Origin of the sequence: Bacillus sp. 0209A (assembly GCF_036765095.1) — a bacterium.
GTDB classification, from domain to species: domain Bacteria; phylum Bacillota; class Bacilli; order Bacillales; family Bacillaceae; genus Bacillus; species Bacillus subtilis_G.
Map to the genome: position 1 here is coordinate 460,924 of NZ_JBAIZV010000001.1, position 57,671 is coordinate 518,594.

Consider the following 57,671-nt stretch of genomic DNA (forward strand, 5'->3'; position numbering starts at 1 on the left):
ATTCCGCTTTCAAATTCGCTATAGTATTTACGCACTGACTCCCAATATTGGGACAGCATTTCAACACCTTGGACATTCATTTCCGGGCGACGGGCGTTGCCTTCCATCGCATGATAAAATCCACTCGCACTAGGCTGAGACGTTAAACCCGCCATTGAGCTGACCGCCACGTCTATGATATCAACGCCTGCTTCAACGGCTTTCGCATACATATAAATACCGTTTCCGCTCGTATCATGCGTATGCAGGTGAACCGGAATATTGATCGTCTCCTTCAATGCAGAAACGAGTTCATATGCAGCCTGCGGTTTTAACAGCCCCGCCATATCTTTAATTCCGAGAATATGGGCTCCGGCCGCCTCAAGCTCCTTCGCCATCGACGTATAATAAGCAAGATCATATTTCGTACGGTTCTTATCAAGGATATCTCCCGTGTAACAAATCGCGGCTTCTGCCACTTTGCCGGTATCACGAACCGCATCAATAGCTAATGTCATCCCTTTTACCCAGTTTAAGCTATCGAATATACGGAACACATCAATACCGGATTGAGCGGATTGCTTCACAAATTCTTTAATCACATTGTCCGGATAATTCGTATAGCCGACTGCGTTTGATGAACGAAGCAGCATCTGGAATAAGGTATTCGGCACTTCCTTTCGAAGGTCCTCCAGACGCTTCCACGGATCTTCTTTCAGGAATCGGTAGGCTACATCGAAGGTCGCGCCTCCCCACATTTCCATGCTGAATAGCTCAGGCCATAAAGCAGCCGTCGGATTCGCGATTTTTTTCAAATCATGTGATCTGAATCTCGTTGCCAATAAGGATTGGTGTGCATCCCTGAATGTTGTATCAGTTAAAAGGACAGATTTCTGTTCCTTCACCCATTTTGCAAGACCTTCTGCACCTTTTTCATCAAGGATTTGCTTTGTTCCTCTTGCAGGCTCCAGATCAGCGTCCGCTTTTACGTGTATTGGCTTGTCAAACGCCGGTTTTTCTTTTTTCCCGATTCCAGGGAACCCGTTCACTGTCACATTGCCGATGTACGTGAGCATTTTCGTGCCGCGGTCTTTCTGTTTAGGGAAAATAAACAGCTCAGGTGTTGTATCAATGAAGGAAGTATCATATTGTCCTGTCAGGAATTTATCATGTTTTGCAACGTTCTCAAGGAACGGAATATTTGTTTTAATGCCCCTGATTCTAAACTCCTGAAGGTTTCGGACCATTTTGGCCGCCGCCTGTTCAAATGTTAAAGCCCAAGTTGAAAGCTTAACGAGAAGTGAATCGTAATACGGGGTAATTACGGCGCCTTGGAAGCTGTTTCCGGTGTCTAGCCGGACACCAAAGCCGCCGCCAGAGCGGTAAGCCATAATTTTTCCTGTATCGGGCATGAAATCATTCTGCGGATCTTCAGTCGTTACCCGTGACTGAATTGCATAACCGATTGTAGAAATGTCCTTTTGATGTGGAATATTTACTTTTTTGCTGTGAAGACTGTGCCCCTGGGCAACAAGGATCTGTGTTTGGACAATATCGACACCGGTAATCATTTCTGTAATTGTATGTTCAACTTGAACGCGCGGGTTTACTTCAATGAAATAGAACTCGTTGTTCGCGACAAGGAACTCAACCGTGCCGGCGTTTATATAATCCACATTTTTGGCAAGCGCAACTGCCGCTTCGCAAATTTGATCTCTCAACTCAGGTGACAGCGAGACACTCGGCGCTACTTCGATTACTTTTTGATGGCGTCTTTGAACAGAACAATCCCTTTCAAAAAGATGAACCACGTTGCCCTGCTTGTCTCCAATGACTTGAACTTCAATGTGCTTAGGGTTTTCAATCAGTTTCTCTACATATACTTCGTCATTGCCAAAGGCTGCTTTTGCCTCTGATTTTGCACGATCATATGCTTCTTTTACTTCACTTTCACTTCTGACAATTCTCATGCCGCGTCCGCCGCCGCCAAGAGAAGCTTTAATAATCATCGGATAACCGTGCGTTTGTCCGAATTGTTCGACGGCTTCAAGCGTTTCTGCAGGACCATCGCTTCCTGGGATTACAGGAATTCCGGCTTTTTCTGCCTGTTCACGCGCTTTCACCTTATCACCAAACATATTTAAATGTTCAGAAGTAGGACCGATGAACACAATGCCTTCTTCTTCACAGCGTTTGGCGAAATGTATATTCTCAGATAAGAAACCGTATCCCGGATGGATTGCATCCACTTTGTTTCTTTTCGCAATATCAATGATACCCTCAATATCCAGGTAAGCATCAATCGGTTTTTTTCCTTCGCCAACCAGGTACGCTTCATCTGCTTTATAACGATGATAGGAACCGGAATCTTCTTTTGAATAGACCGCAACTGTACGAATATTTAATTCTGTACAAGCACGGAATATACGGATTGCAATTTCTCCCCTGTTTGCTACTAATACTTTTTGTATAGATTGCTGTGACAAACTTTTTCCCCCTTACCCGAAATGGAATATAATCTATCATAAAGGAATATCCTTCCCATGTACACACTTGTTTTTTACAGATAAACAGTTTTTTCAAGCTGTTTCTTCTTCATTCCCTTTGACGCCACGGGCTCTTTCTTTTTCTTATTCTCTGAATATTTCACAAACATACTGATATTGGCTAATATTCCCATACTCGCCAGCAGCAGCACTAAAGAAGACCCCCCGTAACTGATAAACGGCAGCGTAACTCCTGTAATGGGAATTAATCCGCTGACACCGCCAAGGTTAACAAACGATTGGATGGCGATCATGCTTGAAATACCGATCGCTAGAAGACTTCCAAACGGGTCCTCGCACTTTCTGGCTATATAAAAGCCTTTTATGACGATAAACCCCAATAGAATAATCACAAACAATACCCCAAAAATACCAAGTTCTTCGGCAATGACAGCCATAATAAAGTCAGTATGCGATTCAGGAAGATAACCGTATTTTTGAATACTTTCACCTAGTCCCATACCGAAAATACCGCCTGATCCGATTGCATAATAGGAATTAATCACTTGCAGGCCGGATGAATCCGCATATTTAAACGGATCTTCAAGGCTCTCAAAACGATCTAAACGCTTTTCTGACAGGATTTTATCCTTGTTTAAATAAATAATCGGACTGACCAAGAGTAAAACAATCCCCCCCAGTAAAATAAGCCTTGCCAGAGTCTTCCCGCTGAAACCGGAACACAAAATCATGCAAGCCGCAATTAATCCGATAATCGCCGCAGTTCCGAAGTCAGGCTGCATAGCGATCAAACCGCAAAGAATGATTGTCATCACCACCGGAGGCGCAACTCCCGTTAACAGATGATCAATATAGCTTTGTTTTTTGGCGTATACGGCTGCAAGGTACAATATGACCACTAGCTTGACAAATTCGCCCGGCTGCATGCTCAGTCCGCCAATTTTAAACCAGCTTTGCGCGTTTCCGGCAACATGTCCGAATACGAACAGCGAAATGAGCGCAAAAACAGAAACAAGCAGCATTCCCTTCTGAAACTTTTGGTGAGCCAGTGCTTTGTAAGGAAACAAAGCCATGAGAATAAAAAGAGCGCCACCCGCAAATAAAGCAAACAGCTGCCTCATGAAGAAAAAATTACTGCTTACGTTATAACGAGAAACAGCCGTAATCATACTTGAACTGTATACCATCACTAAACCGAATCCGCATAATAAAACAATTGCGAATATCAGTGAGTAATCATAAGATTTCAGCATTTTTTTTAACATAACATCCTCTTCCCTGCTTCCAACTTCCATTATCTATGGTTTTTATGTATTGATCTTTTTTATTTTACTACAATTTATCAAACGAGATGAAGAATCTCTATACGATTCGGAAGGAATGTGTAAAAAAAGACCGTCTCCGAGAAGGTAGGAGAAAATGTGCGGTTATAAAAAAACCCAAACTGTTAACAAGTTTGAGTTTTATCATTTATTTACCTGTAAACGCGTCATGCAAAGCAGACAATTCGCGCTCCAATGTGTATAAAAGGTCTTTACCGTCTTTTTCATCAACCAATCCCAGACGGACAGCAAAATCGATTTCCCTCGAAAGCCCGAACATTTGAGTATCTAATACCTCTTCATATAGAGGACATTGAGGCATCGTTAAGTTATCCATTTGTACTCGGATCAGCTTCAAAATCTTCTCAGCGTCAACTTTTAAGAGCTCAAAAGCTTTTTGCCGATGGTCAACTATCATCTCTGAAGCCAAAAGTATCCCTCCGTTCCCCAGGCGAGTACCTAATTCTTCTATTTATCATAAAGGGTATCAGCAGAAAATGCAAGAGGATTTAAGCAGATGACATAAATTAAAAAATACTCAGTTTGTACATTTCAGACATGATTTCCAAAAGCTTCACACCCGCAATGCTGTTCCCTTTTTCGTCCAATGCCGGGCCAAAAATACCAATCCCGAAATCGTATGGCGAAATGCCCATAATCCCTCCGGATACGCCGCTTTTCGCAGGAATTCCGACCTTAATTGCAAATTCGCCGCTTGCATTGTACATTCCGCACGTCACCATAAATGTTTTGCAAATTCTCGCAACATCTTTTGAGATAACTTGCTCCCCAGTCTCGGGGTGTCTGCCGTTCAGCGCAAATACAGATCCGATTTTCGCCAAGTCCAGACTGTTCATTTCAATCGCACATTGCTTCGTGTATAAATCCATTACCGCTTCTACATCATCTTCAAAAATCCTGTACTGTTTCATATAATAACACATTGCCCGATTAATCATCGACGTGCTGTATTCGGATTCAGCCACTTCCCGGCAGTATGTAATCTGTTGGTTGTTTGTCAGCTTTCTGATAAAAGAAAGTAAATAATCAAGTCTCTCTTTTACCGTTTTCCCTTTAATCAAGCTGGTCACTACCAATGCCCCGGCATTGATCATAGGGTTTAACGGCTTGCTCGGATTCACTGTTTCAAGCTTGATAATTGAATTAAACGGATCACCAGTCGGCTCCTGTCCGACATAGCTGAAGACCTTCTCCTTACCGTATTCCATTAATACCAAAGCAAGCGAGAGCACTTTCGATATACTTTGAAGCGTAAATGTTTTTTCCACGTCACCCGCTGACAGACAAGTAGTATTGGAATAATAAATCGCCACTGACAGATCGTGTTGATCAGCTTTTGCCAAGGCAGGAATATAACTGGCTACCTCCCCCTTGTCCGTCATCTTTTTCGCTTCGTTCACTAAGGTTTCAAGCTCGTCATTATGCCGGCATACCATGCAACCACCCTCGCTCCCTGAGCATTTCAATACACATAATTTGTACACAAAGTGACAATTCATGCGAAAACTTTTATAATTTTGGGAGAAGGGGGTCATAACCATGAGTGTTATACAAGTAAAAGGCAAGGTTACATATCCGATCACCATCGATCCGAGCGTATGGATTTTTGATGATCGCAAATTTTCGTTTGAACGCAAAGGGGACAGTCAAGACATACATTTACAATCAGTCGGGGATGAATCCGCGCTTGACCCTGAACGCGTGATCAGAGAGGGCCGGATTGCACCGCCGACATTAAAGACGGAAAAACAATACGAGAAGCAAAAACTGATGAACGGCAGTTTTGCCATGAAACTTGGGACTGTCCTGAAAAACGCTGAGCCTCTCAGCTCCGCGACACAATGCGTATTTGTCACAAGTTCGAAAAAGACCGCCGTTCCTCTGGAAACCGCACTGAACAGTATTGTCCATTTCAGTGAGGCAGGCAAGCCAATCCAAGAAGGCGGCCCCGTTCATATTTATTTTGAAGATCCAGTTGATCACGATCAGCCGATCACCGATATAAAAGAAATTGAAATCATGTAAGCTTACAGCAAGTCAGCGGCAAGCTGGGCGAGACCCGATCTCTCGCCTTTTAACAGCTTCACGCTGCCTGAGATGGGTTGTCCTTTAAATCGTTCAACCACGTAGGCTAAACCATTGTTCAGACTGTCTAAATATGGGTGATCAATTTGTTCTGGATCGCCCATTAAGACAATTTTACTGCCCTCACCGACTCTCGTCAGCAGCGTTTTCACCTCATGCCTGGTCAAATTTTGGGCCTCATCAATAATAATAAATTGATCCGGAATGCTTCTCCCCCTGATATAAGTCAGTGCTTCCACCTGAATTGAGCCAATACCCGCCAGAATGGCCTCAAGCTCCCCCGGTTTTTTCGCATTAAACAGAAACTCTAAGTTGTCAAAAATCGGCTGCATCCAAGGCTTTAGCTTTTCCTCTTTTTCGCCGGGCAAATATCCAATATCCTTGCCAACAGGAACAATCGGCCTTGCGACGATCAATTTTTTATATATTCCCAAGTCTTCTGTCTGTAATAGCCCCGCCGCCAATGCTAAAAGCGTTTTGCCGGTTCCTGCTTTTCCGATTAGGGTGACGAGCGGAATATCTTCACGCAGCAAAAGCTCTAATGCCATTGTCTGCTGTACATTTTTCGGCCTGATTCCCCATACATGTTCATCATCAAAAACAAGCCTTTTTAAGACCGTGCCTGTTTTATCCGCCATTCCGACGGCTGAAGAGGACCCTCCCAGCTCATCTTTCATTAATGCGAATTGATTCGGATAAAATGTGTGCTGTTTCATTTCATTTACTGTAATTTGATTTTTCCCATAAAAAGAGCTGAACAGCTGTTGGCTGATATATAAATCCTTATAGCCGTTGTACATTTCATCATTGTCCACAACCCGGTCATTTAAGAAATCTTCAGCATGCAGTCCGATCGCGTCCGCTTTCACCCTGACCAATACATCCTTGCTGACGAGGATAACCGGCCTGCCCTCTTCCTTCGTTTCTTCCTCGAGGCTTAAATTTTTCGCAACAGCCAATATACGATTATCGTTCGTTTTTTCAATAAAGATCTCTTGGAGCTGGTGAAACGAACGATGATTCAGTTCAATTCTCAGTGTACCGCCGGTGTCGAGCGGGACCTGCTCATGCAGCCTTCCCTTTTGCCTTAAAGCATCGATCAGCTTAGATACGTGCCTTGCATTCCTCCCAACTTCGTCCATATACCTTTTTTTCGAATCAACTTCTTCTAATACAACAGCAGGGATGACAACCTCATTTTCTTCAAAAGAAAATATCGCGTTAGGATCCTGTAATAACACATTCGTATCTAACACATAAATTTTACTCAAGTCTCAGCCTCCTGATATAAAGGTCAAAGTTCTTCCTGCTTCTCTTACGATAAAAAAGGTGAATGCCTGCTAAAATATATGTTTTTGTGAATAAAGATAGAAGGTTAATTCAACAATAAAATTAATGAATGCATTTCAAGGAGGGAACCCGCAAGTGCGAATTCTTTTCATTATGATACAGCTGACGCTTATCCTGTCCGCATGTGCCTACCAACAAGGAAACCAGGATCAGAATGTTGAAAAAGAATCAACAAGGCAGCAGGAAACCAAACCGATTCACGTAAAGGACACAACTCAGGAGACAAAAGACAATGGGACAAGAGCGGATATTGCGAAGCATCTTATCAGCGTTGCTGAAAAAATCCCCGATGTTAAGGATGCAACAGCCGTTGTGCTGGGAGGTTATGCCGTTGTAGGGATTGATGTCGATGATAATTTGGACAGAAGCAAAGTGGAAACCATTAAATATTCTGTAGCACAGGCTCTGAAAGATGATCGACACGGTGCCAACGCAGTTGTCATTGCTGACCCGGATACGGTCAGCCGCCTGAATGAAATGAGCAGAGAAATCAGTGAAGGCCGGCCGGTGACAGGCATATTAGATCAATTGGCTGCAATTGTCGGCCGAGTGCTTCCGGAAGTGCCTAACGATGTGATTGACGATGAAGATGAGCCACAAACAAAGCAGCAAAATGACCAATTAAACAAAAAGCAGCAGCAGGAATTGGAACAGGAGCAAAACGATCAATCTGATCATCATATGAAAAAATAATAATCATGAAAAAGCTATAGCCTTGCGCTTTAGCTTTTTCTTATTTTGGACAGCTTCTGATCCGTGCTATAATACATGTTAGTGAAAGAGGTGATATGATGAGGGTCCAATGTTCTATTTGCGATAAAATTGAAACAATTGATGATGATACCCTGATCGCGAAACGGCTTCGAAACCGCCCGATCCATACATATATGTGCCAGGAATGCCACGATCGGATTACCCAAAAAACAGAAGAACGGCTGAAAACGGGAAAATTCTCTTTTCACCCGGGACAGCAGAAGAAAGAAAAAGTCAAAAAATAAAGCGGCAGCTTTACCATACAGAACAAAAAGACTCAGCTTCTCAGCTGAGTCAGCGTGTCGACAAACCCTCGCATTCGTTGTCAGGCCTGTGCGTCGGTGCTCACGAATTCCAACATTCGCTGTGCTCCGATGCTCGTCCTTTCTAGACTTCAAGGGTTTTCAATCACGCTGAAAAGATGACAAAATAAAAAGACTCAGCTCTTCAGCTGAGTCTTTTTATGATTTTGCAGACTGTCCTTTTTTCGACTGATACAGCCGAATTTTGTAAATGATTAAAATCAGCGCAGCGACGACCAATCCCTCTGCCACAGGCAAAAACACTCCTAAAAAGGTAAAAACAGTGCAACCCAAAGCCAGAAATACATACACCACTGCTGATTTTAATACCGGAAGCCGTTTAGCAAATCCAAGCTTAAATACAATAACGGCCAACACAAAAATCGTGCCGTACAGCAGCCACATGCCTGCCGCAGGCTGCCGGTCTACTTGATATAGAGCGGCGAAGAACGACAGGCGTTCGCTTACGTCATTCAAAAAGATTCCCTCCCCTGTAAACGTACGGGTTCTATCTTTTCAAATTCTGCAAGAGATTAAGACAATCCTGCTGTTTTTTTCTTTTTAGCCGCTTTTTCACGTTCGTTTTTATTGAGGATTTTCTTTCTTAAACGGATGGATTCAGGCGTTACTTCACAGTATTCATCTTCGTTTAAGTACTCTAGCGACTCCTCAAGAGACATGATGCGCGCTTTTTTAATTGTAGTTGTCTGATCCTTTGTCGCAGAGCGGACGTTCGTCTGCTGTTTCATTTTGCTGACGTTAACAACAAGGTCGTTGTCACGGTTATGCTCTCCAACAATCATTCCTTCGTATACTTCAGTACCTGGCTCAACGAAGATGACACCGCGGTCTTCAATTCCTTGAATACCATAAGATGTCGCTTTTCCGTTTTCCATTGACACAAGTACACCTTGACGGCGGCCGCCTACTTGGCCCGCCTGCATCGGCTGGTAGCTGTCAAACGTATGGTTAAGAATACCAAAGCCGCGTGTTAATGATAAGAACTCTGTGGAGTACCCGATCAGTCCGCGGGAAGGAACTGTAAAGATGAGACGGACTTGGCCGTTACCATTGTTGATCATGTCAATCATTTCGCCTTTGCGGGCACCCATTGATTCCATGACAGAGCCTGTATGCTCTTCCGGAACATCGATTTGCACGCGCTCAACAGGCTCACAGCGTACGCCGTCGATTTCTTTGATGATAACTTCAGGTTTTGAAACTTGAAGTTCATAGCCTTCACGACGCATATTTTCAATCAGTATTGACAAGTGGAGCTCACCGCGTCCGGAAACAACCCAAGCGTCAGGAGAAGCTGTTGGCTCAACACGCAAGCTCACATCCGTCTGAAGCTGTGAATGAAGACGCTCTTCAATTTTGCGGGCCGTTACATATTTACCTTCACGACCTGCAAACGGACTGTTATTCACGACAAATGTCATTTGAAGTGTCGGTTCATCAATGCGAAGCACTGGAAGCGGATCTTGATGGTCTACAGGACAGACCGTTTCACCAACATTAATATCTTCCATGCCGGAAACCGCAACGAGGTCTCCCGCTTTTGCTTCTTCAATTTCCACCCGCTTTAAGCCTTGGAAACCGAAAATTTTTGTTACACGGAATGACTTAGCCGTTCCGTCAAGCTTCATAAGAGAAACCTGCTGACCGACTTTCATCGTGCCGCGGAATACGCGTCCGATTCCGATACGGCCTACATAATCATTGTAGTCAAGAAGGGCAACTTGGAACTGAAGCGGCTCCTCTGCATTTTCAACAGGTGCCGGAACATGCTTAATAATGGTTTCATATAAAGATTCCATGTTTTCATCCTGCTGTTTCGGATCAAGACTCGCTGTACCATTAATCGCTGAAGCATATACCACTGGGAATTCAAGCTGCTGTTCATTGGCATCAAGCTCAATGAACAGATCAAGAACCTCATCGATTACTTCCTCAGGACGAGCAAAGTCACGGTCAATTTTGTTGACAACAACAACCGGGTTCAGGTTTTGCTCAAGGGCTTTTTTCAGAACAAAACGAGTTTGAGGCATACAGCCTTCATATGCGTCAACGACAAGCAGTACGCCGTCAACCATTTTCATAATCCGTTCTACCTCTCCCCCAAAGTCTGCGTGTCCAGGGGTATCCAAAATATTGATGCGTGTATCTTTATAGTTAATCGCTGTATTTTTCGCCAAAATTGTAATGCCGCGTTCGCGTTCAAGATCATTAGAGTCCATTGCGCGTTCAGCAACCTGTTCGTTGGCACGGAACGTACCAGCTTGATGTAAAAGCTGATCGACTAGAGTCGTTTTACCATGGTCAACGTGGGCAATAATCGCGATGTTGCGAAGATCATTTCGAAGTTTCACTTTTTCATCTCCTAAAAAAATTAGATAACTTTCATATTATACCACACATCCTCTTTAAAAGCGTCACGTTTTTCTGTAAACTTAATATAAGACGTAAAAGGGGATGGAAATTATGAAAAAAACGAATTGGCTTTTCCTATTATTTGCATTTGCAGCGGTTTTCAGCATTATGCTGATCGGCGTCTTTATCGCTGAAAAAAGCGCAATAGGCATTGCATCCAGCATTGTACTTGTTTGCGCCGTTATGGGCGGCGGATTTACATTAAAAAAGAAAATGCGTGAGCAAGGCATGCTTGATTAAAAGCATTGCCCCGCAGGAGATATTATAATCAAAAAACACCGCAAAGAAAGCAGTGTTTCAAATTGTTGACAAAATGCTAAAATGGTTTTCATTTTAGCATTTTGTATCTTTTCAGTGTGATTGAAAACCCTTGAAGTCTAGGAAGGGCGTGCATCGGAGCACAGCGAATGTTCGAATTCGTGAGCACCGGCGCGCAGCCTTGACAACGAATGCGAGAGTTTGTCGACACGCTGAAACACCGCAAAAAAGCGGTTTTTTTTATTTTATTAAGCCTTATCTCCCCTGTTTCTTAGTCTGGAAGATGTAAAACAGCATTCATACATAGACAAACGTTCTCATGATGACTCATGTGACCGGCAAAAAATAGTCCGGCAACATATACACAAAAGACCATAGAGCCTATTTCTTCTCCTCCAATCTCTCCCTATAATGGGATTCGTAGCACAATTCATTAAAGGGAGAGAAGAAACATGAAGAAAACATTTGTAAAAAAAGCTATGCTAACAACTGCCGCAATGACCTCAGCTGCTCTATTAACGTTCGGCCCTGATGCAGCCAGCGCAAAAACATTGACTGATAACACTGCTGGCCATGTTCAGCATCAGACAATCACTAACGAAGATCTCAATACATTCATTGATATATTAAATGAATGTATATATGAACAAGACGGTGTGTATTATTTTGACAGTGAAAAAGCTGTCGAGTTAGGAATGACAAAAGAAGAGGCTCAAGTAATCGCAACATTATGGGAGTCGACTTCAGAATTTTTCAATGTTGTTTCACAATGTGTGTATGCTGAAGATGAAAATTACAAATTTGATACAGAAAAAGCAATTGAACTTGGCTTAACAGATAAAGAAGCACTCGCACTTGAACAATTTTTCTCCGCTGTTTCCTTAAAGATTCACATTCTTCAAGCAGCAATTGTATTACAAGACGGTGTGTACAGCTATGATAAAAATGCAGCCGTACAAGCAGGGGCGACACCTTCGCAAGCTGATCTTTACGGCAAACTCTTCAGTGCTCTGCCACAAGAACAGCTTGCCGCAATCTACGATATGATCCATCCTGAAGCTTAATCTAAAAAAGCGCTTGCCGGAATCGGACAAGCGCTTTTCTTTATATGAGCAGTTTGATGATCAGCATCACGGCTACCGCCGCTCCGAACCAGCAGGCAGCTTTAACGATCAGCAAACCATAGTACCTCTGTTTAAACCGCATTTCTTCTTCCGGCAGAAAAGCCTCCTCAACGGCCTGTCCGCCTTCCAATTCAAAAGGCTCAGCCATCATGTCATACATCTCTCTGCAGCTGTTGCAGGTCTTTAAATGTTCTTCAATGACGTGTTCCGTTTCACTTTTACAATCACCTTCAAGATACAGAGGAAGCAGGTCTCTTACTAGAAAGCAGGTCATGTCCGCTCCTCCTCTCTTCTTTTCGCCATGTTTTTCTTTAGCTCTAATCTCGCCCGGTGCAGTGTGGTTTTCACCTTTGAAAGACTCCATCCTAATATCTCAGCGATTTCTTCATAAGAAAGCTCTTGGAATTCTCTTAAAATCAAAACGGATTGATGCTGATCTTTTAACAGCAGGATCTCCTGCCGCAACGTTTCGCTTTTTACCGTCCGTAACAGATACTGTTCAGGCTGCTCATAAGTTGTTTGCGTTAATCCCTCATTTTTGCTGATATCAGTCAATTGGTATTTGACATCCCTGCGGTACCAATTGACAAAGGTATGATGTGCAATGGTGTAAAGCCACGTTCTGATGGAAGAATGCCCCCTAAACGAAGCCAGGCCGTTAAGAGCTTTTACAAACGTGTCCTGCGCTAAGTCCTTGGCTGTTTCAAGGTGATGAGTCCTTCTGAATAAATAATTTAAAATTTCTCGGTAATACTGTCGATACAAATCCTCAATAGAATCCCTATGTTTCATTAAAAGTAAAACCACACCGTCATCCAAATAGCCAATAAAATGAAACAGATATACATGGCAGACAGGTATACTTTCATATGTCTGATTTGGCTCTCTTCTTCAGCACCCGGGCTTCTCTTTGAACAAGATTCACTCTTTAAGCCTTCCGCATTCTTTTGAAATAAAGGCTCTTGCTTTCTCATCCATTCCATTGATTCATCCTCTAGCTCTCCTTCTTTATATAGGTCATATAAATCTAAAAATACAGACGCTTTTTCTTTATGATTCATATAGGCTTTCCACCTCTTGTGTGTCTCCATCCACCACATAAGCATCATGGCGGTTTGTGCCAAACGGCTGAATAATGATCAGCCATGCATAATGGCGTTCATTCCCTCTTTGAACGATAATTGGACGCATGCGTTTTTTGTAAATGACATCCTGGTATGCAGAAGCTACTTTTTCATAAGCCAATTTTCCATCACCATACGTATATGAAAATGCCCTATCGGGTGTATCGCTGTACACATAAGCGTTTAGCTGACCTTGATCTTCAAAAAGCTCATATGTTTTAGAAGAATCAGTATACATCACCATGTCACTCTGCCTGCTTTTTTTCTTCATTTCTGATACATCAGCATCGAAGACCGATAATATCTGCCGCTGCACCCCGCTGTTAGCCAGTGAAATATTCTTTTTCATTGGAAGCGAAAGACTATGTAAACAACTGGATTCGCCCTCAAATTCCAAAACAATTCCATCTTTTGTTTCAACGCTCACCATGCTTCCGAGCAGGCTGTTGCTTTCAATATCAGTGATCTGATAAGGCTGTCTCGGTATGTTTAAAGCTCTAAACACTTCCTTCACTTTGTCTTGTATGTCTTGTTCTGTTACATGAACATGCAGAAGAGAATCAAGCTGATAAATTGAAGGGTCTTCACTAAAGCCCATTAGTGTTTCCTTTTCCCAATAAAATACCGTTCCATCATCTTCATGATCTTTTTTATGAAGTTGATTTTTCAGATATATACGAACGACTATCTGGCCGTCTTCTTTAGATACCGTTGTTTCGATGTGATCTTTATTTAACACACGGCCGTGTTGCTCAAGGAAAGCGATGGACTTCCGCATGTATTCCTGATCCGTCAGCGTTTTCCCCCGCGGCTTTTTCAAGTACTGATAATTATTAATCAGCTGTGATACTTCATCCACTTCAGCCTCATAGCTCAAGTTTTCAAATGAATAGAAATAATGCACATCCATCTTTGTATCATGTAAATACAACGTCTCATCCGTAGGAAAAAATGACTTAATAATTTGTTCCGCTTTTTCAGATGAAATGTGCTCTCCTACAAAATTGAATGAGTCATGAACATTTGCCGGCTTTGATAAAGCGAAAGCAGCCGTTGCTACGTTATATATCGGATTTAAGAGCAAGACAAAAAACAGAATGACAGCCATCGGCAGCCACTTATTCACACGCGCATAAACCTTGCCTGACTTTTGGAACAGATGATAGCTCATCAAAAATCCCGCCATTGCTAAATAAATCGTATATGGCATTACTGCACCATAATCTATGGAGATTTGATTGGGATATGGCGTAAGCAGCAGGACGAGCAGTCCGATAATCAGCGTATAAAATAAACCTAGTAAAATCTTATTTGTTCTCCAATACAGCTTGAAAAACAGTACATTCAACACAATAGGAAGAATGATAATGAAAAACAGGAACACGAATTCAATTGGTTCGATCTCATCAGGATATTCATTCCAATACGAAAAGAAACTGAATATCATTTGTACGATCGGCAAACTGACAACGGCGAGATCGAACGTATAAAACATACCTTTTCCGCCATGATCACGAGGCATCAGCATATAGTGAAAAGCCGTCAGTAGCACATACCCGTATAACAAAAAATGCACCAGCGGTAGCAGTTCATTGCCGTCCTCTCTTAAGTAAGCGCTGGTAAAGTTTGTTGCTTGCACCTGATGAATGAGTTCAACAGACACCCCGGCCAGCAACACAATCCGCAATAAGACACCTGCCAAGAACATGGTGCGGTACCGGTTTATCTTGGGATGGTGCACCAAAACATATAAGCCCGCCAAAACTACAATTGCCCATTGAATCAGCAAGGTGCTTTGTCTGCTTAATATAAAATAACGTTCGAAATGCAATACATAATGACTGAATAAATCCAACACGAACAACAATCCTTTACTTCTTATTAAGGCCTCATTCGGTTAGACAGCCGGCTTGTCCAAAAGTTTCAATAAGAAACAAATATTTCTTTTCTTCCCCATAACTCTTGCAATGAGCCATCACATGACACTTGACTCATCTGGATATTATTCAGCAAAAATAAACACAGGACATTTCTATCAATTTTGTCTAGTTATGTTAGTTTTTGTTGAGTATTCCAAAATGCTAGTTTAATATAACGATATAAATATTTTTCAGTATTTTCAAAAAAGGGGGATTTATTGTGGGTTTAGGTAAGAAATTGTCTGTTGCTGTCGCTGCTTCGTTTATGAGTTTGTCAATCAGCCTTCCTGGTGTTCAGGCTGCTGAAAATCATCAGCTTAAAGAGAATCAAACTAACTTCCTCTCCAAAAACGCAATAGCTCAATCAGAGCTCTCTGCACCAAATGACAAGGCTGTCAAACAGTTTTTGAAAAAGAACAGCAACATTTTTAAAGGTGACCCCACCAAAAGGCTGAAGCTTGTCGAAAGTACTACTGATGCCCTTGGGTACAAGCACTTTCGATATGCGCCTGTAGTTAACGAAGTGCCTATTAAAGATTCACAGGTGATCGTTCACGTTGATAAATCCGATAATGTCTATGCGGTCAATGGTGAATTACACAATCAATCTGCTGCAAAAACAGAAAACAGCCAAAAAGTCTCTTCTGAAAAAGCACTGGCACTCGCTTTCAAAGCCATCAGCAAATCACCAGACGCTGTTTCTAACGGAACAGCCAAAAATAGTAATAAAGCCGAGTTAAAAGCGATAGAAACAAAGGATGGCAGCTATCGTCTTGCTTACGACGTGACGATTCGCTATATCGAGCCTGAACCTGCAAACTGGGAAGTCTTAATAGATGCCGAAACAGGCAGCATATTAAAACAGCAAAATAAAGTGGAACATGCTGCTGCCACTGGAAGCGGAACAACTCTAAAGGGCGCAACTGTTCCTTTGAACATCTCTTATGAAAGCGGAAAATACGTTCTAAGAGATCTTTCAAAACCAACAGGCACACAAATCATCACATATGACTTACAAAACAGACAAAGCCGCCTTCCAGGTACGCTTGTCTCAAGCACAACTAAAACGTTTACATCTTCATCACAGCGGGCAGCCGTTGACGCCCACTATAACCTCGGTAAAGTGTACGATTATTTTTATTCAAACTTTAAACGAAACAGCTATGATAACAAAGGCAGTAAAATCGTTTCTTCCGTTCACTACGGCACTCGGTATAACAATGCTGCATGGACAGGCGATCAAATGATTTACGGTGACGGCGACGGATCATTCTTCTCTCCGCTTTCCGGCTCATTAGATGTGACAGCACATGAAATGACACATGGCGTCACTCAAGAAACGGCCAACTTGATTTATGAAAATCAGCCGGGGGCATTAAACGAATCATTCTCTGACGTATTCGGTTATTTTACAGATACAGAAGACTGGGACATTGGTGAAGACATTACAGTCAGCCAGCCTGCTCTCCGCAGCCTGTCCAATCCGACAAAATACGATCAGCCTGACAATTACGCCGATTATCAAAACCTTCCAAACACAGAGGAAGGCGATTATGGCGGCGTACACACAAACAGCGGAATTCCAAATAAAGCCGCTTACAATACCATTACAAAACTAGGTGTATCTAAATCACAACAGATCTATTACCGTGCGTTAACAACGTATCTTACACCTTCTTCCACGTTCAAAGATGCCAAAGCAGCTCTCATTCAGTCTGCCCGTGACCTTTACGGCTCAACTGATGCCGCAAAAGTTGAAGCAGCCTGGAATGCTGTTGGATTGTAATGTTAGGAAAAGCCTGAGATCTCTCAGGCTTTTTTTCGTTACATGTATTGATTTCCTTTTCTGTTGTAAGAATAATCATTACAACGAAAGGATGATACCATGAGAATCAGCACCCGCTTCACGATAGCCGGACATATCGGTTTTACCCAGCATCATACTCTTACATTGTAAAAGATTTTTTTAACTGCTATCTAAAGAATGAACGTAAGCATATGAAATAAAGGAAGTTTATACGACTGAAGATAGAGCAAAAACATTTACAAAAAATTTTATTTATGCCATAATTTACTATTAATATATTTGTATGTATAATAAGATGCTCCTGGCCAGGGGAATCTTATTTTTTTATGGGAGGATCATTTCATGAGGAAAAAGCAGTCTAGCTTAACGTCTTTGATTTCAGCTTTTGCCCGTGCGTATCACAGCCGATATGACACGCCTCTCATTTTTGATGATTTTATTGCAAAAGATCTTATTAACGAAAAAGAGTTTTCCGACATCAGCGAGAATATGATTCAAGGAATCACGTTTTTCAACAAAGAGATTGCTGAACGCCTGCAAAATGATCCCGAAGAAATATTAAAATGGGTTACGCAAGTCCAGCTGTCACCCACGCCCTTAGCACGTGCTTCGTATTGCGAAAAAGTCTTACACAACGAATTAATGCTTGGAGCAAAACAGTATGTCATTCTTGGGGCCGGGCTGGATACTTTCTGTTTTCGGCATCCTGAATTGGAAAACAGCTTAGAAGTTTTCGAGGTTGATCATCCGGCTACACAGCAATTCAAAAAAAATAAGCTGAAAGATGCAAAGCTGACCATCCCGGAGCACCTTCACTTTGTTCCTATGGATTTTACCAAAACGTTTTCCTATCAGCCTCTTATAGATGAAGGATTTGAAAACACAAAAACATTCTTCAGCCTTCTGGGAGTGTCTTATTATTTAACACGAGAAGAAAATGCAAGCTTGATCAGCCATTTATTTTCTCATGTCCCCTCAGGGAGCTCTATCGTTTTTGATTATGCCGACGAAACACTCTTTACTGCAAAAGGAAAGTCAAATCGAGTTGAACATATGGTGAAGATGGCTGCCGCAAGCGGCGAACCGATGAAATCGTGTTTTACTTATCAAGAAATTGAACATCTGTTAGAGTCAGCAGGTTTACTCATCTATGAACATCTATCACCCGACGACATTCATAACCTTTTCTTTGGCAATCGAATAGACGATTTGTCAGCGTTTGAAACGATTCATTATATTCATGCGGTTAAAAAATAATGTTTCTTTTATCACAGATTCGCCTCTCATTTTTGGGGGGCTTTTTATGGTTAACAGCTTACAAAAAATAAGCTGCCGTTATCATACGGCAGCTCAGATTGTTGACAAAATCCTAAAACGGTTTAGTTTTAGGGTTTTGTCATCTTTTCAGCGTGGTTGAAAACCCTTGAAGTCTAGGAAAGGCGAGCATTGGAGCGGAGCGAATGTCCTAATTCGTGAGCACCAACGCACAGGCTTGACAACGAATGCAAGGGTTTGTCGACACGCTGAGCTGCCGTTATCATACGGCAGCTTCCGCTAAAGGCTTCACCAGGATCATAAATGGTTTGCCTCTATCATCTTTCTCCATTTTCAGCTGTTCAAACCCGCATTGGCTCAAAAACAATATCCATTCACTACGGTCAATAGGAACTGCCGCAAACATCGCTTTATGTTTGGCTCTGAGCGATTTGCTGATCCGTTCAATGATCATCCTCGCATGCCCCTTTTTTTCTTCATCCGGGTCTACAAGCACCGTTCCCAGCCACGGCTTTCCGTTGGAAGGCGCCCATTCGAGATGATAGCTGAGGGCAACAGGCCGACCGTCTTTTTCCCATACAAGCCAGGATCCGTTGTACATGGAGTAGGAGATCATATAGCTTTCAGCATCTTTCTCCCCAAACTCCTCCTCTTTCCATACAGGATGAGCCTCCGCGAGCGTTTCTAACAAGCTGAGGTCGTCCTGTTCAAATAACCTACTTTTCAGCACGAAGGTACTCTTCAAATACCGTTTTATGTATAGATGGTTTTCCGGCCAAAACACTGTGATTTTCTAAAAAGGTAAACGGCTCACCCTCAATGGTCGAATAAATGCCTCCCACTTCATTTAACAGTACACAGCCGGCCGCGTAATCCCATGGCGCAAGCCGCATCGTGATGTAAGCATCTATTCTTCCTGCCGCGACATTCGCCAGCTCTAAAGCGGCAGAACCGTAGGAACGTGTGCCTCTGACTCTTTTCACAAGGGGCGCTAACACACTTGAATCAATTCTTCTGTTTTCCGTTATCCATGTCGCATTAATGCCAAGAATGGCTTCTTCAATGACGGTTTCTTTCAAAGGAGCCAGCTTCGTTTCATTCATATAAGCTCCTCTGCCGCTAAATGCGTGATAAAGTTCATCATGCACCACATCATAAATTAATCCGATTTTCCCTTCTCCGTTTTCAAAAATTCCGATTGAAATCGCAAAATTTCTTTGCTGGTGAACAAAATTCATCGTCCCGTCAATCGGGTCGATAATCCAGACGACTCCCTCCAATGAGTGGAGTTTGTCTCCTTGCCCTTCTTCGCCAAGTATGCGGTGTCCCGGAAACGTTTCTTGAATGCGGTCAATAAAAAACTTTTCCGTTTCTTTGTCAATATTGGTGACTAAATCATTCGGATTTGATTTTGTTTCAATTGTCAGGCTTTCATGCATGGATTGTTTAATTCTCGCGCCTGCTTCCCTTACCCATTTTTTTGCAATTTCATCAATTTCCGTCCAATTTGTCATTCTTGTGTACCCTCTCTTCTATGTAGACCTTTATTTTATAGGATACTGATAACGGCGGTGAAAAAGCAAGGAAAATGAAAATATCCCTTCTCATGTAAAAACGAACCATTCATGCGGTTCGTTTTCACTATCGCTTTTTACCCGTTAAGACGAATCCATTCTTTTCTGAGTCGCTCAAGTTTGTTTTTGCTTTGTTCAATTTGTTCTTCATTTTCTTTTTGAATTGCTTCATACAGGGTTGCCAATTCATAATCTACCTCTAGTCTCCAGACAGCTACACGATTGTTTTTCTCTTCCTTAAAACCCTCTTTCACAACTTGCCTCATTGTCTTTCGCCCCTTCCAGAGATCATTTGTTTGTAAAAAAGCATCCCATTTTGCCATTCAACAATGATTACTTCTTATATCGTATGATTGTTCTATTTACGCGTAACATGATTCTGAAAATTGTGTGTTTACCTATTGGTTTATTACCACATTTCCCCTTTCTTCAAACGCGTTCAATCTTTTTGACGCTCGTATGAACTGTGATAAAATATGTTTACTTGCATGAAGGAGGAAAATCATGACACAAATGCGTTTTACAGAAGAAGACTTTAACACATTTACAATAGAAGGCTTAGACGCGCGCATGGAGGTATTAAAAGAGACGGTCCGTCCGAAGCTTACAGCTCTAGGCGAACATTTTGCCCCGACTTTATCAGCTTTAACCGGAGATGAAATGTTTCCGCATGTGGCAAAGCACGCAAGAAGATCCGTCAATCCCCCTGCTGACAGCTGGGTGGCGTTCGCAAACAGCAAAAGAGGCTATAAAAAACTGCCGCATTTTCAGATTGGTTTATGGGAAAGCCACGTATTTGTGTGGTTCGCGATTATTTATGAATCCCCTATCAAAGAAAAATACGGCAAATGGCTTGAAGCGAATCAGGAAACCATAACAAAGAATATCCCAGACAGCTTCGTTTGGTCCGCAGATCACACAAAACCCGGAGTACATAAGCAGTCTGAAATGAATAAAGAACAGCTGAAGACGCTGTTTGAGCGTTTGCAGACTGTAAAGAAAGCCGAGCTGTTATGCGGCATTCAGCTTCAAAAAGAAGAAGTGCTGAATATGAATAACCAGGAATTCCTTCAACGTATCGACGATGCCTTTCAGCAGCTTGCTTTCTTGTACCGCTTCACCCAAAAGGTATCACAAGCATAAACAAGAGCCGGGGCATGAATTGCCTCCGGCTCTTTCTTACATCTTAATCTTCGCCTGATCAGATTCTCTTGCCTGTTTGACTGTGCGATAAGGAGAGTATGTACTTTGTTCTTCAAACTCGCCGCATAGCGTTTTTTCTTCAGCCTTTCCCGGTACAATTTCTTTGAAACGGCGGTAAGCTTTAAGAAGCTCTTCGCGATCTGCGCCTTTTTCATATGCAAGCTCAACCTGCTGGAAAAACGCAATCACATCCACTGCTTCTTCAGTAGTCCAATCTTCATTCATTGGGTATTGATATTCCATTTTCTTCACTCCTTATAGATTTGCTCCCCTTAAGAGAAAGCATCTTCATTTGATCATAAATTGTTCTTTACATTCTTTCAAGTTCATAATATAATTCATTTGTTTTACGTCTAAAAAACGATTGAGAAACTGATTTTAATACACACTATTATGCATAGGTATGATTACAAAGGTGGGAAAACAATTGCCGCAACATGAAACACCCTTATACACAGGACTGAAAAAGCATGCAAGCAGACAGCCTGTTCAATTCCACATTCCCGGCCATAAAAAAGGGGCAGGAATGGACCCAGAATTTAGAGATTTTATTGGCGAAAACGCGTTAAGCATAGATTTAATCAATATTGAACCACTAGATGATCTGCACGCGCCCAAAGGCATCATTAAACAAGCACAGGATCTGGCGGCTGAAGCATTTGGCGCGGACCACACATTTTTTTCTGTCCAAGGAACGAGCGGCGCCATTATGACAATGGTGATGGCTGTTTGCGGACCTGGAGATAAAATTATTATTCCGAGAAATGTGCACAAATCAATCATGACAGCTATTGTATTTTCCGGAGCAATTCCAATCTTTATTCATCCGGAAATTGACAATGAATTAGGCATATCTCACGGCATTACGCTTGAATCTGCTAAACGGGCGCTTACCGAACATCCAGATGCAAAAGGGCTTCTCGTCATCAACCCGACATATTTCGGTGTTGCAGCCGACTTAAAAAGCATCGTAGAACTTGCTCATTCGTTTGATGTGCCGGTTCTAGTTGATGAAGCACACGGGGTTCACATTCATTTTCACGACGAATTGCCGCTTTCAGCCATGCAGGCAGGAGCGGACATAGCAGCTACAAGTGTACACAAGCTCGGGGGATCACTGACGCAGAGCTCTATTTTAAACATGAGAGAGGGCCTTGTTTCCAAAGACAGAGTGCAATCCATCCTGAGTATGCTGACAACAACGTCTACTTCTTACTTACTTCTCGCCTCTCTGGATGTTGCCAGAAAACGTCTTGCGACAGAAGGCCATCAGCTTGCTGAGGAGACACTGAAGCTTGCCAACCAGACGAGAAACCGCCTCAATCAGATTGAAGGCATTTATTGTGTCGGTTCTGAGATTCTTGGTTCGAAAGCAGCTTACAGTTATGACCCGACAAAATTGATTATCTCTGTTAAAAGTCTTGGACTCACAGGTCATGATGTTGAAAAATGGCTTCGTGAATCCTTTAATATTGAAGTTGAGCTTTCTGATCTGTACAATATTTTGTGTATTTTCACCCCTGGTGACAGCCAAAATGATGCAGACCGGCTTGCAGAGGCTTTAACAGAGATTGCACATCATATGTCAGAAAAAGATATAACGCACCAGCAAACTGAAGTACTGCTTCCGGAAATTCCTTTATTGGCAATGACTCCGCGTGATGCTTTCTACGCAAATACGGAGGTCATCCCATTAAAAGAAGCATCCGGACGGATTATCGCTGAATTTGTAATGGTATATCCTCCTGGCATTCCGATCTTCATTCCAGGTGAGATTATTACAGAAGACAACATCAGCTATATTTTTAAGAACCTTGACGCAGGTCTACCGGTTCAAGGACCTGAAGATTCGACATTAAACATGATCCGGGTCATTAAAGAGCAAAAAGCGATTCAATAAATAAAAAGCATGCGGCTTGAGCCCGCATGCTTTTTATTACTCTTCATCAACAGGACATTGACATTGTCCGCAGCATGATCCGTATAATGTTGTCACTTTCTCATCTTCAAAGTAATGAATGGCTTCGTTGCAATCTTGGCAAACAATCGTTCCCATCTCTTATTCCCCATTTCTTTGAATTTTGAAAACGCTTAATTTCTCTTGTTGCTATTATATTAATATGTCACATTTAAAATGTCAACCGCAAACTGTATGACACATTTAATTTTTATTTCGTTATATATAGTGTTTTTTTATTTTTCACATACAATATCTTCTTCACGAAACAGCTTTAATCGATACATATGCAAAAATACATCCCGTGATTTCATGTTTTCTTGAACTTTTATGAACGAACGCAGCAATATTTAAACGATTGATATACTATGTAATCTCACTTTAAAAACGGTTTCAATTATATAACAATTAGGTAACAAGGAGCAGATTCAGCCTCCTCTCATGATAAACTAAGGCTAGTTTACTATTGTTTATACAGAGGAGAAGATAGATGCGATATCGCGCGGTATTCCCCATACTGATAATAGTATTTGCTTTATCGGGCTGTACGCTTTCCACCATCAATCCGATGAAAAAAAGCCGGATTGACAACATTCATCATACACAAATTTTGTTTTTTTCTGATGAAAACCAAATTGACGAGGAAGCGCCATATTACGATGCACTGCTTGATTTAGAAAAAGATTATCCTGAGCAAATAGATAAAATGAAGGTTTATGATAACAAAGAAGGCTGGGAAGATGAGATTGAAACCGTCCCTACCCTTATGGTTGTTGATCAGCGCCATGTCGTTGTGAAAATCGAGGGATGTGTGAAAAAGAAAGAAGACATCGTTAAACCATTGCAGCATGTGCTGTCAAAATAAATAAAACAGCCCCGCATTGAGCGAGGGCTGTTTTTGATATGAGTATTATTTTACGATGTGAATCGGACTTCCGATTGCCACTTCAGCTGCTTCCATTGTGATTTCGCCCAATGTTGGGTGAGCGTGAATTGTCATCGCGATATCTTCAGCAGTCATGCCGCCTTCGATCGCTAAGCTTAATTCAGAAATCATATCAGAAGCACTTGCACCGGCGATTTGTGCACCGATTACAAGACCGTCCTCTTTACGAGTGATCAGCTTCATGAAGCCGTCTGTTTCGTTAAGAGAAAGGGCACGGCCGTTTGCTCCAAATGGGAATTTAGCAGCAACAATATCAAGGCCTTCTTCTTTCGCCTGTGCTTCAGTGTAACCAACTGATGCAAGTTCAGGCTCAGAGAAGACAACCGCAGGAATACCAAGGTAATCGATTTCTGCAGGCTCTCCAGCGATAGCTTCTGCTGCGATTTTACCTTCGTAAGATGCTTTGTGAGCAAGCGGAGGTCCTTCGATGATGTCACCGATTGCATAAATGTTAGGTACGTTAGTGCGGCACTGTTTGTCAGTTTTCACGACACCGCGGTCCGTCATTTCAATACCGACTTGCTCAAGACCAAGCTCATCAGTGTTTGGACGGCGTCCTACTGTGATCAGTACGTAATCAGCATCAACAGTTTTTTCTTCGCCTTTTACTTCAAAAGTAACTGTTACGCCATCTGGTTTTTCTTCAACGCCTTTAGCCATCGCATTTGTATGGATTTCAACGTTGCCTTTTTTCTTCAGTCTGCGTGTAACAAGAGAACTCATTTGTTTTTCGAAGCCAGGAAGAATTTCATCTCCGCCTTCAAGAATAACAAGCTCAGTGCCGAAGTTAGCATACGCAGTTCCGAGCTCAGTGCCGATGTATCCGCCGCCGATCACAACGAGCTTTTTAGGAATTTCTTTAAGAGCCAAAGCGCCTGTTGAATTTAGGACACGCTCAGTATATTTGAAGTTTGGCAATTCGATAGGACGAGAACCAGTTGCAATGATTGCGTTTTTGAACGTGTATGTTTGAGCAGAGTTCTCATCCATGACACGAACTGAATTGCTGTCTACAAAATAAGCTTCGCCTTTTACAACATCTACTTTGTTGCCTTTAAGAAGACCTCCAACACCGCCAGTAAGCTTGTTTACGACAGAAGCTTTCCATTCTTGAACTTTTGTGAAATCAACTGATACGTTCTCAGCCGTGATTCCCATGTCGTCAGAATGCTTTGCATTCTCATAACGGTGGCCAGCATTGATCAGCGCTTTTGAAGGGATACATCCAACGTTCAGACAAACGCCTCCAAGAGTTGCTTTTTCAACGACTGTTACTTTTTGTCCAAGCTGTGCAGCGCGGATGGCAGCTACATAGCCGCCAGGTCCCGCACCGATTACAAGAGTATCTGTTTCAATAGGGAAATCTCCTACTACCATAACATTACGCCTCCATTAAAATTAATTGTGGATCGTTCAGTAAACGCTTGATGTGATTTAATGCATTTTGCGCAGTTGCTCCGTCGATCATACGGTGGTCGAAGCTGAGAGAAAGAGCTAAGACTGGAGCTGCTACGATTTCGCCATCACGAACAATCGCTTTTTCTGCAATGCGTCCGATACCAAGAATCGCAACTTCTGGATGGTTGATAACCGGAGTGAACCATTGTCCGCCGGCAGAACCGATGTTTGTAATTGTGCAAGATGCGCCTTTCATTTCAGCTGGAGCAAGCTTGCCTTCACGAGCTTTTGTTGCAAGGCCATTGATTTCATCTGAAATTTCAAAGACAGATTTACGATCTGCATTTTTCACAACCGGTACAAGCAAGCCTTTTTCAGTATCAGCAGCGATACCGATGTTGAAGTAATGTTTTTGGACAACTTCTTCTGTTTTATCGTCAATTGACGTGTTTAAAACAGGGAATTTTTTCAGTGCAGATGTCAGAGCTTTTACAACGTAAGGCAAGAAAGTCAGCTTGATTCCTTGATCAGCAGCAACCTGTTTGAACTGTTTACGATGTGCAACAAGGTTTGTTACGTCCACTTCATCCATTAATGTTACGTGAGGAGCAGTGTGTTTAGAGTTAACCATCGCTTTTGCAATTGCTTTACGGATACCGCTCATTTTTTCGCGTGTTTCTGGGAATTCGCCCTCTGGAGCTGGTGCAGCAGCCGGTTTAGCAGCTGTTTCTTGCGGTGCAGCTGTTTCTTGTGGCGCAGCAGCTTCTTGCGCTCCTCCGTTTACAAAGCTGTTGATATCTTCTTTAACAACACGTCCGTTATTGCCTGAGCCAGTTACTTTACGGATGTCTACGCCTTTTTCACGAGCATATTTACGTACAGAAGGCATAGCGATGACGCGTTTGTTCGGGTCAACTTCAGCTTGATCCTGCTGTCCTGCGCCAGTTGCTTTTGCAGGCTCTTTCGGACGCTCTTCTTTAGAGATATCTTGTCCCACTTCGGCAGTTGATTGAACTTGTGCCTCAGTTTTTGCCTCCCCTGAATCATGACTTCCTTTAAATTGAAGATCTTCGTACCCAGGTGCATCAAACGTAATAATCGTTTGTCCAACAGTTGCTACTGTTCCCTCTTCAACTTTTAATTCTAATACTTTTCCTTTAACAGGTGAAGGAATTTCTACTACTGCTTTATCATTTTGGACTTCCGCCAGTACATCATCTTCGTCTACCTCATCGTTAGGCTTGACAAACCATTTTACGATTTCGCCTTCGTGGATACCTTCCCCGATATCTGGAAGTTTAAATTCAAATGCCACAGTTTTCGACCTCCTAGTTTGATTAAGCAATTTTAAAGTTTACATCGTAAGTAACAGATATATAGTGGAGGGAAAACGTCCATCTTCCCTCTGAATTATGCAATTTGATTAAAATTCAAGTACTTTTCTTGCTGTTTCAAGAACGTCTTTATGGTTTGGAAGCCATACGCTCTCTGCTTGGGAGAAAGGAAATACTGTATCAGGCGCAGCCACGCGAAGTACAGGTGCTTCCAAGCTCAAGATCGCACGGTCATTAATTTCTGCTACCACATTAGCAGCAACACCGGCCTGTTTTTGCGCCTCTTGAACTACAATCGCGCGGCCTGTTTTTTCTACAGATGCGATGATTGTATCGATATCAAGTGGACTGACAGTACGAAGATCAATTACCTCAGCAGAAACGCCGTCTTTCTCAAGCTCCTCAGCAGCTTTTAATGATTCATGAACCATTGCGCCGTAAGTGATGATTGAAAGGTCAGTACCTTCACGTTTCACGTCAGCTTTGCCAAGCTCAATTGTGTATTCTTCTTCAGGAACTTCCTGACGGAAAGAACGGTAAAGCTTCATGTGCTCTAAGAAAACAACAGGATCATTGTCTCTGATTGCAGAAATTAAAAGTCCTTTGGCATCGTAAGGAGTTGACGGAATGACAACTTTGATACCAGGCTGCTGTGCAATAAGACCTTCTAAGCTATCAGCATGAAGCTCAGGAGTATGAACACCGCCGCCGAACGGAGAACGAATGGTTACAGGTGAAGTCCAGCGTCCGCCAGAACGGTAACGAAGACGGGCCATTTGTCCAGAAATAGAATCCATTACCTCATAAACGAATCCAAAGAATTGGATTTCCATAACAGGACGGTAATCCTGCAAACCTAAGCCGAGAGCAAGCCCGCCAATTCCAGACTCTGCAAGCGGCGTATCAAATACGCGATCCTCACCGAATTCTTTTTGAAGGCCTTCAGTTGCCCGGAAAACGCCCCCTGCAACGCCTACATCCTCTCCAAAAAGCAGAACGTTTTCATTGTTCTTCAGTTCTGTGCGTAACGCATCAGTGATCGCTTGAATCATTGTCATTTGCGCCATGGCTTATTTCGACTCCTTCTCTTTGTAAATTTCAAATTGTTCTTTTAAGTTAAATGTCGGCTCTTCGAACATATTCTCAATTAACTCTGTTACTTTTGGTTTTGGTTCGCTGTCAGCTTTTTTGATGGCCTGTTTGATTTCTTCTTTAGCCTGTTCGATGACTTTGTTCTCTTCTTCTTCAGACCATAGCCCTTTATTCTCTAGGAACTTGCGGAAGCGTACGAGCGGGTCTTTAAGTTCCCATTCGTTTTCTATTTCTTTTGTACGGTACTTAGTCGGATCGTCTCCAGACATTGTATGTGGTCCGTAACGGAATGTAAGAGTTTCAATCAAGGTCGGACCTTCACCGTTAATTGCACGTTGGCGTGCTTCTGCTGTTGCAGCGTAAACAGCAAGGGCATCCATTCCATCAACTTGAACACCTGTAATACCGGCTGCAACTGCTTTTTGGGCAATTGTCTGTGCTGATGATTGCTTTTCTACAGGCGTTGAAATCGCATATCGGTTGTTTTGCACGACGAAAATCGCTGGCGCTTTAAATGCTCCGGCAAAGTTCATCCCTTCATAAAAGTCACCTTGTGAAGCTCCGCCGTCTCCTGTATAAGTGATCGCTACCGATTTTTTACCTCGCTTTTTAAGTCCTAAAGCTACACCTGTTGTTTGAATGATTTGTGCGCCGATGATAATTTGAGGTGATATCGCATTTACTCCCTCAGGCATTTGGTTGCCTTTAAAATGGCCTCTTGAGAATAGGAACGCTTGGTATAAAGGAAGTCCGTGCCAAATCAGCTGAGGGACATCTCGATAACCAGGAAGAATAAAGTCATCCTGCTCAAGGGCAAAGTGTGATGCAATTTGAGAAGCCTCTTGACCTGCTGTAGGCGCGTAGAAGCCTAAACGTCCTTGACGTGATAGAGAAATCGAACGCTGGTCTAAAATGCGGATGTATACCATTCTTCTCATTAATTCTTTTAGTTGATCGTCTGAAAGATCGGGCATTGCCTCTTTATTTACGACTTCTCCTTCAGCATTTAAAATTCGAAACGTTTCAAACTGCTTATTAATAGCGTCAAATTGTTTTTTGCTATCAACAATTGAAGTTTTTGTCTTTGCAGCCATCTTTTAAACCACCTCTTCTTTTGTTTAAACGGGGTTTGATACCGTTCATAATCCGTATTAAAAACACTCTTATCATGCTCTGCAATTCTAAAATTAATCATTCAGAAAATCACAAAAAATAAGCAAAGATAATGACGTTTAAACTGTACTAATAAAAATAACTTTTTCATTAGTACAATAATCAACAAACATAGTTTACAGCAATTCCACAGAGCCGTCAATTATTTATAAACTAAAATTGAAACCGCTTTGAAAATAGGGAGAGTGCGAAAAAAACTGTACTATAAAAGATGAAAAACTGTATTATAAAAACAGAATGTTGTAATACAGTTAAAAAAGTAAAAAAATAAAATAAGTTTTTTAACGAACTGTTACAAACCGTAAAGTGTCGGGGAAGTAAACGCAGTGTGAATAAAGAGGAGGTATTTTTGGGTTCCGCCTGCTTGGCAGGCGGAACCCAAAAATACTTTTACTAATTTTAATCTGTTATCCGTTTATTCAATGCCAGCCCACACAATGTTCAGCGGAGTTAAAACAGCATGAGGATTAAACTCTGAAATCGGCGTGAAAAACACATACGTAAACTCTTCTGCCGGATCTGAAAAAAGACCGCACCACCCCATTCCGAGATGCGAAAAGGTTCCTTCACTCATAAAATAATGTTCCCCGGCAGGCCATAGATTGATTCCTAAACCAAAATCCCCTTTTTCTCTCGGAGCTCCGAAGAAGTAAAAGGGAAGTCCCTCCTTTATTTGATTTCGCAACATAGACTCGACTGTTTTTTTACCAAGTAGTTTCTTCTCTTCAAACCGGCCTTTATTTCTAAACATTTCTGCCAGCTTCCAAATGTCTTTCAATGTCGAATACAGCCCTGTAGTCGCTTTATTCGGAAAGTAGGGGTGTCGTTCTTCAACCAGCTGCTCACTCTCGTTATTATTGATAATACAAACTTCAGATTTTAAAGCATTAGGGACATAAAAAAATGTTCTATCCATACCAAGCGCTTTAATAATATGCTTTGTCACATACTCTTCGTAAGACATACCGGTTACTTTTGAAATGATTATTCCTAAAATAACAAATCCAGTTCTGGAATAATTCCAGGCCTCATCAACTTTGTACTCTAGAGGCGTATTGACCAGATAAGCGACCCATTCATTCTCATTTGTTAAGTCAATGCCATTTGCCTTTTGAAGATCCAGATCAAAAGCCAATCCTGCCGTATGAGTAAGCAGATGAAGTATTTTAATTTCGTTAAATCCAGGTTTATCAAATGCAGAGAGAAATAGTTTAATAGGCATTTTTAAGTCGAGCAGTCCCTTTTCCACCAGCTGCATAACAGCAATTGCGGTAAAGACTTTTGTTAGAGAACCAATTTCTCTGATTGAATCAAGTTTGAATTTTTTCGTCTCATTCTCTTTACCCAGAAACTCTCCAAGCGAATCGGCTGCAAAGATTTCTCCGCCCCTTGACATAATGTAACTTGCACATTGTAAGTCTCCATCATCTATCATAGTCTGATAGTGACGGCGCAGCGCGTCAATTTGCTTGGTATCAAAAGCTGGATTACTCAATGTATGTTTCACAGTTGTTTCTCCCCTTATAGAATTATCGTTTTAGACTTTCTAAATAAATATGTTCAATTCTTTATAAAATCAATGACAGTCTTATTAAATTCTCTTGGATGTGTAACATTAGAAAGATGTCCCGCTCCTTCGATTTCCTTTGAAACGGCATTTGTAAGATATTTCTGAAGCAAGTTTGTCTCCTCTAGGTCAACAACCGCTTCATTTTCACCTGTAAGTATAAGCGTTCTTGTTTTAATCTCCTTTAAGAAACTTATAGTAGAATAACCTTCTCTATTATGAATCTCCATAAAGTGCTCAATAGATGCATTTAAAAATTGATTGCTATATAACATTTCATATTCATTCAATCTTCCGATGTTTGCAAAATCCTCCTTAAGCTTCTCCTCCACACTATGGTCAGGATCTTCTTTATAGGTGGTGTAACTGCCTGATAGAGTTAGTGTTTTCACTTTTTCAGGATATTCATAGGCTATTCTTTGCCCTACCATTCCTCCCCAAGAAGCTGCTGCAATGTGAATTGGCCATGTTACTCCTATATCTTCTAACACCTCAATAAAAGCACTACTTAAACCACTCAATGTAAAATCATCACTTCCTTTACTCAATCCATAACCTGGGGTGTGTATGACGATTACATTAAAATGATTCGCCCACTCCTTTATTTGCTCTTTCCACATATAAGCCGTCGTTGCAAAACCGCAAATAAGTAAAATTGTTTCTCCTTTTCCGCTCATCACTATTTCCATATTACGGACATTTGCAGTGTTTATCAGAAAATGAACTGTCTCCATTTTCCTGTTCTGATAAAATGAGATCAGTTTTTTAGCGGCATCTATATGATGATTTTGCGAAGGAACACCTTTTTTTATTCTGCTCCAAAAGTTTAAATAATCATCAAGATCGCTGTTGTCTGCTGTGCCCAGTAATTGAACGGCAGAGCCTGTTTTTTCGGGAATGTACGATGAAGCATCTATATCTGCTGCTATCGATGAGTCTCTTACAAGCACTACCCCTGAACTGGAAGGTAACGGTTGAAAGTATGTTATTACTTTTTCTTTTTTTCCATATAACACAATCATTTGATGGCCGGTCTGAGCAAGCGACCTTTTTATAGCTTCTATGCCGTAAAAAGTTTCAAGCGGGTGCAGACCGAGATGGGTTTTCATAATTTTCTGTACTTCATTATCTATTGACATACCTCCGTTTTTCCAAAAAGGCCAATTTACAGAGATTGTTTTACCTTGTCTTCCTGCTGTCTTTCTTATACATTCTCTCCATTCTGCAAAATTGTCTAAAAAACTATTGGCATATGCGTAATCTGCTTGCCCCAAGCTTCCTATTTCCGCGGAAATAGAGGAAAATAAAACAAAAAAGTCTAAAGGCATATCGGCGAGTGCCTCGTCCAAATGAATGACTCCGCTTATTTTAGATTGAAGCACCGAATGTACATCATCGTTCGTTTTATTCATAATAAAAGAATCTCTGATTACACCGGCACTATAAAAAACGCCATTAATTTTCGCAAAGTCTGAATAGACTTTTTCGAGTAATTGGGTTACTTGTTTTTTAACTGTCATGTCAGCTTGAATATAGGTGATTCTTATACCGCGGGAACGAATCTTTTCTAATTTTTCTTCCATCTTTGGAGTCAGTTCTGACCGGCCAGCAATAACAACATTGGCGCGAATATCTGAATAAATAAATTTTGAAAATATCCAGCCAATGCCCCTTAATCCGCCAATTACAAGGTAGACCCCGTTTTTTATTAATGTTGCTTCTGTCTTATGCATTGTTACTGACGGGACTTCTCTATATTTTGAGACAAATCTTCTATTGTTTTCATACTTAACGGTTTGATTAAAATCTCCATTTATTTCATCGAGTAATACAGGTGCTATTTGGATGGTTTGATTTGTTGTAAACTCTATTGTTTTGCATTCAATATTCGGCTGCTCTGCTTGCAAAGTTTTAAAAAAGCCTGAGACAGCCGCATAAGACGGATTCGTATATTGATCTTTGCTATACATGTACAGAAATTTTAATCTGCTGGTTAATTTTTGACTCAGTAAAGCTTTACTTACATAAAGAACAGAATAAAAACTGTGTGTTAAATCCGGATCTAATCTGTTATCCTGGGTTTCTTTTGACAAAAAGTGAATAATTGTCTCGGGAAATAGTCCTGATAACTTTACATCATTTAATATTCTCATGTAATGCTCAGGATTTTCAGGATGGAATTTGTAATGCCTATCACTTATTTTAAGATACTCGGAATCGGCTTGTGCATAAATAACAGTTTTACTGCCTGCATGCTTTTGAATATCATCACTCATAGATCGTTCAAAATCTAAAATTAAAATATTACCTTTAGGAACACCTTCAGATAATAAAGGCGACTCGCTCCACTCTTTTTGCATATATATATTTTCCAAATGCCCTGCATCAGGTGCTTCCTTGCTTTGTTTTTTATCTTCTTCTGATTCCGTTTGTGTTAGCATCTCATATTTTTCTTCTAAATAACTTGCCAAATCATGAATATTGTTATAATCAAATAATAAAGTCGGGTATAACGAAGCACCAATTTTTTCTTCTATCATTTTAGATATCTGCAATAGCTGTCTTGAATCAAGACCCAATTCATAAAACGACCGATATTGGTTTACTTCATATGCTGAGGTCCTTGTTAAATCACCAATAATAAACGCCAACTCATTGGATAAAGTTTCTTTGAGATCTGTTTTCGTAACAGATGCTGCAGGCGGCATGATTTTGTCACCATATTTCCCACACAGGTATTCAGTTAATTCTCCAATTGTAGAGTAATCAAATAATAATGTTGGATACAGCTTGGTCTGCAAGAGTTGTTCTAATGTTTTAGACAAGTTTAATAACTGTTTAGAGTCTAATCCAAGCTCATAAAATGTGATATCAGTTTTAACAGATTCTTCGGGCTTTTGAATCATGGCCGCTACCTGTTTAATAAGACTCTTGTCGAGAGAATCATCCGCAATTTTAATGACTCTATCCTCTTCATCTTTTATTCCCTTGTATTCCAGCCTTTGTATTGACTCCTCGTTCCTAACTCTTTTCACACCGAACCGTTCATAATAAAACGAAAGTTCACCATCCGAGTTGTATACTTGTATGTCCGCATATAAAATGTCTTTAGAAGATGGCTGCGTGATATTATTTTTATCAATATAAACAAAACAAGTCTCACCCGTCTTATTCAGAGAACGAAAAGTTTTAATATAAATCGGAATAAACGCATCGTTTAATGCATCCGATTCAGCAGACGCAAGCACTCCCAGAAGGCTTAAAGAGCCATCCAGAAAAGCGGGATGCAAATAAAAATCATCAATATACTCTTTTGCAAGTCCGCTTAAACTGACCTCTCCCAGAATATAATCTTTCCCTTCATACACTGTCCCTTCTAGTTTCATAAACTCTTTATGGATTAAGCCGCCTTTCCGCAAATTACTATAAGCGGTTTCAGCATCTGTTGTTCGGAGTGCCCCTTTCTTTAAATCCTTAGGCCGGATTTTTTTTTCGCTTACCTGTTGCCCTCCGCTGGTGATTTCCGCCTGCAAATTGACTGACACTTCATGATCTGCAACATTTCTATCGATCCATTTTCTGCTAACTGTTTCAACTAGCCATCCATTCTTTTGTTCCGTAAACTGAAAGGTAACTTTTTTATCAAATTGGGCAGAAGTTGCAACCGGTTCCTGAAATAATACATGTTTGATTTCAAAGCTTCTAGTGTTAATCCCTTTTGCAGATAAAAATCTTGTAATTAAATCTAAATATGTAACGCCGGGAACGGTGTGCACTTGATGAAGGACATGGTCTGTGACTATATAATCGTCATTTTTGACTAATACGCTGAACCTCATGTAATTCGACAACCTTTCTCTTTTGCAATTAAAAGAAACAGAGTGAGTGTCACTCTGTTTCATCAATAATCTCAAGAAACTGCTTTTTATGCTGTTTCTTTTGTTTATGCGAATAAGCTTTAGGCCAAAACTTTCTTTTATTGAATACGGCCGGTGTCAGCGGTTTTCGAACAATATTGTGCAATTCATCATACCCACTGACCAAAATGTGGGCGTTTGTTCCGCCAAAACCGAAAGCACTGATGCCTGCTCTCCTTTTTTCTTCTTTCCATTCTTTCAGCCTTGTATTTGGATAAAAAGGCGACTGCCCGAATTCAAAGCGAGGGTTTGGCGTTTCGCAATTCAATGTAGGCGGGATTTTTTTATGCCATAGTGACAAAATCACTTTAATAAAACTAGCCGCTCCGGCTGCGCTTAATAAGTGTCCCACATTTGTTTTCACACTGCCAACTCCGCAATATTGAGTTCGCCTTGTATTTTTTTGAAATACTTTTGTTAACGCCTGAAGTTCAATCGGGTCTCCAATCATAGTACCGGTTCCATGTGTCTCAATGTAGCTGACTGAGTCAGGCTCTATTTTTGCTTTTTCAAAGGCATCCTGAATCACTTGCTCCTGCAGTTTTGGGTTAGGAGTTGTAATGCCCATCGTTGCACCGTCATTATTAATAGCGGATGCATCAATTATACCGTATATCTGATCACCGTCAGTTTTCGCTTTTTCCAGCGGCTTTAATAATACAGCTCCAAACCCCTCACCAGGTACAAAACCGTTTGCCCTTTCGTCAAAGGTAAAACACTGACCGTCCGGAGAAAGGGCCCCGCCTTCGCTTAGCATCAAGTAAGGAACTTCATCCAGCAGCAGGTCTGCCCCGCCTGCAATTGCCATCTCTGAATCACCTTCTTTTAAACTTTGGCAAGCCAAATGAATACTCACTAACGAAGAAGAGCAAGCTGTATCCGATACGATGCTTGGGCCGTGAAAATTAAAGAAATGCGATACATGTGCGGCAATAAAGTTCTGGCTGAGACCAACTATATTATGAGTGTTTTCTTCTCGTAATTTATGACCGTACCCCCCCATTCTTGAACCGACAAACACACCGATTTTCTTTCCGGATAATTCTGTTTCTTCATAACCCGCATCCCTGACAGCCTGTACACTAGTTTCTAAAAAGTGTCTGATTAATGGGTCAGTTTGGACGGCTGTTTCCTCATGCATCCGGAAAAAAACTGGATCAAAACTTCCAATCCCATCAATAAAGCCTCCCCATTTACTAATGCTTTTTCCCTTTTCCTTTACAGGGGAATAGTATTTTTCAATGCTCCAGCGGGATTCTGGAACTTCCTTTATATGCTTTCTTCCTTTTTTTAAGTTGCGCCAAAATTCTTCTTTATTCGCTGCGCCTGGAAATTTGCATCCGATTCCAATAACGGCTATTTTTGCAGATGACGTTTGCAGCTTTTCATGTTTTTCCATATGTCTTCTTGATTCGGGTACTTTTTCAAAGACATTATGAACAGAAAAAGTGTCAAGTTGTGCCGTTTGTTCCTTCAATTGAAACCCTGTTCCCTTTACATATTCTGCAAGTTTATGAATAGTGTTGTGTTCGAAAAGTATAGTAGGATCTAAGTTCTTCTGAATAATAGCTTCTATGCGATGGATAATACTTACAAGAAGTATAGAATCTACGCCATATTCTTGAAAGGCAACAAACGGGTCTAGCTTTTCAATCGGGATGCTTAATTCTTCGGCAAAAATGCCTGACAGCTCTCCAACAAGAGCATCAGTACGGTTGTTAGAAATATCTGAAATCTCCGCTTTGCTGCTTGAAACCGCACTCAGATCACTCTTATAAGCTTTCAGAAGCGTGTCTGCCTTAAAGACTGCACTATTTTTCACAATAGGCATCATAGCAGCTGTTTTTTTGCTTAGTGCATTGCGTAAAGTTGCCATTCCTTCTTGCGTCGATAGTGAACCCAATCCTAAATCATTATATGAAGGACTCGTTACCCTTCCCATCCCCACCTCTTTCCAGCTCGGCCAATTGATAGATGTAAAATAGGATTTTCCCATTTGAAAATGATAAGCCGCAAAATAGTCCATATACGCATTGGCTGATGCATAATCAGACATCCCTTTAGATAGTTGCGGGACTTGAGCTGCAATTGATGAAAATAGAATAAAGAAATCCAACGGATCATCTTCAAAAATCTGATGCAGATTTTGCAGACCGACGATCTTTGGTCCGTAAACTGTTTTGAAATCTTCAATGCCTTTATGAATAAATGCTGGATTTCCGTTGCTGTGCTGGCCGGCACAATGAATCACTCCGCATATATCCCCGAGGTCTTTTCTGGCTTCAAGAAAAAACGAACGCAGTTTCTCTTTATCTGTAAGAGAGCCGCTGTAATACCGATAGCTAATGCCTCTCTCTTCAAGATTCATAAATAGTTTAATATTGTCGATGATCTTCTGATCTATACTTGCATCCTCCAACAAACCCGCCCATTCACTACGCAAAGGTAATGGGTGCGTGCCCGTAAGCACTAGTTTTGTTACTCCCCGTTTTACCAGTTCATCTATTATCTCCCTGCCAATGCCACCTGTTCCGCCAGTTATTACTATGGTTTTATCTAAACGAAATGAAAAAGACTCACTCGGTTGAACCCTTTCTTCTTCAAAAAACGGAATATACCTGATACCGTGGCGATAGCATACTTCAACCTCTCCAGCATGATTTTCTTGTTCATTTTCTATCATTTGCTTCAGCTCATACGGATTCTGCACACTGTCTGTATCAATTGTTTTACCATTAACATAAGTGTATTCTGAGGAAACAGCTTTTAAAAGACCGGCTAATTCTGCTCCTCTCATTCTTGGCTTCTCTGTTTTAAAAATTTGAAGGCCGTTTGTCAATTGTAGAATCGATAACGGAGATTCCTTTTTGCTCCGTTTAATAAGCTCTTGAATAATAACAATTTTCCCATACGGTATAAGATTTTGACTATCGTTGAGATTGCTGATATCAGAAAAATCGAATAGGTTCTCGATCTGCTGCTTCCGGCTCATCAAAATTTCATTGACAGCGGTGTATGCTTGTTTTTCGTCTAAAAAAGAACATTCATACAAATAATCTGATTGTCTTATAAAAGAAGAATTATGTCTTATAATAATAAGATTTTTCTCCTCTATCTCTGAGCATACAGAACGAGCAATTAATTCGGTATCATGATGCACCAATGCTATTGTTAGCCCCAAAACCGGTTTTTCTGAGTTTTTCGCAATATTAAACTCTCTCCATTTTTTTTGCAAATGGATTTTCGGAGCTGAAGCTTTCACCTCTGAATTCTTCTCAATTAGACCAGGAACCCAATAGGATTCTTTTGCAAACGGATATGTAGGGATGGAAATACGTTTGCCTGTTTGCTGCGAATACTTTTGGAATATTTTCCAGTCGATATCCGCGCCCCATGCCCACAATTGAGCGAGCTTTTCCATTTCACCGTACTCAATCACGCTTTTTACAAACTGCTCACCTGCTTTACCTTCTGTCAATGCCTTCATTTGTTCAACTTGCTGTAGAGCATGCTGATTTAAATATACGCCAGGAATACGTTGAACTTCTAGACAAACATCGTTTAATTTATCCTGTATCTCTTTCAGTGTTGAACCGACAATTGCTAATCTGGATTCCATGGCTTCCCTGCCGACTTGTGTTGTGTAAGCCAGATCTCGTAAAACTATTTCGTCCATTTGTTCTTTTCCATAGCCTTTCTTAGGAAAGAGTCTGTTAACCTGCCCAGTATACTCTTTCAATAAGTATTCCGTTATAGATTGTATTGAACGAAAATCTGTTAAATGATGCATGGAAAGCTCTATTTGAAACGTTTCGTTAATAAAACCTGTGATACTGCTTAACTCTACAGGCCCAAACCCAAATTCCGCCAGATTCTCTGTCGGATCGATTTCTTTCGGATTGACATGAATCAATTTTGAAACAAATGGTTTCAGTATTTCATTCACCTTTTCAACCATATCCGGCTGTCCGCTTCGCATTGCGGGTTTTAGAGAGTTTTTGATATACTCTTTCATTTTATCTGCATACTCGAGAAGCCTTTCGTTATTTTTTGCCGACAACAGAACGACGTGCGGCTCTTTTTCAAATTGTTCTGCCGATTTGTTGGCTTCTTCATATTCTTCCAGAATCACATGAACGTTTGTTCCTCCCGCCCCAAATGAACTGATCCCCGCTCTTCTCGGAACCGAAACCTCTTTTCCGCTTTCTTTCAGATTTGGTTTCTCCCAATCTTGCAGTGACCGTTGTACATAAAAAGGCGATGCTTCAAAATCGATATTCGGATTTAATGTCTCTGCATGAATAGAGGGGAAAAGCTTTTTAAGCTTCATTTGTATTAGAACCTTTGTCAGACCTGCAATACCTGCAGCAGCCTCAAGATGTCCGATATTCGATTTAACAGAACCGATCGAACAATATTGAGTCTGGTCCGTATATTGGCGGAACACTTTCGTCAATCCGGTTATTTCAATTGGATCTCCAAGAGAAGTACCCGTTCCGTGTGCTTCAATATAGCTGATCGTTCGAGGATCAATATCAGCTTTTTTCAGTGCGGCTCCTATCAGTTCAGATTGAGCATTAGGATTAGGAACAGTAAATCCGTTTGTTTTGCCTCCATGGTTTACTGCCGTTGCTTTTATCACCGCATAAATATGATCTCCGTCATTTATTGCATCTGCCACCGGCTTTAATAGAACAGAGCCTACTCCTTCGCCCGGTACATAACCGTCGCCGCCTGCACCAAATGTACGGCACCGCCCATCACTCGCAAAAAAGCGACTTTGTTTCAATAAAGTATACTTATTTGGATGAAGCGTAAGATTGACACCGCCTGCAACAGCAATGCTGCTTTCTCCCCGCAGAATACTTTCACAGGCTAAATGAATAGCATTGAGAGAGGATGAACACATTGTATCAACCGCCATACTAGGTCCCGTAAAATTGAAATAGTACGAGACTCTGTTTGCAATTGCAGAAAAAGGAGAACCCACGGCTAATTCATTTCCATTCATAGATTCTTCAACGCCGAAAAATTGATAACTCCCGTATGTGACTCCTGCAAATACCCCGACTTTTTCCTGAGCCAAATCTGACTTTGTATACCCCGCATCCTCTATAGTGTTCCAGACTGTTTCTAAGAAAAGCCGTTCCTGAGGATCAAGATAAGCTGCTTCTTTCGGTGATATCCGGAAAAACAAAGGATCAAATCGATCTACATTTTTAAGAAATCCCCCCCAGTTATAACAGCTCCCTTCCAACATTTCCTTTCGATCATCGGGAATTTTACTAATACAATCCCTTCCATTCAGCAGTACATTTTGAAAATCCCTAATACTTTCTGCGCCAGGATATCTGCCGCTTACTCCAATAATGGCAATATCAGCAGAAATTGAACGCCCCGGATCTTTCTTTTGTACGTTCTCTTTCATAGAGTTTGGAGCATCGGTTTTTACTGATGTTATTCTTTTCTGACGCAATTCATGTTGGGGTTTTGCAATAGGATTCAACAGTTTCAGCATGCGCTCACTATGGTGGTTCAGAAAATAATCCGCCAATTCAGTAATCGAGTGATATTCGAAAAATAAGGTTTTTGATAGTTTGCCGACATTCTGCTCTAACTTTTTGGTTAAACGCATAATCATAATTGAATCAATACCGTATTTCTCAAGATATTGTTTTTCATCAATGAATGAAGCCGATAATTTTAATTCTTCAGAAAGCAGTTTTTTCAAATAATGAATAATTTCTTGTTTTAATTCATCGTTGCGTTCATTTTTTTCATCTCGCTGTTCAAAAAGGCTATTGATTGTATCAGCACGGTTCAACGCGTCGTCAATTTTTTCTTTTTGACCTTTTACTGCAATCAGCTGTTCAGATGTCTGGCACAAGCTATCTTCTAAGGCTCGCAGCCCAGCACTTTCATCTAAAGGTTCAAGGCCGAGTTCCCTTCTCATTATTTGTATTCCTTCATAGTCAATATTCATCCCGCCGGCTGCCCACAGCGGCCAATTGACGGAAACTGTTTTTTGGGCATATCCTTTTGCTGAAATAACTGCTGCATACTGATCTAGAAAAGCATTGGCAAAGGCATAATCACATTGGCCGATTGAACCGAAAATAGATGATGTTGAAGAAAACAATACAAACAAATCAAGATTTAATTTTGTTATTTCATTCGCCAGCCATACCGTTCCGTAAACTTTCGATGCTGTTACCTGATCGATTTCTTCTTTTGTTTTTCTTAAAATAAACGAATCGCGGAGCACTCCGGCGATGTGAAAAACACCGTTTAAATGACCAAATTGATCTTTTACAAAAGTAAATACCCGCTCTGTCTCATCTTTTTTTGAAATATCTGACTGTATATACTCGATGTGAGAACCTGAGCTTCTCAAATCATTAATCTTCCGAGACTGCTCTGCAGTTAAAGAAGAACGTCCGGTCAAAATGAGGTTAGCCTTCCATTTTTCCGCCAAATATTTCGCAATAATATAGCCGATCCCGCCTAATCCTCCTGTAATCAGATAACATCCCTTACGTTTAAGCGGCTGAGATAATCCGTCAATGTTTGCGCTTTTATAACGTTTCGTGAATCGGCTACCATTTTCGTAGCGCACTTCGAATTGCGAAGTTTGATCGCCTTCACATTCTTTTCGGTAAATATCCGCAATCTCCGAATAATTGTCGATATCCATATCCTGTAAATGATTGACATTGATGATCTGATAGTGAAAATTTGGATACTCCTGATGAACCGTTTTAGCAAAAGCGCCTAAAGCGTGATGTAATGGCAGCTGAGCCTTATGTTCAGATTGAAATAGATGTTTCAGCTTTACAGTATTCTTGCATTTCATCTCAATCAATGCCTGTGTAATGTATAGAAGAGAAAATATACCGTTTTCCAGTTGTTTTTTTATTCCTTCTTGGCTTATATTATCCTGACTGTCAGACCATAAATGAAGGATGTTCTCAGGCAGCATGAAGTGATCTTGGATATACTTAAAAAGTTTTATATAGTCTGCTTTTTTCGATGGATTAATAGTAAGCGCATTGCGATTGCTGGTAGAAAATTTTTCTCCTCGACAAACAAACAAAAGGTTGCAATCCACTAATGAATCGCTTAGTTCTTTTATTTGCCATTCATTTTCAGCAAAAATAAGAACTAAGCCAGGCAAGTCTGCATTTTTCGTATTCGGAATATTTGATTCTATCCATTCAGGCTTATAATATAAAGGCGGATTATCAGTTGCTAGTTCGCCATTGTCTTGAATAGATTTTACACGGGCATATCCTTCGTCAGCCGTTATATTTCCTGTTTGGACCAGCTCAAGAATTTCGCTGATTTGTTCACGTTTTCCCCTCATGATTCTTCCCCCATTAGTTGCTTCAATACAGCCGTTTGATCAATGTCATTTGCCTCCAATTTGCGAAGCAAACAAATTAATTCATCATCGGATTGATCAGCTTTTTCAGTATAGCTATTGCTAAACACTAGCCCTTTGCATTCAGCCAGGATGCTGCCATTTGTGTCTGCAAATGTAATATGGCACGTCAAATCAATATTGTTAGATTGTTTTTCAATTTGAGTATAAATATAAAAATCTTGAGTAAAAGCTTGATAGATGGTCACTTCATTCATTCCAATCAGTTCAGCAGGGGTCCCGCCGTTTACAAATAGACCGGATGTCTGAATCGCAGACTCAAATGCAAATGGAAGAAAAGTGAAATCTCCGCTGTTTTCATAAAAGTGATCCGGAATGAAAAATAGTGACAGCATTTCACTGTTGTTTTTTGCTGTTTCAGACGCATAAGGTATTGCGAAACCATGTTCAAGCATATCCGATTTCACTTTCGAGATATCTAATACAGAAGGGAGTAAATCGTTTTCTTTTTGCTCGACAATATGCGCCTTTCCGTGAACAAGCCTTATTTTATTCTTACATGAGTTTTTTGCGTATATTTCGAATTGTGCAAAATCTTCTCGAGGCGTTAATTCTATGGTCAGCTCTTGTATGTCAGCGGCGTCGCACCTGCCTTGATTCCAAGATATTTCGGTTATTTTATTGACGGTATACCCAAATGCCTCGGACGCATTTGCTGCAGCCATTTCAATTAAAGACACAACAGAGAAAAAGGACTTTCCGTATTCTGTAAGACTCATTACAAATGGATTGTCCCTGTCGATTGTTTTCGTAAAACTGTACTGATTAAAAGTAGACGTATTAACTCCTAAGAAAGGGTGCCTTGGTTTAAGCTCGCTATTTAAAACATATTCTCTCGTCTGTTCTTTGATCCAGTACCGCTTCTTAATCAACGGCTGCCCGGGGATAGAGACTCGAAAAGAATGCCGGTTTTCCTCAAAAGCCTCCCAATCTATTGGCTCACCTTTTACCCATCTCCGTGCAACTTCTTCATAATCTTTATGAATGCGGGGAGCTTCAGCTTTAACCTCACATTTTAAAATATTTCCTGTATAGCTTGATTCACTGGTTTCCCCTCTGGTATAGCCTAAAAGTTCTTCAGCGATCGACAAGCTTGAATCTGCTACTATTGCAAGCCTTTCCTCCATATGCTCACGTCCCGTTTGCAGGGTATAGGCAATATCTTGAAGTTTCACACGATCATTCTCGTTTTGCATTTCATTTTCAGATAAAAAGCGGGCCATAACCTCCGCATACTTTTTCAAACGGTTTTTATCTTGTGCAGACAAAATAAAAATAACTCTGCTGCTTTGAGGTTGATTAGTATTCAAGGATTCATATGCTTCCAGAATGAGGTGTGCATTGGACCCCCCTGCCCCAAAAGCACTTACACCTGCTCTCAGTGGATAAACGGTTTCATTGATTTCAGGATTTTTCCATTCAGCTGTTTTCTGCTGCACTTTAAAAGGAACTTGATCAAAATCTATATATGGATTGACAGTATCGGAATGTAACGAAGGAACAAGCAGCTTATGCTTCATCTGAAGAAGCACTTTCGTTACTGCAGCTATACCGGCTGCCGATTCTAAATGACCGATGTTTGATTTTACAGATCCAATGGCGCAAGGATGATCCAATTGATAAGAGTCTCGAAGGCCCTGAATTTCAATAGGATCGCCTAATGATGTACCTGTGCCATGCGCTTCAATATAGCTGATGGAATTTGGATCAATATCAGCTTTACGAAGCGCTTCTGAAATGACTGTTGTCTGCGCATCTGGATTCGGAATAGAATATCCGCTTGTTTTTCCGCCGTGGTTAACAGAGCTGCCCTTAATCACACCATATATTTGATCTTGATCTTCAATGGCTTTTTTCAACGGTTTTAACAAAACAGCTCCTATTCCTTCGCCCGGCACATAACCATTCCCATCCTTTCCGAAGCTTCTGCATCTGCCATCACTTGATAAAAACTGTCCCATACTGAGAAATTTATATTTATTAGGGTGTAATGACAGATTCACTCCTCCGGCTAACGCCATATCGCTCTCTCCACAATGTATGCTTTGGCATGCATAATGAATAGAAGTCAAAGAGGAAGAGCACATCGTATCAAGAGCTAAACTAGGACCTTTTAAATTAAAGTAATAAGAAACCCGATTAGCAATTGAAGAGTAGACAGAAGCAGGTGTGAAAGACAGTCCGTTTTCTTCTCCTTCAAATAATTGATACTGCCCCCACATTGCACCTACAAATACACCGACTTTCATTTTTTCCAGCTTGTTTTTTTGATATCCTGAATCTTCAAAACATTCTTTAGCTGATTCTAAAAAGAGCCTTTCTTGCGGGTCCATTAGTTCTGCTTCACGAGGTGATATATTAAAGAAGAGCGGATCAAATTGATCAGTTCCGTTGACGAAGCCACCCCACTTGCTGTATGACTTCCCTATCACATCTCTTTCTTCGCTGAAGAATCCATTCAGCTCCCAACGATCAGATGGAACTTCAGTGATACAATCTTTCCCCTCTTTTAAATTCTCCCAAAATTGATTAAGATTATCAGCCATTGGGTACTTTCCGCTTAAGCCGATAATGGCTATATCTTGGTCTCTCACAACCGCAGGTTCAGCTTTTTGTGTATCACCTGCTTTACCCTTCACCAATTTCTCATGAAGGGCCGCCTTCAATTTTTCTTTGTCACCTTCAAATACAATTAGCTGAGGCAGACGCAGATAAATAGAGTCATAAAAGGCTTTAATCCCGCTGTTTTTCCTAAGGGGGATCATACCGATTTTTTCCTTCATCCAGTCTTCGGTTTGTTTATCCACTTTCATGCCCCCGTCTTCCCATAGCGGCCAGCTAATGGCTACTGAGATACCAGACCGTTCTTTATTTTGTCTCAGTCCTTCCCGCCAGTCAGCAAAAAGATCAACGAAACGATTGGCTAACGCATAATCTGTCTGACCAATGTTACCGAAGATTGAGCTGCTTGATGAAAACATTATAAAGAAATCAAGTGGTTCATCTTGCAACAGGCTGTCCAGTAAAACGGTTCCATATATTTTCGGTTCAAGCACTTTTTGAATTTCACTTTTTGTTTTCTGTATTAAAAATGCATCATTAATTATCCCGGCACTGTGTATAACACCGTCAATTTTCCCGAACTGCCGTTTAATGTTCATTATCATTCGTTCAGCATCGCGGCTATCTGAAATATCGCCTCTAATATATTGGACTGACGACCCGCAGGCTTCTATTTGTCTGATTCTGTTTTTTTTGCTTTCCGATAACTCTGAACGGCCAGCTAAAATAATACAGGCCGTTGTTTGTGCGGCAATATGTTCTGCAAATAAAAGTCCGAGGCCTCCGACGCCTCCAGTGATGAGATACACTCCATTTTCTTTAAATGCGGAGTAGGATTTATCTATGGGTTCAGCCTCTCGGAGGATACGGACAAAGCGTTCTCCCGCTTCGTAATAAATGTCAGTTTCCTCTGAAAGCACTTCAACGGATTCATTAACGATTATTCCAGCTTTTTCTTGAACTGAAATTGGTTTACCTGATAAGGAAATGCCTATTGTTTTAAAAACCATTTTCGGGTTCTCCAATGATATTGACTGTCCGGCGCCATGTACTGAAGCGTATAACGGCTGAGCGCTTTTATTATCCGCCGGATAAAGATAAAGGGATACAATCTCCTTTGATGCCTTGCTTCGCATTAAAGCCTTGCTGAAAAATAAAAGCGGGTAGACACCTTTAGAAAGCTGTTCATTTATTATGCCGGCACCGGGCGCAAACGATCCATCCGGCCATCCGTAGATCACGGTGTCAGGTATTTGCTGTTTTTGCTTTAGTTCAGATGCCAATCTTTCAAAATGAGCTTCCTCATCGTGATCTATTTCATATACACCACCGCCATGATAGTGAAAAGTGTCTCCTGACAAAACTAATATAATTTGTTCGGTATCGTTATTAAAATCACTTTGCATGTAATTGAACAGCGCCCTGTCATGCTGAAACAGCAAATACGTTTTTTTAGCTGTTTTAACGCCTTTTATAGGAATATCTTTTCGTCTCCATTGCGGCGTTAAATAAGTTGTAGCTGTAATATGGTGGTCTTTCTCAGGGTTTCTGATCGCCGAAAGCTTCTCATTATTTGCAGCAAAGTAATTTGCCAGCTCTCGAATTGTTGTATATTCAAACAACAGAGTAGGGTATAACTCCCTGCCCGACTTTTTCTCTAACGCCTTAACAACCTCCAGAAGCGTTACAGAATCTAAACCCTGCTCATAAAATCCTTTTTCAATAGAAAGGTTATCAGGGTTTATTCCTTGAACATCTGCAATCAGCAGCTGAATCTCTCTCTCTGTCATATGCGGTGAACATAAAGCTTGACCGGGTGATGCTAAATTTTCTTGTGCATTAGGATTTTCAGTCAATATCTCAGGAGTTAAGAAATGGTTATTCATTTTTTTATTTTCTTCAATATAAGCGGCCAGTTCCCGGATTGTTTTATACTCAAACAGGAGTGTCGGATACAGCTGTTCCCCGGTTTTACGCTCCAGTTCTTTGACGATACTCAACAAAGATGCAGAGTCCAACCCCTGTTCATAAAAACCGATGTCAGCCCTAATATCATGGCTGCTGATATTCGCTGTCCCAGCTATTAGTTCCTTCAGCTCTGATTCAATATCATTAATCCGCTTTTTGTTCGTTTCTTTAATTGTTTGATTGTCTTTCAGTTTAAGGATTGGATTATTTTGCAAGTTACCTGATGTCTTTTTAAGATTTTCAATTAATTCTTTAGATCGGATATGTTTGACAGATAACCGGGTAAATTGTGCGATCTTATTTCCCGATACATCGTATAAGCCATAGCTTACTCTGATAACATCTCCGGTATCATGATTTTGGTCTTGTTTCTCGATGTACACATAGCATGTATCCGACAGACGATTTATCATTTGAAATGATTCAATATGAATAGGAATATACGTTTTGAAACGGCTGGCAGCCGCTCCTTTAGTGAAATATTCCGGACATGCCTGATATAGAACTGTGATAATGGTGGATGCATCAAGAAAAGTAGGATGCATCTGAAAGTAACCGACATATTGTTTCGCTATCTTGCTGAGTTTTAACTCGGCAAGTACATAATCTTCCGTTGCATAGACTGTTCCGAGACTTTTCATAAATTCAAAATGCTCAATGTCGACTTTTCTTAAATAGGCATAGCATGTATCCATATCAGAAACACGCTCAGCTGTATTTTTTATCCTGTCAATATCTATTGAAATTAAGTCGCCGCCTGTTTTCGGCATTAGGCGGCATTGCATATTTTTATCCCAATTTTCGTTTAAAACATGTCCGTCTTTCACTTTTCTGCTTTTCGCTTGAATCTCCCATCCCTGGTGTGAACCTTGAAAGGAAATAAGAATTTCTCTGTCAAAGGTATTAGATGTTGCTACGGGCTCTAAATAGAGAATATTTTGACATTCCAGTTCTTCAATAGGCAAATCTTTGCTGAGTGCCATTCGATAAATAATATCTAAAAACGTAACACCAGGTATGATCCGGGTGCCATGCACCCGGTGATCTCTAACAATATAGTCTGTGTGTTTTATTGTTAATGTGAACTGATAGTTTTGATTACTAGCCACCTGTCTCATCCCTCTTTAGTCTTTTTCATCATAGTTCTTTAAACTCTAGTAAAGGTATCAGCATGTCTGCTTCTTCCTCTTTATGAGAATGTCTCTTATCAATCCAACACCGTTTTTTATTGAAGACAGCCGGCGGGAGCGACTGTCTTTTCGGCTCTGTATATCCCATTATAAAATGCATGTTGCTCAATAACATGTGTGCATTTGTTCCGCCAAATCCAAAAGAACTGATTCCAGCCCTTAACACTCCTTTTCTAGGATTCCAATCTTTTAAAGCAGTGTTCGGGAAAAAAGGAGATTGATCAAATTTAAATCTAGGATTCGGCGTTTGGCAATGCAATGTTGGAGGCAGCTTCTGACTCCAGATGGATAATGCCACTTTAATAACGCTTGCTATTCCAGCCGCACTCATTAAATGCCCAAAATTCGTTTTTACGCTACCTACACCGCAAAATTGCTTCTCTTCCGTTACTTCCCGGAACACTTCAGTCAGTGCTTTTAATTCAATCGGATCGCCTATCATCGTACCAGTACCATGTGTCTCGACATAACTGAGTGAAGAAGCGTCGATTCCTCCGTTTTTCAACGCTTTTTTGATCACTGCACTTTGCGCTTTCGGATTCGGTGTTGTCATTCCCATCGTCTGTCCATCGTTATTTACTGCAGATCCATCAATTACCGCATAAATTCGGTCCCCATCAGTGAGAGCTTCATCAAGCCTCTTCAGCAGAACGGTGCCGCATCCTTCTCCCGGTACAAATCCATCCGCCTTTTCATCAAATGTACGGCATTTTCCCTCAGGTGAAAGCGCTCTGGCTTCACTTAACATTAAGTAAGGCTTTTGGTCAAGTAAAATATCAACCCCTCCTGCTATAGCCATGTCCGATTCTTTTGATATCAGGCTTTGACAAGCAAGGTGAACACTGACTAATGAGGAAGAACAAGCCGTGTCCACAACCAAATTCGGTCCTTTTAAATTTAGAAAATGCGAGATATGAGCTCCGATGAAATTTTGTCCAATTCCCACTATCGTATTTTTTGAAGGTGAACTTATTCTAGACATGAACGTCCCTGCCCGTGAACCGATAAAGACTCCAACCTCTTTGTTTGACACCTCTTCTTTTCGGTAGCCGCCATCTCTCAGTGTCTGTACGCTGACCTCCAGACATTTTTTAATTAATGGATCAAGCTGAGATGCTTCACTTTCACTCATATTGAAAAACACTGGATCAAAATGTTCAATATCCTCGAGAAATCCGCCCCACTTACTGATACTTTTTCCTTTCTTGTAAGTATCCGAGTAATATTGAGAAATATCCCAGCGTGATGTTGGAACTTCGCGGACACTATCTTTCCCTTTTTCGAGATTTTGCCAAAACATCTCTTTATTTTCGGCATCCGGGAAATCACAGCCTATCCCGATAATTGCGATTTGATTCGATTTTTTTTGCTTCTCTTGAAATTCGTTTTGTTTCGGAATCGTTTTTTTATTCATGCGTGTTTTAAAGCCTAGTAAGCCATTGCTTTTTAATGAGCGGTCCTCCAGCTTTACTTCTCTTTCATTTCCCAGAGCGTCAGAAATATGCTGAATGGATACATCCTCATCTTCAAATAATTGATTTAAATAGTACGCAAGCTGTTTGAAGTTGGGGTATTCCAGAAAGGCTGACGGTTCAATTTTTATTTGGAAAGCAGCTTCTGCTTTTTTTACAAGCTGAACCAGCAAAATAGAATCTACCCCGTATTCCGAAAAAGAAGTATCTTGATCTAATTTCTCGCAAGGAATTTTAAGCTCTGTTGAGAAAATATCTTTTAAAATACTAATAATCGCTTCGTTATCAGTATCATCAGAGAACTGTTCGTTTACAACCGATGGCTCATGAACACTGGTTTGAATTTTTGTGAGAGGCAGCTGCTGTAATGAGAATTTCTCATGGTTTGTCTTAACCGGTATAAGGCATGGATATCCAGTCACTTTCATTATTTGGTCGAGCATGCCTATGCCTGTTTCAGTCCGATGTGACAATAGCCCTAACGCCTGATATGCAGGGCTTTTCACCTCGCCCATTCCAATTTCCTTCCAACTAGGCCAGTTTATTGATTTATAATAAGTTCGGCCACACGCATGCTGATAAGCCGCAAAATAATCCATAAAAGCGTTTGCCGCAGCATATTCACTCGTTCCCGCTCCTAACAACGGAAATGCGCTTGCGACTGAAGAAAATAAAATGAAGAACTTGAGGTTGTCCTCCAGAAAAATGTCATGCAACACTTGGAGTCCCTGTATCTTAGGCTCAAATACCTCCTTTATTTCTTGACTGGTTTTATGAATGAAAGCCGGATTCACATGATTGGCTACCCCCGCACAATGGATGACTCCTCCAATTTGCCCGAGCTTCTTTCTCACTTTTGAAAAGAACTGCTGTAATTTTTCTTTCTCAGTAAGCGAACCTCCATATATTTCTATCTGAACCCCTTTTTGCTCTAACTCTTTGAGCAGCTTCAATTTTGAATATAAGGTGGATTTTTTATCTGTCTGTTTTAACAGGTCATCTCTTTCATCAGACTGAGGCAATTCAGTTAGCCCCATTAGTACAAATTTTTTTACTCCCTTGTCAGAATAGTGTCTGGCAAGCTCTGCGCCGATTCCCCTCGTTCCGCCAGTAATAACAAGTGTTTGATCCGGTTGGCATACAGGCAGGCGGATTTCCCTGCTAAACTCGGATGGATGTAATTTCTTCACACACTGCGTATATCGAGCTCCGTTACGATAACAAATTTCACTGTAAAGATCGTCAGCTGCTGCTTCGTTTTTGATCAATTGTTGTAGTTCGTCCAGACTTTTTGAATGCTGATCTATATCTATTGTTTTCGCTTTAATTTTTTTATACTCGGCGCTTAACATCTTAATTAATCCTGCTGTTTCCGCCCCGGCTAAGGTCGGCTGTTTATTCTTAAACGTTTGCAGTCCTTCTGTAATGTGTAAAACAAATAGATGCTTTTGAGCTTTTATTATTTCCTGCAACAGCGTCAGTTTCCCAACAGAGTCGGCTGCAGCCTTTACCGGCTCTCTCCATAAATCAGACAAGTCAACAATACCGGTGATGTCCGTGTTCTCTTTGAGGATCGCCAAAGCCGTCTCCTTTGCACGCAGAGGATTGTCAAAGCTAAAGCCTTCGCCGCTCAGATGTAATTGACTATCAGCTTTCCTGCAAATGACAGTGCAGCCCATGAGAGGATCTGAAGCGAACAACTCAGAAGCAAACTGCTCATTTTCAATGTTAGCCAAAATAATGATCTGGCCTTTTGAAAGAAAAGACGATGAGACTTGGCTTTCTTCCCAAGATTTACATAGTAAATCAAACGGTATATTATCAGGCTTATCTACTACTGTCTCCCATCCTGAGAAAAACATATTCCGGAAGACCGCCATACATTCTCCTTCGTGTGAAAGTAAGTAAACTGTAAACTGCCTCTCTTCAACGTTTGATTCGTTCAGATCTACAAACACGTAACATTCATTTGGAACAGATTGATAAAAACAAATCTCTTCAATCTCCTGTAAGTAAAACCCTTGATCACCAGTGTGCCTTGCTGCTAAAACAGCTGCTGCTTGAATGGCTCCTTCAACTGCAGCAGGATTTACAATACATTCTGTATACAAGTCTTTTTCCGGTATAGCGACATCGGCAAGCAAGAAATCATTATGCAAAAATAAATCTGTGAGAACGCGCAAATCCGCATCATAATATATCAAATTGGTTTCCAGAAGATCATAGCATTCGGACCCGGTCATAGACTCTTTACAATTCGCTTTATAGTCAGCTGCACATTTAAAACGAGCACCTGTTTCACGATTCGCTTCCTTGTATTCCAGTTCTCCGTTTAAAATGATCTGTTCAGCCTCGCGTTCTGACCGTTCAGACAATTCGAAAGATACCGCACCTTGTTGATCAAATAGTCTAAGTTCAGTTCGCACGGGTTGTTCTGTTAATTCCAATAGGGCATGTAAACAAATATTTTTCATTCTCCACACATTCTGTTCGGCAGACATTGCTCCACCGGCAGCTGCCATTTCAATTAGTGAGCTAAAAGGCAGATTTTTTTGCTGATTGATACATAAGGCAGGCCATGCAAAAGATGCTTCTGAAAAATCAGTAATAAATTTTTGCATCTTCAAGGTCGAGACATTTTGATCTAGTAAAGGATGCAACCCCGATTGTACTCTTGTCAATCTATTTGTTTGTGTGATTTTTGAGCTTGGCACCCAATATCTATTCCTTTCAAACGGATATGCTGGCAGAGAAATTATTTTCGGTGATTCTGTTCTGTACTTGTCTTCCCAATCAATTTCACCGCCATTTACCCAATGAAGCGCTATATCATATAAGTTCTGGAATTGTGATGATGCTAATAAGGTCTTATGATTATCGGAACTAATACGGGCATTTCCTCTATATAATCCGTGTACTTCCTGATCTGATTGTAAATACTTGGTGAGCTTATCGACAAGTTCACCAACGTCCCGTGCTTCTACAGCCAGCCGTTCTTCCATGGCTTCTCGTCCCGTTTGTAATGTATATGCCACATCAGTAAGTGATGTATTCGAATCAAGTTCATTTATGAGTGAATCAATTAAGATACGGAGCCGCTCTTCGTTTTTAGCGGACAGAAGAATGATTTGCATTTCTTCGCTCTTTGCAGGATTGGTATTTATTTCGTCTATATACTCTTCAATAATGATATGAGCATTAGATCCCCCAGCACCAAATGAACTGATGCCTGACCTTCTAACATGACTTTCAGGAACCTCCCAGTTTTTTAGTTCAGTCTGGACATAAAACGGTGTTTCATCGAAATCAATATTAGGATTTAACTCATGAGAATGAATGGAAGGTGCCAGCTGTTTGTATTTCATTTGCATCAACACTTTAGTGATTGACGCTATCCCAGCAGCAGCCTCTAAATGTCCGATATTTGACTTTACGGAACCGATTGCACAGCGAAAGCTACTTTTGGGATTGCTGAAAGCCTTAGACAGTCCGGAAATTTCAATGGGGTCTCCCAGCGATGTACCTGTCCCGTGCGCTTCTATATAACTGATGCTGTCTACACCAATTCCAGCTTTATCAAGCGTTTCGCTGATAACATTTGCTTGTTCATTTGGATTCGGGACAGTGTAGCCGTTTGTTTTTCCTCCGTGATTAACTGAAGTACTCTTAATAACGCCGTAAATAGTGTCTCCTTCGGCAACTGCCTTCGAAAGCGATTTTAATAAAATAGCTCCTACTCCTTCACCTGGTACATAACCGTCACCTCCAGCCCCGAAGCTTCTGCAGCGTCCATCGCTCGAAACAAAATGATTTTGAGAAAGCAATGTATATTTATCGGGATGTAAAGATAAATTTACTCCCCCGGCAATTGCAAGGCTGGATTCTCCCCTTTTGATGCTTTCACATGCGAAATGAACGGCAGATAGTGAAGATGAGCACATTGTATCAATAGCAAGACTTGGACCGTGAAGATCGAAGAAATATGATACCCGGTTAGCGATTGACGAATAAGAAGACAAAAGTGCCTTACGGTCATCATCAGATGCTCCTGCTGTAAAAAGCTGATAGTGACTGTATGTCACTCCTACAAATACACCTGTCTTATACCGTTTTAATTTTCCCCTTGTATAACCGGCATTCTCAAATGTGTGCCATGCAGTTTCTAAAAACAACCGTTCTTGCGGATCTATTAACTCGGCATCATGAGGAGAAATTGAGAAAAACAGCGGATCGAACTTATCAGCGTCTTTAATAAAACCTCCCCATTTACTTTTATGACGAGCTTTTTCACCAGTATTAAAGTATCTTCGATGATCCCAGCGTTCGCTTGGGATTTCCGTTATACAATCTTTCCCCGAGGCAATATTATCCCAAAACTTTTCTACATTCTCAGCCATCGGATAACGTCCGGCTATGCCGATAATTGCAATATCTTCTTCGGTAACCGCTGAGGATCTGCAGCGTCCTCGTTGCTTCAGTTGTTTTTTTTCGGCCGTTATGTTCCTTCTCTGTTCTGACTGCGGCGAAAAAGCCTTGACTAACTTGTCATAATGATGTTCTAAAAAATACTCCGCTAACTGGTCGATGCTGCTGTATTCAAAAAATAAAGTCTTAGATACACTGCCAAAGTGTTTTTCTAGCCTGGAAGTTAGTCCTAAGATCGTTAAGGAATCAATACCGTAGCGGTCGAACGTATCCCCGGACAAAATATTGTCAGTTGGTCTCCCAGTCTCAGCTCCGATGATTTCTTTCAATAGACAGACCGTTTGCTTTTTTAATTGATTTTCACTAATTTGAGGAAGTTCGTGATCAGATTCGGATGTTACATCTGTCTCTGTATTATCAACCGAAAGCAATTGGAAGATCTTTTCTTCACTTCCGTTAATAACTGCCAGCTGAGAAGCATTGCTGCTCATACAATTCTGAAAGAAGGCAAGACCGGATTCCGCTGATAAAAGATCCAAACCGGTTTCCCTTAAAACTTGCAACTCTCTCGGACCGACTGACATATTCCCTGCGCTCCATAACGGCCAGTTAATAGAGAGAGTTTTTCCCGGACGATTCTTCATGATCCTGTAATCGGTATAACTGTCCATACAGCCATTTGCAAATGCATAATCGCTTTGGCCCGCATTAGGCAGGATGGAGGACAGGGACGAAAACATGACGAAGAAATCAAGAGATTCCCCTTTCGCAGCTTTGTCAAGCCAAACGGTTCCAAATACTTTGGGTGCGATGACCTTTTCTATTCTGTCTCTCCTCTTTTTAATAACAAATGCATCATCTACAAGTCCGGCACTGTGTAAAATGCCGTTTAATCTTCCAAATGTCCGCCGGATCTGATCAATTAATATGTCGGTCTCTTTTTCCTTCGATATATCTGCTGGGATATAAACAGCTTCAGCCCCGAGCTTTTTCAGCGTGTTAATTTTTTGCTCTATTTCCATAGAGCTCGGTGAACGGCCAGTCAATATAAGATTAACTTTTGCCCGTTTCGCCAAATATTCCGCGAATAGAAACCCAAGACCGCCGGCACCTCCCGTAATCAAATACACACCGTTCTCTTTGATGTTAAAGTTATTTTCCGGGGATCCACCTTTATTCACTTTTTTAATTTGCTGTATATAATAATGTCTTGGGTCATAACATGTAAAACTGCTCGATACACATTGATTATTCCATTCACAAAAAATGACATCAGCGATAAGTTCCTTTGTAAACGGCTCATTACTCATCGCCTTCAATTCTGCAGTCTTACACCTAAAATTCGGGTTTTCGGCTTGAACGGTCTTGAGGAAACTCTCAACCGCTCTATAAATAGGCTGAGCCTCTCCCTGGACATTTTCATATAAATATAAGACCTCTGCTTTCGGACAAAGTTTATTCTCCATTATGGCTTGCAGCAAATAAAATACAGAATACAGGCTTTTATCGAGCTGCTCTCTCATTGTCTTGTCCGTGTCACGAAATGCCCCGACCGAGAGGAAATGAACAATATGCCGAGGCTTTATATTCTGAGAGACAAGCGCACGGCACAAAGCTTCATAATCTTCTTTTTGTGTAAAATTCATTTTAAAACAGCCATTTCGGCCAGCTTCGAATCGGTCTCCGGGAGAAACATAAATAAAAGGCGCCGCGGCGCCTTCTAATTGTCTCTTCATTACGCTGTACAAACTTTCGTCACTGGCCAAAAATAAAATTGGCTCTGTCATCTGACGAGGCTGCCCAGTACGTTGAAAGATATATTTTACCCATTCCTTTTCATAAATATGCGTTTTACCCAAACCTTTAATTAGTCCCAATCCCTCTTCAGGAGTCAGCTCTCGTTCTTTCACTTTCCTAACTATTTGTTCAATTTGTATAGTTTGTTCATTCATGTAAAAGCAACTCCTCTATCAGCTCTGTTGTATCCTTCGTATTAACCTCACCTGATTGTGCTTTTTCAAGAAGCGATATAATTTTAACATCCGAGCTTTCTTCATTTGATTTGTGAACCGCCGGCATTATTGAAGGTCTTTCAGCCTGAGGCGTAAATTCTTGTTTAATCCAATGTCTGTTTTTTCTGAAAGGATAGACTGGAAGGGAAAGTCTCATAGGTTTATTTTCTCCCTCATACAGATCTCCCCAACTGATTTCATAACCGATCGTCCACATTTGAGCCAGTTTTGTCAATTTTCTTTTTTGAATTAGCGATTGAATATATGAGTGACCCTCGGGTCCATCAAAAATCGGGAAATACACTTTATGAAATTCTCTAGCATTTCCTTCAAAAACCTCTTGTAGATCTTCCCCCTGAAGGTAACCGTTTATCTTTTCAGAAAGCTCCTCTAAGCTTGAACAAATAATAGCAAGACGCGATTCGAACGATTCACGGCCGGTTTGAAGCGTGTAAGCTATTTGTTCAAGGCTGTACCCTGCTTGATCTCCATGCTGAGATGTAACCTGATTGTCAACAGGCATATTCGATTCATGACAGATATAATGGAACAAATCGTTGAGTGTTGGTTGCTCTGTAAATATGCCAATCGGGACCTCTTTCCCGGATATTGTGCTGATGAAAGAGCTTAATGCAGTTAAGGTCATCGGATCAAATCCCAAGTCTGTTAAATGTGTCTCCATGTCTATTTCATCTGCATCTAAACTTAGGATTTTTGCTGCCTCTATTCTGATTTCTTCTCGTAGATTATGCTCTCTCACCTTAGGCTCTCCGTACCGGCCAGTTGTCTGCTTCTCTTTTAAAAAGCTTGAAAAATCTTTGGCGTAAGCAATTAATCTTTCTTTTGATTTAGCTGAGAGCACAATTACATGTTCTTGTTCCCTATTTACTTGATTTTCCTGGCTTTCCTCAAATTCTTCTACAATGACATGGGCATTAGTTCCTCCAAATCCAAATGAGCTGACTCCCGCTCGACGGGGAATTTCGTTTCCTTCCCAATCTATCAATCTATTCCACTTTATTGTTTTATTCACAATATAAAATGGCGTTCCAGTTAACTGAATGTAAGGGTTCAACTCCTTAACATGCAGGGTAGCCGGCAGGATTTTATGCTTCATGGCGAGCAATACTTTTATCAGACCCGGCATCCCTGAAGCAGGCTCTAAATGTCCGATATTGGTTTTCACAGAACCGATTCCGCAATATTGGTCCGTATTTCTTGTGCTGTCCGACTTAAGGGATACAAAAGCTTTTTTTAAGCCCTCGATTTCAATTGGATCTCCAAGTTCCGTACCGGTTCCATGTGCTTCTATATAGGATACTGTTTCAGCAGGAATACCGGCATTTTGATAAACTGATGTTAACAGCGCTGCTTGAGCTTCCGGATTTGGGGCGGTCAGCGAAGCAGCTCTCCCCCCGTGATTTTCACCGGTTCCTTTCAATACTCCGTAAATATTGTCCTTGTCATCAATAGCTTTTTGCAGAGGCTTTAGCAGCAGCACAGCTGCACCTTCACCTCGAACATAACCATTGGCAAGCTTATCAAACGTTTTGCATCTGCCATCTGCGGACAAAATTCCAAGTTTATCTGTATATAAGTGGGTCACGGGATCTAATAGCAATGACACGCCTCCGGCTACTGCCAGCTCGCTTTCACCAGCTTGAATCGAACTCACTGCTCTATGGATGGCAACAAGACTGCTTGAGCAGGCTGTATCAATAGATTCACTTGGACCTCTGAAATTAAAATAATGAGATACCCGATTACTGATGAGCGCCTGGCTGTTTCCAGTTCCAACTAATGCATGTGCCTTGTCTAAATGCTTCATTAACAGTTGGCGATAATCATTAAATTGAATGCCGGTGAACACTCCGATGTTTTTGCCTGACAGTTCTGATGCCTTGTAACCCGCATCTTCTATCGCTTCCCAAGTTTCTTCTAAATATATTCTGTGCTGCGGGTCCATAAGTTCAGCTTCTCGAGGATTCACGTTGAAAAAAGATTCATCAAATTTATCAACATCCGTGATAAAACCGCCCCATTTAGAATTTATACGGCTGTTTGCTTCGTTATCTGCATAGTTTTTCCAACCCCACCGCTCGAGCGGAATTTCCTGAATCATATCTTTTTCGTTGATCAAGTTTGACCAGAATTCACCCGAATTTTTTGCTCCGGGAAAAA

General features: G+C 41.0%; 36 protein-coding genes (2 of these 36 only partly in view). 10 read left to right on the forward strand and 26 right to left on the reverse strand.

Going from position 1 to position 57,671, the window contains the following annotated elements; all coding sequences use genetic code 11:
- The 4 genes from pyc to glsA form a co-directional block, all read right to left on the reverse strand.
- A protein-coding gene (gene pyc / locus V6D44_RS01865; RefSeq protein ID WP_333516241.1) for a pyruvate carboxylase crosses the window boundary here: on the reverse strand, positions 1 to 2,465 show its 5' portion. Its footprint begins 982 nt before the window's first position; the window shows 2,465 of its 3,447 coding nt (coding positions 1-2,465); its start codon is at positions 2,463 to 2,465; its stop codon lies off the left edge, out of view.
- A gap of 74 nt (positions 2,466 to 2,539) precedes the next feature.
- The gene (locus tag V6D44_RS01870; RefSeq protein WP_087992173.1) at positions 2,540 to 3,751 is read right to left on the reverse strand and encodes an FtsW/RodA/SpoVE family cell cycle protein; all 1,212 of its coding nucleotides are present in this window, start codon (positions 3,749 to 3,751) and stop codon (positions 2,540 to 2,542) included.
- A gap of 205 nt (positions 3,752 to 3,956) precedes the next feature.
- Positions 3,957 to 4,238: a YlaN family protein gene (locus V6D44_RS01875; protein WP_003221339.1), complete on the reverse strand. Its 282-nt coding sequence runs from the start codon at positions 4,236 to 4,238 to the stop codon at positions 3,957 to 3,959.
- A gap of 97 nt (positions 4,239 to 4,335) precedes the next feature.
- Positions 4,336 to 5,265, reverse strand: a complete 930-nt coding sequence (glsA, locus tag V6D44_RS01880) for a glutaminase A (RefSeq protein WP_087992175.1) — start codon at positions 5,263 to 5,265, stop codon at positions 4,336 to 4,338.
- Between the two features lie 103 nt (positions 5,266 to 5,368).
- Here glsA and V6D44_RS01885 point away from each other — a divergent pair, with 103 nt between their 5' ends.
- On the forward strand, positions 5,369 to 5,854 hold the full coding sequence (locus V6D44_RS01885; protein ID WP_087992176.1) for a hypothetical protein: 486 nt from the start codon (positions 5,369 to 5,371) through the stop codon (positions 5,852 to 5,854).
- A gap of 2 nt (positions 5,855 to 5,856) precedes the next feature.
- Here V6D44_RS01885 and V6D44_RS01890 read toward each other — a convergent pair whose 3' ends face one another.
- Positions 5,857 to 7,185, reverse strand: a complete 1,329-nt coding sequence (locus V6D44_RS01890) for a PhoH family protein (protein WP_087992177.1) — start codon at positions 7,183 to 7,185, stop codon at positions 5,857 to 5,859.
- 154 nt (positions 7,186 to 7,339) lie between these two features.
- Between V6D44_RS01890 and V6D44_RS01895 the strand changes: the two genes are divergently transcribed.
- Together V6D44_RS01895 and V6D44_RS01900 are read left to right on the forward strand one after the other, a co-directional pair.
- The gene (locus V6D44_RS01895) at positions 7,340 to 7,957 is read left to right on the forward strand and encodes a YhcN/YlaJ family sporulation lipoprotein (RefSeq protein ID WP_333516242.1); all 618 of its coding nucleotides are present in this window, start codon (positions 7,340 to 7,342) and stop codon (positions 7,955 to 7,957) included.
- A 95-nt stretch (positions 7,958 to 8,052) separates the two neighbouring features.
- Positions 8,053 to 8,262 (forward strand): YlaI family protein, encoded by a 210-nt coding sequence (locus V6D44_RS01900; protein WP_087992179.1) that lies wholly within the window; start codon positions 8,053 to 8,055, stop codon positions 8,260 to 8,262.
- A gap of 216 nt (positions 8,263 to 8,478) precedes the next feature.
- On the opposite strand, the gene V6D44_RS01905 is transcribed toward V6D44_RS01900, so the two are convergent.
- Positions 8,479 to 8,796, reverse strand: coding sequence for a YlaH-like family protein (locus V6D44_RS01905; protein ID WP_087992180.1), 318 nt, complete (start codon positions 8,794 to 8,796; stop codon positions 8,479 to 8,481).
- A 56-nt stretch (positions 8,797 to 8,852) separates the two neighbouring features.
- Complete coding sequence (gene typA / locus V6D44_RS01910) at positions 8,853 to 10,691, reverse strand: translational GTPase TypA (RefSeq protein WP_087992181.1); 1,839 nt, start codon at positions 10,689 to 10,691, stop codon at positions 8,853 to 8,855.
- 112 nt (positions 10,692 to 10,803) lie between these two features.
- Between typA and V6D44_RS01915 the strand changes: the two genes are divergently transcribed.
- Together V6D44_RS01915 and V6D44_RS01920 are read left to right on the forward strand one after the other, a co-directional pair.
- Positions 10,804 to 10,992, forward strand: a complete 189-nt coding sequence (locus V6D44_RS01915; protein WP_087992182.1) for a YlaF family protein — start codon at positions 10,804 to 10,806, stop codon at positions 10,990 to 10,992.
- 470 nt (positions 10,993 to 11,462) lie between these two features.
- Entirely contained in the window at positions 11,463 to 12,074 is a 612-nt protein-coding gene (locus V6D44_RS01920) for a hypothetical protein (protein WP_333516243.1), read from the forward strand.
- Between the two features lie 40 nt (positions 12,075 to 12,114).
- On the opposite strand, the gene V6D44_RS01925 is transcribed toward V6D44_RS01920, so the two are convergent.
- Genes V6D44_RS01925 through V6D44_RS01940 form a run of 4 tightly spaced genes read right to left on the reverse strand, consistent with a single transcriptional unit; the run spans position 12,115 to position 15,125 of the window.
- Positions 12,115 to 12,408, reverse strand: a complete 294-nt coding sequence (locus tag V6D44_RS01925; protein ID WP_333516244.1) for an anti-sigma factor family protein — start codon at positions 12,406 to 12,408, stop codon at positions 12,115 to 12,117.
- Positions 12,405 to 12,926, reverse strand: a complete 522-nt coding sequence (locus V6D44_RS01930) for a sigma-70 family RNA polymerase sigma factor (protein ID WP_333516245.1) — start codon at positions 12,924 to 12,926, stop codon at positions 12,405 to 12,407. Before V6D44_RS01930 ends, V6D44_RS01925 begins: the two co-directional genes overlap by 4 nt.
- On the reverse strand, positions 12,926 to 13,195 hold the full coding sequence (locus V6D44_RS01935) for a hypothetical protein (protein ID WP_333516246.1): 270 nt from the start codon (positions 13,193 to 13,195) through the stop codon (positions 12,926 to 12,928). Before V6D44_RS01935 ends, V6D44_RS01930 begins: the two co-directional genes overlap by 1 nt.
- Entirely contained in the window at positions 13,185 to 15,125 is a 1,941-nt protein-coding gene (locus V6D44_RS01940; protein ID WP_333516247.1) for a hypothetical protein, read from the reverse strand. The genes V6D44_RS01935 and V6D44_RS01940 overlap by 11 nt, the downstream gene beginning before the upstream one ends.
- 272 nt (positions 15,126 to 15,397) lie before the next feature.
- Between V6D44_RS01940 and nprE the strand changes: the two genes are divergently transcribed.
- Both nprE and V6D44_RS01950 read left to right on the forward strand, forming a co-directional pair.
- Complete coding sequence (nprE, locus tag V6D44_RS01945; RefSeq protein WP_202327714.1) at positions 15,398 to 16,963, forward strand: neutral metalloprotease NprE; 1,566 nt, start codon at positions 15,398 to 15,400, stop codon at positions 16,961 to 16,963.
- 363 nt (positions 16,964 to 17,326) lie between these two features.
- The gene (locus tag V6D44_RS01950) at positions 17,327 to 18,241 is read left to right on the forward strand and encodes a class I SAM-dependent methyltransferase (RefSeq protein ID WP_253269062.1); all 915 of its coding nucleotides are present in this window, start codon (positions 17,327 to 17,329) and stop codon (positions 18,239 to 18,241) included.
- Between the two features lie 280 nt (positions 18,242 to 18,521).
- On the opposite strand, the gene V6D44_RS01955 is transcribed toward V6D44_RS01950, so the two are convergent.
- From V6D44_RS01955 to V6D44_RS01965, 3 genes are all read right to left on the reverse strand, one after another.
- The gene (locus V6D44_RS01955) at positions 18,522 to 18,950 is read right to left on the reverse strand and encodes a GNAT family N-acetyltransferase (RefSeq protein WP_087992242.1); all 429 of its coding nucleotides are present in this window, start codon (positions 18,948 to 18,950) and stop codon (positions 18,522 to 18,524) included.
- Positions 18,951 to 18,975: 25 nt separating this feature from the next.
- Complete coding sequence (gene suhB, locus V6D44_RS01960) at positions 18,976 to 19,773, reverse strand: inositol-1-monophosphatase (protein WP_087992189.1); 798 nt, start codon at positions 19,771 to 19,773, stop codon at positions 18,976 to 18,978.
- Between the two features lie 137 nt (positions 19,774 to 19,910).
- On the reverse strand, positions 19,911 to 20,099 hold the full coding sequence (locus V6D44_RS01965; RefSeq protein ID WP_087992243.1) for a hypothetical protein: 189 nt from the start codon (positions 20,097 to 20,099) through the stop codon (positions 19,911 to 19,913).
- Positions 20,100 to 20,337: 238 nt separating this feature from the next.
- Between V6D44_RS01965 and V6D44_RS01970 the strand changes: the two genes are divergently transcribed.
- A complete protein-coding gene (locus V6D44_RS01970; protein WP_087992190.1) occupies positions 20,338 to 20,976 on the forward strand; it encodes a YktB family protein in 639 nt (212 codons plus the stop codon).
- Between the two features lie 36 nt (positions 20,977 to 21,012).
- Here the strand turns inward: V6D44_RS01970 and V6D44_RS01975 are convergent, their stop codons facing one another.
- Positions 21,013 to 21,279: a UPF0223 family protein gene (locus V6D44_RS01975; RefSeq protein WP_064813643.1), complete on the reverse strand. Its 267-nt coding sequence runs from the start codon at positions 21,277 to 21,279 to the stop codon at positions 21,013 to 21,015.
- A 184-nt stretch (positions 21,280 to 21,463) separates the two neighbouring features.
- On the opposite strand from V6D44_RS01975, the gene speA reads away from it, so the two are divergent.
- Positions 21,464 to 22,936, forward strand: coding sequence for an arginine decarboxylase (speA, locus tag V6D44_RS01980; protein WP_087992191.1), 1,473 nt, complete (start codon positions 21,464 to 21,466; stop codon positions 22,934 to 22,936).
- Between the two features lie 36 nt (positions 22,937 to 22,972).
- Here the strand turns inward: speA and V6D44_RS01985 are convergent, their stop codons facing one another.
- Positions 22,973 to 23,092: a GapA-binding peptide SR1P gene (locus V6D44_RS01985; RefSeq protein WP_082022512.1), complete on the reverse strand. Its 120-nt coding sequence runs from the start codon at positions 23,090 to 23,092 to the stop codon at positions 22,973 to 22,975.
- A gap of 391 nt (positions 23,093 to 23,483) precedes the next feature.
- Between V6D44_RS01985 and slp the strand changes: the two genes are divergently transcribed.
- Entirely contained in the window at positions 23,484 to 23,858 is a 375-nt protein-coding gene (slp, locus tag V6D44_RS01990) for a peptidoglycan-associated lipoprotein Slp (protein ID WP_087992192.1), read from the forward strand.
- Positions 23,859 to 23,903: 45 nt separating this feature from the next.
- Here the strand turns inward: slp and lpdA are convergent, their stop codons facing one another.
- From lpdA to V6D44_RS02040, 10 genes are all read right to left on the reverse strand, one after another.
- Positions 23,904 to 25,316 (reverse strand): dihydrolipoyl dehydrogenase, encoded by a 1,413-nt coding sequence (lpdA, locus tag V6D44_RS01995; RefSeq protein ID WP_087992193.1) that lies wholly within the window; start codon positions 25,314 to 25,316, stop codon positions 23,904 to 23,906.
- Between the two features lie 4 nt (positions 25,317 to 25,320).
- A complete protein-coding gene (gene pdhC / locus V6D44_RS02000) occupies positions 25,321 to 26,652 on the reverse strand; it encodes a pyruvate dehydrogenase complex dihydrolipoyllysine-residue acetyltransferase (protein WP_333516248.1) in 1,332 nt (443 codons plus the stop codon).
- Positions 26,653 to 26,760: 108 nt separating this feature from the next.
- Positions 26,761 to 27,738, reverse strand: a complete 978-nt coding sequence (gene pdhB, locus V6D44_RS02005; RefSeq protein ID WP_072183597.1) for a pyruvate dehydrogenase complex E1 component subunit beta — start codon at positions 27,736 to 27,738, stop codon at positions 26,761 to 26,763.
- Between the two features lie 3 nt (positions 27,739 to 27,741).
- Positions 27,742 to 28,857, reverse strand: a complete 1,116-nt coding sequence (pdhA, locus tag V6D44_RS02010) for a pyruvate dehydrogenase (acetyl-transferring) E1 component subunit alpha (protein WP_087992195.1) — start codon at positions 28,855 to 28,857, stop codon at positions 27,742 to 27,744.
- A 494-nt stretch (positions 28,858 to 29,351) separates the two neighbouring features.
- On the reverse strand, positions 29,352 to 30,443 hold the full coding sequence (locus V6D44_RS02015) for a serine hydrolase domain-containing protein (RefSeq protein WP_087992196.1): 1,092 nt from the start codon (positions 30,441 to 30,443) through the stop codon (positions 29,352 to 29,354).
- Positions 30,444 to 30,496: 53 nt separating this feature from the next.
- Positions 30,497 to 34,342: an alpha/beta fold hydrolase gene (locus tag V6D44_RS02020; RefSeq protein WP_253269059.1), complete on the reverse strand. Its 3,846-nt coding sequence runs from the start codon at positions 34,340 to 34,342 to the stop codon at positions 30,497 to 30,499.
- Positions 34,343 to 34,391: 49 nt separating this feature from the next.
- The gene (locus V6D44_RS02025) at positions 34,392 to 41,783 is read right to left on the reverse strand and encodes an SDR family NAD(P)-dependent oxidoreductase (protein WP_333516249.1); all 7,392 of its coding nucleotides are present in this window, start codon (positions 41,781 to 41,783) and stop codon (positions 34,392 to 34,394) included.
- On the reverse strand, positions 41,780 to 47,500 hold the full coding sequence (locus V6D44_RS02030) for an SDR family NAD(P)-dependent oxidoreductase (RefSeq protein WP_202328632.1): 5,721 nt from the start codon (positions 47,498 to 47,500) through the stop codon (positions 41,780 to 41,782). The genes V6D44_RS02025 and V6D44_RS02030 overlap by 4 nt, the downstream gene beginning before the upstream one ends.
- 28 nt (positions 47,501 to 47,528) lie before the next feature.
- Complete coding sequence (locus tag V6D44_RS02035; protein WP_202328631.1) at positions 47,529 to 55,430, reverse strand: SDR family NAD(P)-dependent oxidoreductase; 7,902 nt, start codon at positions 55,428 to 55,430, stop codon at positions 47,529 to 47,531.
- Positions 55,423 to 57,671, reverse strand: partial view of an SDR family NAD(P)-dependent oxidoreductase gene (locus V6D44_RS02040; protein ID WP_333516250.1) — the 3' end only. The gene runs 6,499 nt beyond the window's last position; the window shows 2,249 of its 8,748 coding nt (coding positions 6,500-8,748); its start codon lies off the right edge, out of view; the stop codon is at positions 55,423 to 55,425. Before V6D44_RS02040 ends, V6D44_RS02035 begins: the two co-directional genes overlap by 8 nt.

What these genes read in the sequence shown, in the direction of transcription:
- V6D44_RS01870 (WP_087992173.1), bottom strand. Translation starts at nt 3,751, where the DNA reads ATGTTAAAAAAAATGCTGAAATCTTATGATTACTCACTGATATTCGCA.
- glsA (WP_087992175.1), bottom strand. Translation starts at nt 5,265, where the DNA reads ATGGTATGCCGGCATAATGACGAGCTTGAAACCTTAGTGAACGAAGCG.
- V6D44_RS01885 (WP_087992176.1), top strand. Translation starts at nt 5,369, where the DNA reads ATGAGTGTTATACAAGTAAAAGGCAAGGTTACATATCCGATCACCATC.
- V6D44_RS01900 (WP_087992179.1), top strand. Translation starts at nt 8,053, where the DNA reads ATGATGAGGGTCCAATGTTCTATTTGCGATAAAATTGAAACAATTGAT.
- V6D44_RS01915 (WP_087992182.1), top strand. Translation starts at nt 10,804, where the DNA reads ATGAAAAAAACGAATTGGCTTTTCCTATTATTTGCATTTGCAGCGGTT.
- V6D44_RS01920 (WP_333516243.1), top strand. Translation starts at nt 11,463, where the DNA reads ATGAAGAAAACATTTGTAAAAAAAGCTATGCTAACAACTGCCGCAATG.
- V6D44_RS01925 (WP_333516244.1), bottom strand. Translation starts at nt 12,408, where the DNA reads ATGACCTGCTTTCTAGTAAGAGACCTGCTTCCTCTGTATCTTGAAGGT.
- V6D44_RS01930 (WP_333516245.1), bottom strand. Translation starts at nt 12,926, where the DNA reads ATGAAACATAGGGATTCTATTGAGGATTTGTATCGACAGTATTACCGA.
- V6D44_RS01935 (WP_333516246.1), bottom strand. Translation starts at nt 13,195, where the DNA reads ATGAATCATAAAGAAAAAGCGTCTGTATTTTTAGATTTATATGACCTA.
- V6D44_RS01950 (WP_253269062.1), top strand. Translation starts at nt 17,327, where the DNA reads ATGAGGAAAAAGCAGTCTAGCTTAACGTCTTTGATTTCAGCTTTTGCC.
- suhB (WP_087992189.1), bottom strand. Translation starts at nt 19,773, where the DNA reads ATGACAAATTGGACGGAAATTGATGAAATTGCAAAAAAATGGGTAAGG.
- V6D44_RS01965 (WP_087992243.1), bottom strand. Translation starts at nt 20,099, where the DNA reads ATGAGGCAAGTTGTGAAAGAGGGTTTTAAGGAAGAGAAAAACAATCGT.
- V6D44_RS01970 (WP_087992190.1), top strand. Translation starts at nt 20,338, where the DNA reads ATGACACAAATGCGTTTTACAGAAGAAGACTTTAACACATTTACAATA.
- V6D44_RS01975 (WP_064813643.1), bottom strand. Translation starts at nt 21,279, where the DNA reads ATGGAATATCAATACCCAATGAATGAAGATTGGACTACTGAAGAAGCA.
- V6D44_RS01985 (WP_082022512.1), bottom strand. Translation starts at nt 23,092, where the DNA reads ATGGGAACGATTGTTTGCCAAGATTGCAACGAAGCCATTCATTACTTT.
- slp (WP_087992192.1), top strand. Translation starts at nt 23,484, where the DNA reads ATGCGATATCGCGCGGTATTCCCCATACTGATAATAGTATTTGCTTTA.
- lpdA (WP_087992193.1), bottom strand. Translation starts at nt 25,316, where the DNA reads ATGGTAGTAGGAGATTTCCCTATTGAAACAGATACTCTTGTAATCGGT.
- pdhB (WP_072183597.1), bottom strand. Translation starts at nt 27,738, where the DNA reads ATGGCGCAAATGACAATGATTCAAGCGATCACTGATGCGTTACGCACA.
- pdhA (WP_087992195.1), bottom strand. Translation starts at nt 28,857, where the DNA reads ATGGCTGCAAAGACAAAAACTTCAATTGTTGATAGCAAAAAACAATTT.
- V6D44_RS02020 (WP_253269059.1), bottom strand. Translation starts at nt 34,342, where the DNA reads ATGAGGTTCAGCGTATTAGTCAAAAATGACGATTATATAGTCACAGAC.
- V6D44_RS02025 (WP_333516249.1), bottom strand. Translation starts at nt 41,783, where the DNA reads ATGAGGGGAAAACGTGAACAAATCAGCGAAATTCTTGAGCTGGTCCAA.
- V6D44_RS02035 (WP_202328631.1), bottom strand. Translation starts at nt 55,430, where the DNA reads ATGAATGAACAAACTATACAAATTGAACAAATAGTTAGGAAAGTGAAA.